General features: G+C 69.0%; 44 protein-coding genes and 1 tRNA gene (2 of these 45 cut by a window edge). 25 read left to right on the forward strand and 20 right to left on the reverse strand.

Features of this window, described 5'->3' with window-relative positions; genetic code table 11:
• The 4 genes from ABD767_RS08045 to ABD767_RS08060 all read left to right on the forward strand — a co-directional run.
• Positions 1-848, forward strand: the 3' portion of a protein-coding gene (locus ABD767_RS08045; protein WP_344869146.1) for an extracellular solute-binding protein. 106 nt of this gene lie to the left of the window's left edge; the window shows 848 of its 954 coding nt (coding positions 107-954); the start codon falls outside the window, past its left edge; it ends in the stop codon at positions 846-848.
• Between the two features lie 72 nt (positions 849-920).
• Positions 921-2507 (forward strand): ABC transporter permease, encoded by a 1587-nt coding sequence (locus ABD767_RS08050; RefSeq protein WP_344869148.1) that lies wholly within the window; start codon positions 921-923, stop codon positions 2505-2507.
• Positions 2504-3571: an ATP-binding cassette domain-containing protein gene (locus tag ABD767_RS08055; RefSeq protein WP_103046606.1), complete on the forward strand. Its 1068-nt coding sequence runs from the start codon at positions 2504-2506 to the stop codon at positions 3569-3571. The genes ABD767_RS08050 and ABD767_RS08055 overlap by 4 nt, the downstream gene beginning before the upstream one ends.
• A 175-nt stretch (positions 3572-3746) precedes the next feature.
• A complete protein-coding gene (locus ABD767_RS08060; protein ID WP_344869150.1) occupies positions 3747-4577 on the forward strand; it encodes a hypothetical protein in 831 nt (276 codons plus the stop codon).
• A 125-nt stretch (positions 4578-4702) separates the two neighbouring features.
• On the opposite strand, the gene ABD767_RS08065 is transcribed toward ABD767_RS08060, so the two are convergent.
• From ABD767_RS08065 to ABD767_RS08075, 3 genes are all read right to left on the reverse strand, one after another.
• A complete protein-coding gene (locus tag ABD767_RS08065; protein WP_344869152.1) occupies positions 4703-7660 on the reverse strand; it encodes an EAL domain-containing protein in 2958 nt (985 codons plus the stop codon).
• Positions 7661-8274: 614 nt separating this feature from the next.
• Positions 8275-8362: transfer RNA gene (locus tag ABD767_RS08070), tRNA-Ser, on the reverse strand.
• 88 nt (positions 8363-8450) lie between these two features.
• The gene (locus ABD767_RS08075) at positions 8451-9140 is read right to left on the reverse strand and encodes a DUF3334 family protein (protein ID WP_103046483.1); all 690 of its coding nucleotides are present in this window, start codon (positions 9138-9140) and stop codon (positions 8451-8453) included.
• A 244-nt stretch (positions 9141-9384) separates the two neighbouring features.
• Between ABD767_RS08075 and ABD767_RS08080 the strand changes: the two genes are divergently transcribed.
• Genes ABD767_RS08080 through ABD767_RS08090 form a run of 3 tightly spaced genes read left to right on the forward strand, consistent with a single transcriptional unit; the run spans position 9385 to position 11174 of the window.
• The gene (locus tag ABD767_RS08080) at positions 9385-9948 is read left to right on the forward strand and encodes a cytochrome b/b6 domain-containing protein (RefSeq protein ID WP_103046482.1); all 564 of its coding nucleotides are present in this window, start codon (positions 9385-9387) and stop codon (positions 9946-9948) included.
• A gap of 44 nt (positions 9949-9992) precedes the next feature.
• Positions 9993-10565 (forward strand): YceI family protein, encoded by a 573-nt coding sequence (locus ABD767_RS08085; protein ID WP_344869155.1) that lies wholly within the window; start codon positions 9993-9995, stop codon positions 10563-10565.
• Positions 10566-10595: 30 nt separating this feature from the next.
• Entirely contained in the window at positions 10596-11174 is a 579-nt protein-coding gene (locus tag ABD767_RS08090; RefSeq protein ID WP_103046480.1) for a YceI family protein, read from the forward strand.
• Positions 11175-11252: 78 nt separating this feature from the next.
• Here the strand turns inward: ABD767_RS08090 and ABD767_RS08095 are convergent, their stop codons facing one another.
• Positions 11253-13568 carry a phosphate acyltransferase gene (locus ABD767_RS08095; protein ID WP_103046479.1) on the reverse strand — a complete coding sequence of 772 codons (2316 nt, stop codon included), beginning with the start codon at positions 13566-13568 and terminating at the stop codon, positions 11253-11255.
• Between the two features lie 146 nt (positions 13569-13714).
• A complete protein-coding gene (locus ABD767_RS08100; RefSeq protein WP_103046484.1) occupies positions 13715-15199 on the reverse strand; it encodes a solute carrier family 23 protein in 1485 nt (494 codons plus the stop codon).
• A 602-nt stretch (positions 15200-15801) separates the two neighbouring features.
• On the opposite strand from ABD767_RS08100, the gene ABD767_RS08105 reads away from it, so the two are divergent.
• The 7 genes from ABD767_RS08105 (at position 15802) to ABD767_RS08135 (ending at position 24001) form a co-directional block, all read left to right on the forward strand.
• Complete coding sequence (locus ABD767_RS08105; RefSeq protein WP_344869158.1) at positions 15802-18180, forward strand: Tex family protein; 2379 nt, start codon at positions 15802-15804, stop codon at positions 18178-18180.
• A 310-nt stretch (positions 18181-18490) separates the two neighbouring features.
• Entirely contained in the window at positions 18491-19306 is an 816-nt protein-coding gene (locus ABD767_RS08110) for an HDOD domain-containing protein (RefSeq protein ID WP_344869160.1), read from the forward strand.
• A 167-nt stretch (positions 19307-19473) separates the two neighbouring features.
• Positions 19474-20337 (forward strand): fumarylacetoacetate hydrolase, encoded by an 864-nt coding sequence (locus ABD767_RS08115; RefSeq protein ID WP_103045885.1) that lies wholly within the window; start codon positions 19474-19476, stop codon positions 20335-20337.
• 72 nt (positions 20338-20409) lie between these two features.
• The gene (locus tag ABD767_RS08120; protein WP_103045884.1) at positions 20410-21471 is read left to right on the forward strand and encodes a mechanosensitive ion channel domain-containing protein; all 1062 of its coding nucleotides are present in this window, start codon (positions 20410-20412) and stop codon (positions 21469-21471) included.
• 13 nt (positions 21472-21484) lie between these two features.
• On the forward strand, positions 21485-22459 hold the full coding sequence (locus ABD767_RS08125; protein WP_344869164.1) for an alpha/beta hydrolase: 975 nt from the start codon (positions 21485-21487) through the stop codon (positions 22457-22459).
• Positions 22460-22712: 253 nt separating this feature from the next.
• Positions 22713-23576 (forward strand): YbgC/FadM family acyl-CoA thioesterase, encoded by an 864-nt coding sequence (locus tag ABD767_RS08130; RefSeq protein ID WP_103045883.1) that lies wholly within the window; start codon positions 22713-22715, stop codon positions 23574-23576.
• A gap of 47 nt (positions 23577-23623) precedes the next feature.
• Positions 23624-24001, forward strand: a complete 378-nt coding sequence (locus tag ABD767_RS08135) for an antibiotic biosynthesis monooxygenase family protein (RefSeq protein WP_344869167.1) — start codon at positions 23624-23626, stop codon at positions 23999-24001.
• 68 nt (positions 24002-24069) lie between these two features.
• Here ABD767_RS08135 and xth read toward each other — a convergent pair whose 3' ends face one another.
• Complete coding sequence (gene xth, locus ABD767_RS08140; protein ID WP_103045882.1) at positions 24070-24849, reverse strand: exodeoxyribonuclease III; 780 nt, start codon at positions 24847-24849, stop codon at positions 24070-24072.
• Between the two features lie 297 nt (positions 24850-25146).
• On the opposite strand from xth, the gene ABD767_RS08145 reads away from it, so the two are divergent.
• The 5 genes from ABD767_RS08145 (at position 25147) to ABD767_RS08165 (ending at position 31922) form a co-directional block, all read left to right on the forward strand.
• A complete protein-coding gene (locus ABD767_RS08145; RefSeq protein ID WP_103045881.1) occupies positions 25147-26559 on the forward strand; it encodes an efflux RND transporter periplasmic adaptor subunit in 1413 nt (470 codons plus the stop codon).
• Positions 26556-28508: a MacB family efflux pump subunit gene (locus ABD767_RS08150; RefSeq protein ID WP_103045880.1), complete on the forward strand. Its 1953-nt coding sequence runs from the start codon at positions 26556-26558 to the stop codon at positions 28506-28508. Before ABD767_RS08145 ends, ABD767_RS08150 begins: the two co-directional genes overlap by 4 nt.
• A 14-nt stretch (positions 28509-28522) precedes the next feature.
• Complete coding sequence (locus tag ABD767_RS08155; RefSeq protein ID WP_146031495.1) at positions 28523-29935, forward strand: efflux transporter outer membrane subunit; 1413 nt, start codon at positions 28523-28525, stop codon at positions 29933-29935.
• 342 nt (positions 29936-30277) lie between these two features.
• Complete coding sequence (locus ABD767_RS08160; protein ID WP_344869172.1) at positions 30278-30454, forward strand: hypothetical protein; 177 nt, start codon at positions 30278-30280, stop codon at positions 30452-30454.
• Between the two features lie 43 nt (positions 30455-30497).
• The gene (locus tag ABD767_RS08165) at positions 30498-31922 is read left to right on the forward strand and encodes a YncE family protein (protein WP_344869174.1); all 1425 of its coding nucleotides are present in this window, start codon (positions 30498-30500) and stop codon (positions 31920-31922) included.
• Between the two features lie 82 nt (positions 31923-32004).
• On the opposite strand, the gene ABD767_RS08170 is transcribed toward ABD767_RS08165, so the two are convergent.
• Complete coding sequence (locus ABD767_RS08170) at positions 32005-32679, reverse strand: Fe2+-dependent dioxygenase (protein WP_103045877.1); 675 nt, start codon at positions 32677-32679, stop codon at positions 32005-32007.
• Between the two features lie 18 nt (positions 32680-32697).
• Positions 32698-35025 carry a catecholate siderophore receptor Fiu gene (locus ABD767_RS08175; RefSeq protein WP_103045886.1) on the reverse strand — a complete coding sequence of 776 codons (2328 nt, stop codon included), beginning with the start codon at positions 35023-35025 and terminating at the stop codon, positions 32698-32700.
• Here ABD767_RS08175 and ABD767_RS08180 point away from each other — a divergent pair.
• Complete coding sequence (locus ABD767_RS08180) at positions 35024-35170, forward strand: hypothetical protein (RefSeq protein ID WP_344869178.1); 147 nt, start codon at positions 35024-35026, stop codon at positions 35168-35170. The two genes, ABD767_RS08175 and ABD767_RS08180, sit on opposite strands and share 2 nt — an antisense overlap.
• A gap of 533 nt (positions 35171-35703) precedes the next feature.
• On the opposite strand, the gene ABD767_RS08185 is transcribed toward ABD767_RS08180, so the two are convergent.
• Genes ABD767_RS08185 through ABD767_RS08230 form a run of 10 tightly spaced genes read right to left on the reverse strand, consistent with a single transcriptional unit; the run spans position 35704 to position 49078 of the window.
• On the reverse strand, positions 35704-36903 hold the full coding sequence (locus ABD767_RS08185; protein WP_103045831.1) for an amidohydrolase: 1200 nt from the start codon (positions 36901-36903) through the stop codon (positions 35704-35706).
• A gap of 40 nt (positions 36904-36943) precedes the next feature.
• Positions 36944-37930, reverse strand: coding sequence for a Bug family tripartite tricarboxylate transporter substrate binding protein (locus tag ABD767_RS08190; protein ID WP_344869181.1), 987 nt, complete (start codon positions 37928-37930; stop codon positions 36944-36946).
• Positions 37927-39240, reverse strand: a complete 1314-nt coding sequence (locus ABD767_RS08195) for an MFS transporter (RefSeq protein WP_103045829.1) — start codon at positions 39238-39240, stop codon at positions 37927-37929. Before ABD767_RS08195 ends, ABD767_RS08190 begins: the two co-directional genes overlap by 4 nt.
• Positions 39237-39902: an isochorismatase family protein gene (locus tag ABD767_RS08200; RefSeq protein WP_103045828.1), complete on the reverse strand. Its 666-nt coding sequence runs from the start codon at positions 39900-39902 to the stop codon at positions 39237-39239. The genes ABD767_RS08195 and ABD767_RS08200 overlap by 4 nt, the downstream gene beginning before the upstream one ends.
• Before the next feature lie 13 nt (positions 39903-39915).
• Positions 39916-41139, reverse strand: coding sequence for an isochorismate synthase (locus tag ABD767_RS08205; protein WP_344869184.1), 1224 nt, complete (start codon positions 41137-41139; stop codon positions 39916-39918).
• Between the two features lie 13 nt (positions 41140-41152).
• A complete protein-coding gene (locus ABD767_RS08210) occupies positions 41153-41923 on the reverse strand; it encodes a 2,3-dihydro-2,3-dihydroxybenzoate dehydrogenase (protein ID WP_103045827.1) in 771 nt (256 codons plus the stop codon).
• 10 nt (positions 41924-41933) lie between these two features.
• A complete protein-coding gene (locus ABD767_RS08215) occupies positions 41934-45938 on the reverse strand; it encodes an amino acid adenylation domain-containing protein (protein ID WP_344869186.1) in 4005 nt (1334 codons plus the stop codon).
• Positions 45939-45942: 4 nt separating this feature from the next.
• On the reverse strand, positions 45943-46176 hold the full coding sequence (locus tag ABD767_RS08220) for a phosphopantetheine-binding protein (protein ID WP_103045826.1): 234 nt from the start codon (positions 46174-46176) through the stop codon (positions 45943-45945).
• Between the two features lie 3 nt (positions 46177-46179).
• Positions 46180-47832, reverse strand: coding sequence for an AMP-binding protein (locus ABD767_RS08225; RefSeq protein ID WP_103045825.1), 1653 nt, complete (start codon positions 47830-47832; stop codon positions 46180-46182).
• Positions 47833-47854: 22 nt separating this feature from the next.
• Complete coding sequence (locus ABD767_RS08230) at positions 47855-49078, reverse strand: MFS transporter (protein ID WP_344869189.1); 1224 nt, start codon at positions 49076-49078, stop codon at positions 47855-47857.
• A 228-nt stretch (positions 49079-49306) separates the two neighbouring features.
• Between ABD767_RS08230 and ABD767_RS08235 the strand changes: the two genes are divergently transcribed.
• Genes ABD767_RS08235 through ABD767_RS08250 form a run of 4 tightly spaced genes read left to right on the forward strand, consistent with a single transcriptional unit; the run spans position 49307 to position 53209 of the window.
• Positions 49307-50395 carry an ABC transporter substrate-binding protein gene (locus tag ABD767_RS08235; RefSeq protein WP_344869191.1) on the forward strand — a complete coding sequence of 363 codons (1089 nt, stop codon included), beginning with the start codon at positions 49307-49309 and terminating at the stop codon, positions 50393-50395.
• Positions 50392-51486 (forward strand): iron chelate uptake ABC transporter family permease subunit, encoded by a 1095-nt coding sequence (locus tag ABD767_RS08240; RefSeq protein WP_103045822.1) that lies wholly within the window; start codon positions 50392-50394, stop codon positions 51484-51486. Before ABD767_RS08235 ends, ABD767_RS08240 begins: the two co-directional genes overlap by 4 nt.
• On the forward strand, positions 51483-52319 hold the full coding sequence (locus ABD767_RS08245) for an ATP-binding cassette domain-containing protein (RefSeq protein ID WP_103045821.1): 837 nt from the start codon (positions 51483-51485) through the stop codon (positions 52317-52319). Before ABD767_RS08240 ends, ABD767_RS08245 begins: the two co-directional genes overlap by 4 nt.
• Positions 52316-53209, forward strand: a complete 894-nt coding sequence (locus ABD767_RS08250; protein WP_103045820.1) for an alpha/beta hydrolase-fold protein — start codon at positions 52316-52318, stop codon at positions 53207-53209. The genes ABD767_RS08245 and ABD767_RS08250 overlap by 4 nt, the downstream gene beginning before the upstream one ends.
• A gap of 224 nt (positions 53210-53433) precedes the next feature.
• Here the strand turns inward: ABD767_RS08250 and ABD767_RS08255 are convergent, their stop codons facing one another.
• Entirely contained in the window at positions 53434-55251 is a 1818-nt protein-coding gene (locus ABD767_RS08255; protein ID WP_103046428.1) for a M14 family zinc carboxypeptidase, read from the reverse strand.
• A gap of 112 nt (positions 55252-55363) precedes the next feature.
• On the reverse strand, positions 55364-57058 hold the full coding sequence (locus ABD767_RS08260) for a DEAD/DEAH box helicase (RefSeq protein WP_344869195.1): 1695 nt from the start codon (positions 57056-57058) through the stop codon (positions 55364-55366).
• A gap of 270 nt (positions 57059-57328) precedes the next feature.
• Between ABD767_RS08260 and ettA the strand changes: the two genes are divergently transcribed.
• Positions 57329-57671, forward strand: partial view of an energy-dependent translational throttle protein EttA gene (gene ettA, locus ABD767_RS08265; RefSeq protein ID WP_103046430.1) — the 5' end (the start) only. The gene runs 1319 nt beyond the window's last position; only the first 343 of its 1662 coding nucleotides appear in the window; it begins with the start codon at positions 57329-57331; its stop codon lies off the right edge, out of view.

Genomic DNA, 57671 nt, shown 5'->3' on the forward strand with positions numbered 1-57671 from the left:
TTGGCGTGGAGAGCCGCAAGGGCAGCAGTATCCAACTGGCCAACCAGATCATCGAAGAGGGCGAGCGCTCGCCGGCCGACCTGTTCTTCTCCGAGGAAAGCCCACCGGTGGCTGCGCTGGCCGAGCGTGGACTGCTGGCACCACTGCCGCAAAAGACGCTGGATCAGGTGCGAGCCGACTATCGCGATCCGAACGGCACGTGGGTGGGCGTGACCGCGCGCAGCCGCGTCACGGTCTATAACAAGTCCATGGTGTCCGAGGACGCGCTGCCCAGCTCGGTGCTGGACATGGCGACCGAGGCGTGGAAGGGACGCGTGGCGTTCGTGCCGACCAGTGGCGCCTTTCAGCAGCAGATCGTCGCGATCAGTACGCTCAAGGGGCGCGATGTGGCGCTCGACTGGCTCAAGGGCCTGAAGCGCTATGGCGAGATCTACGGCAGCAACAATGCGGCGATGACGGCCGTGGAGCGCGGCGAGATTGCCACCGCGCTGATCAACAACTACTACTGGTACAACGTGGCCAAGGAAAAAGGCATGGCCAACATGCAGTCGGCGCTGCATTTCTCGGGCGACGGCGATCCGGGCGCGCTGATCACGGTATCGGCCGTCGGCGTGCTCAAGACCGCGAAGAATGCCGCTGCGGCGCAGAAGCTGGTCGAGTTCATGACCAGCGTGGCTGGCCAGAAGGTGCTGGCCGGGGTGGTTGCCGAGTGGCCGATGAACCCGAAGGTCGAATCGAGCTTCGACCTCAAGCCCTTCGACGAACTGCACCCGCCCAAGGTCAGCCCGGCCAACCTGGGCGGGGCCGAGGAGGCGCTGGCGCTGCGCCGCGAGGCGGGCCTGGCCTGATGTGAAGCCGCGCTTGGCGCCGGGCGGGCAACCTCCCCGGCGCCAAATGCTTTTGTGAACAGGGGTTTCCCGGTGGAGCAACTTCTGGCCGCACGTACGGGCCTGCCGCAGCGCGCGGGACGTCTGGAGCGCATGCGCAGGCGCTGGCAGCATCCCTGGCTGATGCTGGCGGCGCTGCTGTCGATTGGCGTGGTGGCGCTTCCGCTGGTCTATATCGCCATTCGCACGGCTCAGGCCGGCCTGGCCGAGGTGGGCGCCGAACTGCTGCGCCCGCGCACGCTGGATCTTCTGCTCAACACCCTGGCGCTGGCCACCGGCGTCACGCTGCTGTCGATCGGCATCGGCCTGGGCGTGGCTTGGTGCGTGGAGCGCACCGATCTGCCGCTGCGCCGCTTCTGGCGCGTGGCCGCCAGCCTGCCGCTGGTGCTGCCGGCTTTCGTCTCCAGCTATGCCTGGGCGTCGATCGGCGCGACCTTCCAGAACCTGGCGGGCGCCATTCTGGTGCTGGCGCTGGCCAGCTACCCACTGGTTTACCTGCCGGTGGCGGCGGCGCTGCGCGGCACCGACCCGGCATTCGAGGACGTCTCGCGCTCGCTGGGCGTGGGGCCATGGCGCACCTTTAGCCGCGCTCTGCTGCCGCAGCTGATGCCGGCGCTGGGCGGCGGCGCGCTGCTGGTGCTCACGCACATGCTGGCCGAATTCGGCGCGCTGGCGTTCTTGCGCGTGCAGACCTTCACCACCGCGATCTTCGAGTCCTATGAGCTGCACTTCGACAGCTCGGCCGCGGCGGCGCTGTCCATCGTGCTGATGCTGCTGTGCGTGCCGCCGGCCTGGCTGGAGATGCGCCTGCGCGCCGGCCGGCGCGTGGCGCGCGTGGGCCGGGGCAGTGCGCGCACCCCGCGCCTGGTGGCGCTGCGCGGTGCGCGCCTGCTGCTGGTGCTGGCGCTGTTCCTCCTGCTGGGCCTGCTGTCGCTGGGCGTGCCGCTGGGCATGCTGGGCTATTGGCTGTTGACGGGCAGCTCAGCCGGCGGCGGCTTTGCCGAGCTGTGGCTCGCGGTGCGCGGCTCGATTACGTTTGCCGGCTCGGGCGCGTTGCTCACCAGCGTGCTGGCCATTCCGCTGGTGCTGCTGGCGGTGCGCCAGCGTGGGCGGCTGGCGCAGTTGGCCGAGCGCCTGCCCTACGTCGTGCACGGCCTGCCGGGCGTGGTGGTGGCGCTGGCGCTGGTGTTCCTGTCACTGCGCATCGTGCCCGCGCTCTACCAGAGCCTGCTGGTGCTGCTGCTGGCCTACGCCATCCTCTATCTGCCGCTGGCGCAGTCGTCGCTGCGCGCCTCCATCGAGCTGCTGCCGCCGCAGATCGAGAACATCGCCCGCAGCCTGGGACGGCGCCCGCACCAGGTGTTCTTCTCGGTCGTGCTGCCCAACATCGCGCCGGGCATTGGTGCGGCGCTGGCGCTGATGACGCTGGAGATGGTGCGTGAGCTCACCGCCACGCTGATGCTGGCGCCCACCGGCTCGATCACGCTGGCCACCGAGGTCTGGTCTTATACCAACGACGGCGAATACGCTGCGGCGGCCCCGTTTGCCGCCATGCTGGTAGTTCTTTCCATATTGCCGGTCTGGGTCTTCACCCGCCGCATGCTGCACCACGCCCGATGAGCCAGATTGCCGTCCACGACCTCTACAAATCCTATGCCTCGGTCGAGGTGCTGCGCGGCATCGAGCTGCAGGTGGCGGCCGGGTCGGTGCTGGCGCTGCTGGGCCCGTCGGGCTGCGGCAAGACCACCTTGCTGCGCCTGATCGCCGGTTTCGAGCATGTCGAGCGCGGGCGCATCGCCTTTGGCGAGCAAGTGGTCGCGTCGGCGGCGCGGTTCGTCCCGCCCGAGCGGCGCAGCATCGGCTATGTGCCTCAGGAGGGCACGTTGTTTCCGCACCTGACCGTGGAGGGCAACATCCGCTACGGCCTGCCGCGCCGCGGCGACCACCGCCAGCGGGTGCAGGAGGTGCTGAGCCTGACCGGCCTGCAAGGCCTGGGCGCGCGCTACCCGCACGAGCTGTCGGGCGGGCAGCAGCAGCGCGTGGCGCTGGCGCGCGCGCTGGCGCCCGGGCCGTCCCTGGTGCTGCTGGACGAGCCCTTCAACGCGCTGGATCTGGACCTGCGCCGCAGCATCTGCGAGGAGGTGGTCGGCGTGCTGCGCGCCACCGGCACCACGGCCATTCTGGTGACGCACGACCCGGGCGAGGCGTTTGCGGTCTCCGACCAGCTGGCCGTGATGCAGGCTGGGCAGATTATGCAGTGCGCCCGGCCCGAGGCCGTGTACTGGCAGCCGGCGGACGCAGCCGTTGCGCGTTTGACCGGCTCGGCCATTTTTGTGCAGGGCCGGTGCCATGCGCAGACGGTGGATTGCCCGCTGGGCCGCCTGCCGCTGCACGACGCTGCCGTCGTGCCCGACGGCAGCGCCACGGTGATGCTGCGCCCCGAGCAGCTGCGCTGGAACACCGCCGGCCAGGGCGTGGCCGCGCGCGTCGTGCAGCGCTCGTTTCGCGGCGACCACACCATGGTGGGCTTGAGCGTGGGAGGGCTGCGGCTGGGCCTGCGCATGTCCTCGCTGCATGCGCCAGTGCAGGGCGACCACGGCCATGTCGCGGTGGACGGCGCGTGCATGGCGTATGCGGGTGTGCAGGCGGCACAGGCGCAGTGCGTCGCCGAAGTGGCAGAGTAGAAGCGGCAGACACCCGGTGTCGGTGCCGGGCTGGATGGCATTTTTCGCATCCGCAGCCGCCGCAGTGGCTGGAAAAGAGGGCAATGTTGGCGGTTCATCCGGCGATGGCGCCGTCTTGCGTGCCACGATAGTGCAGCACATGGCCTGCAGTCCCGACAGGCCGGGAGACTCGACCATGATTTCGCCCCCCATGATGCCCTCCGAACCAGGCATGCCCGCCCCTCTCGGCATGCAGCACAAGACGCCCCAGGCCGGTGGCGTCAGTCACTGCGAGGAGGCCGGCTCGGCGACCATGGCCGAAGAGCGGCTGCCGTTTTCAGTGCGCGTGGTCAGCGATGAGCAGGCCCTGGAGAAGGCCGTCTTCATACGCCATGCGGCCTATGCGCGCCATGTCCCCGATCTTGCCCGTACCCTGCAGCAGCCCGAGGCGGCCGACTTTGCAGACGGTGCCGTGGTGCTGCTTGCCGAGTCGCACCTCGATGGCGCGCCGCTGGGCACCATGCGCATACAGACCAACCGCTATGAGCCGCTGGCGCTGGAGCAGTCGCTCACCCTGCCGCCATTGCTGAGCGGCCGCCTGCTGGCCGAGGCGACGCGCCTGGGCGTTGCCGAAGGGCGGGTGGGAACCCTGGTCAAGACCGTGTTGTTCAAGGCCTTTTTTCTCTATTGCCAGGCGACCCGGGTGGAGTGGATGGTGGTTGCTGGGCGCGCTCCGGTCGATCGCCAATACATGCGGCTGCTGTTTGACGACGTCTACCCCGAGCTGGGCTATGTTCCGCTGCGCCATGCAAGCAATCTGCCGCACCGCGTGATGAAGTTCGAAGTCGGCACGGCGCAGGCGCGCTGGGCGCAGGCAGGCCATCCTCTTTTCAATTTCATCTTCCGCACGCGCCATCCCGACATTCAGCTGGATGCGCCGCAGGCGCCCGTGGTGTCCGCGGCGCCTGTGGTGCCGGCATGGGTGCAGCAGATGTTTGCCGCACCGAAGCAGGCGCCGTCCACGTGACCTGATCTGCCGCCCGTCCTGTCATTCCATTTCTATATCAACCGATTACTTTGTCGGCTTCGCTTGCCGTGCTACAGCATTGTCTGCGCTTCACCTTCGCGTACTCGATCGATATAGAAATGGAATCAATGGGGGCCGCTGCCCGGCCTTGAGTCGTCGAACAACGATGGCGTGGGCCATGCCTGCAGCAGCAGGGAGTGCAGCAGACCGGTGTCCTCGATCAGGTCGGCCGACGAGCGCATGTCCAGCAGGCGCTCCGGCGCTTGCGGCCGTGCGACCGCGAAACCCTGCACATAGTCGACGCCGATCTCGGCCAGGGCCTGCACCGTCGCGCCGTCCTCGGCCCATTCGGCCACCGTCCGCATGCCGAGGTTGCGTGCCAGGCCGACGATGGCCTCGACGATGGCCAGGTTGGCCGGGTGCTGGTTCATGTTCACGATGAAGCTGCCGTCGATCTTGAGCAGATCCCCGCGCAGCCCCTTGAGGTAGGAGAACGAGGTGTAGCCCGCGCCGAAGTCGTCGAGCGCCACCTTGGCGCCCAGGTCGTGCACCTGGGCAATGAAGCGCCGGGTGTTCTCCAGGTCGTGCAGGGCCACGCTCTCGGTGATTTCAAGGCACAGGTAGCGGGCCACGTCGGCGTAGCGCTGCAGCAGTTCGACGGCGTCCCGGACGAAGGACTCGTCGTTGAGCGACGCGCCGCTGAGGTTCATGCAGATGAAGCGCGTGCGTGGCAGCCGGCCCTGGTGCTCGCGCACCCAGGCCAGCGTGCGCCGCAGCACCCAGCGGTCGATCACGCCCATGCGCCCGCTGTTCTCGGCCGCCGTGATCAGGCGCGCCGTGGGCACCTCCTCGCCGTCGGCGTCGCGCATGCGCAGCAGCACCTCGAAGTCCAGCGATTGATCGGGCTCGCGCAGCGACATGATGGGCTGCATCAGCAGGTACAGCCCGGGTAGGTCGTCGGAGGCCGACAACTGGCCTGCCAGGCGGATCTCGGCCTCATGCTCTTGCAGTGCGTGCGAATGGCGATCGAACACGACGAGATGGCTGCCGCGGCTTTGCTTGGCCTCGCGGCAGGCGCGGTCGGCGGCGGCGATGGCATCCTTGGTTGAACTGCCGGCGGCAACCTCGACCAGGCCTATGGAGCCGCGCGCGTAAAAGGAGCTGCCGCCCACGCGGTAGGGCTGGCCGCTGATGCTGTCCACGATGCTCTGGCAGAGGGCGCTGGCCTGCGCCATGCTGCGGCCGGGCATCAGCAGAAGGAACTCGTCACCCCCCATGCGCCCCAGGTGCATGCCGTTGTGCAGCAGGGCCTGGGTGCGCGCACAGACCTGGCGCAGCACCTCGTCGCCGGCATGGTGGCCGAACAGGTCGTTGATGAGCTTGAAGCGATCCAGGTCGAGAAAGGCCAGTGCCAGCGCGTGGGTGGCGCCGGCGCCGTGCAATGCGCCGTCGAGCTCGGCGCGGATGGCTTCGCGGTTGAGCACCCGGGTCAGCGGATCGTGATGGGCCAGGTACTGCAGGCGCTCGGTTGCCAGTGAGCGCTCGGTCACGTCCTGCAGCGACCCCTCGATGCGTTCGCCGGCAAGAGAGGCTCGCACCAGAAAGTGCCGGCTGCGAGGGCCGACGAGTTCGAATTCGGCCGCGGGCTGGGCGTGCAAAGACTGGAGCATGTGCTGCCAATCCACGGCGGCGAAGTAATGGCCCCAGCGGTGCTCGCCATGCGCCAGCACGTTGATACCCAGCGCCGCGCGCAGTGCCGGATTGGCGGCGACGAAGCGCCCCTGGAGGTCGAGCGTGAAAAGGCCCAGCGGCATGACCTCGAAGCTGTGCTCCAGCTTGGCCTGTGCCTGCACGCGCTGCTCATGCTCCTGGCGCATCTGGGCCGCAATGGCCATGGTTGCCAGCAGGCTGGACGCGAGCGCCGCGGTGACGCTGTTGACCGAGCCGATCCAGGTCTGCAGGCCAAAAGCGGCCGCCACGACCTCATAGGCACTCGACAGCAGCGCCACGCCAATCGATGCGCCATACCAGGCTGCCACCGTCGACCGCGTGATGATGACGATGCGCACCAGCAAGAACACCAGCACGGCGCTGCCCAGCGCGGTACACAGCCAGACCACCGGCAGGAACTGGGCAAAGGGCAGCACGATGGACAGAAGCAGCACCGGCGCACAGCTCCATTGCATCAGCGTGACCAGCCGCCTGAAGCCCACGCGGGGCAGTTCCTCGCGAAACAGGGCGCAAAACAGCACGATGGTCACGCCATACAGCAGAGCCACCGTGATCGCCCGCATGGGCGTGAGCCAGGCTGGCGGCACGCCGTGCCCCAGCCATTGCCAATCCCAGCCGGCCGACAGCGCCCCCATGCGCAGGTTGATCAACAGCCACACCGCGAACAGCACATAGGTGGCGTTGCGATTGATCAGCGCCGTGATGAGGACGAACAGCGCCAGCATCAGAATGCCGCCTTCGAGCAGGCCTGCATTGCGCTCGAACGAGTGGCTGGCCATTGCCAGGGCATCCTCGCTCCAGCGCTGCGCCGTCAGGCGCGCGGGGCCGACGAAGCTGGCCTTGCACAGCACTGTGGTACCGGCCGCCAGGCCCTGCACCCGCAAACCAAAGCCGGCGCGCGATGCAAACAGCCGCCCCTGCTGCTGGAGGCGATCCGCGCTGCCGAGCGGCGCAAGGGCTGCGCCATCCCAGCAGGTGACATCCGTCATGTGGCGCGACGGGAGTTCGATCACCGCCGACGGATCCAACTCGGCTGCCGGCACCGCGAACGCGAACCAGAACGGCGCCTCTGCAAGCCGTGTATCACGCAGAAGCACCGGCTGCTCCTGGGCCAGCGCCGCCCATGCCGTGGCCGGATCCAGCGTGTCGCCCTTGTCTTGCAGCACGCGCAAAGGCAAGGGCACGGGCTCTTCGAAGGCGTAATTCGGCGCCCAGGTCAGCAGCGCCAGCACGGACAACCCGAGTACGGCGCAGGGCAGGGCGACGACCAGCAGCCTCCAGTAGGCGCGCTCCAGCGTGCTGGACAGGCGGCCCCAGAGGCTTGGCGCGATGGGGCTGGTGAAAGGATTCACAGTGAAGTGTCCATGGGAAAGAACTTCAGGCTTGGCAGAAGAAAAATGTCTCTTGCTGTGATTTTCGGATCATTTTGTCTTTGACTTAAGTCATGACGAACAATCGCCTGCCTGATGCCGCCACGCATTGCCATGGCCGCAAGAGCCGGTAGTGCTTGGGGGGTGGGTGGCGGCCTTGTCCAGCGGGCCGAGAGGTTGAGAAAAATTCTCCATGTCCGCTTTGCACGCCAAGACACCCCCTGCTCATCGTTGCAAATACTCGCCATGGCCCGAGCTACTGCACTGCGTTTTGCCCTTGCAGGGCGCAGGCCAGCCAGAGGCTGACCTTCTTCGTGCTGTCCAGCAGTGCGCAGGCACTGCTGGAGCCGCAGCACTCAGCCTCGATTGGGTGCGTTGTGACGCGCCTCTCGGGCACTGCCAATTGATTCTCAACCTCTGACGCAGGGCGCGTCAGGAAGCGCACTGCGCGACGTGTCGGCAACGGGATGGGCGCCTGGCTCGGGCTGGATTCGCGGCTGAAGTGCAGGCGGTGCGGCTCCATGAGTCGCCGAGATTTTTGCCGGTTTGCAAGCACCTGGTGTGCTGCTGGAAATTGCGTCAAATATTTGTTTTATTGGCGGAAGCTCAGGGATTCGAACCCTGGAACCCTTGCGGGTTGCCGGTTTTCAAGACCGGTGCAATCGACCACTCTGCCAAGCTTCCGCGGATGTCGTGCAAGGCGGGCTGGCCGGCTTGCAGAACAGGCGATTCTAGCGCGCGCCCGCGGGGCGCTGGCGCTCGGCTGGGGGGCTCAAAACCCCATCGAGCGCAAGAAGGCGTCGGTGTCGCCGTCCGCGCCGGCAGGAGGCGCCGTGTCTGCGCCTCGGGTGCCGGCCACCTGCGCCATCAGCGCGTCGGGGTCGGGGGCGGCCTGGGGCTCGAAGTCGACGAGCTTGATGAACTGCGTGCGATCGACGGCCAACTCCAGGTAGAACAGGTTGTTGCCTGCGGTGTAGAAGGTCACGCGGCGCGCCTCGGGCTGATCCAGGTTGGCGTCCACGCTCAGCACGACCGGCTGGTTGAGCGTCATCATCTTGGGCTGGTTCTGCGAGATGTGGGTGTGCAGCTCGCGGCGGATCTTGCCGGTGAAGTCGCCGACCACCTGGTTCATCAGCTCGCCCATGACGTTGGCGACTTCGTCGCTGGTGTAGGAGGTGGCCAGCTCGCCGCGCGACATGCCCATGCTCACCAGGTAGTTCTGGTAGATCTCCATGGCCGCGTCGGCCGAGAAGTTGATGATGACCAGCCCGGAGAAACCGCCATTGAACAGTACGAAGCAGCCGATGTCGGGCTTGAGGCAGGTCTTGGTGATGCGTTGCACCATGCCTGAATATTGCACCGTGCCTTGGGTGGCGACCGACAGCACGCGCGTGACCGAGTTGCACAGGCTGATCAGGATGTCCTCGGTGCCGAAGACGATGGGGTGTTCTGGTGTGCTCATGATTGGCCGTTGTGCTGGAGAAACGCGCCACGCTGGTGCTGGCGCAAATGTCTGACCACGATTGTCGCCCATTTTGTAACCAGATGAGTCAATGCGGTGTTCCGATCGTGGCTGGCGGATTGGTTCTTCAAAAAATATGAACTATCGCGACAATCGAATTGAAATTTGATTGATGTCCGGGCACCTAGACTGGCGTTTTTCAAGGTGGAATTCCCGCCTGATTCGTCTTCAGAGGTTGTCTTCGATGGCTGTTTCGTCGCCACCGGCATTGCGCTATGGCCTGCCGGCGATTGTTTTGCACTGGCTGCTGGCGCTGGCCATCATCGGCATGTTCATCATGGGGTGGTACATGGTCGATCTGCCGTTCTCCCCCCAGCGCCTGAAGCTGTACAACTGGCACAAATGGGCCGGCATGACGGTGCTGGCGCTGACGCTGGTGCGCCTGCTGTGGCGCTTCACGCACCGCCCGCCCGCGCTGCCTGCGGCGATGGCAGCGGCCATGCCGCGCTGGCAGCACTGGGCACACCATGCAACGCACGGTCTGATGTACCTGCTGTGCCTGGTGGTGCCGCTGGTGGGGTGGGCCTACAGCTCGGCGGCGGGCTTGCAGATCGTGTATTTCGGCGTGCTGCCGCTGCCCGACTTCGTGCCGGCCAGCCCGGCGCTGGCCGACGCCATCAAGCCCTGGCATGCAGTGGCCGCATATGCGCTGGGCGCGCTGGTGCTGCTGCACCTGGCGGCGGTGTTCAAGCACCAGTGGCTCGACCGCGATGGGCTGCTGGCGCGCATGCTGCCGGGGCGCGGCTGATTCGTGGTGCGGCGGTTTTTGGATTTTTTTGAGGAGTTTTCCTGATGCGTTCATCTTTTTGGGTTGCTCCGGTGCTGGCATGCGCCGGGTTGCTGACCGGCACGCTGGCGCTGGCGCAGCAAAAGCTGATGCCGGCCAGCAGCGAGATCGTGTTCGTCAGCAAGCAGATGGGCGTGCCGGTGCAGGGGCAGTTCACGCGCTTTGACGCCGAGCTGGCATTTGATCCGGCGCAGCCGCAGGCGAGCAAGGTGGCGTTCACCGTCGACACCGGCAGCGCCACGCTGGGCGTGAAGGAGACCGATGCCGAACTGCCCAAGCCGGTCTGGTTCAACGTGGCCAAGTTTCCGCAGGCGCGCTTTGAGTCGAGCGCGATCCGCAAGCTGGACGCGGGCAAGTATGAGGTGGACGGCACGCTGGCGATCAAGGGCGCGTCGCAGCCTCTGACGCTGCCGGTCGTGCTGACCCAGGCGGGCGACGTGACGACCGCGACGGGCAGCTTCGTGATCAAGCGCCTGGTGTTCAAGATTGGCGAGAACGAGTGGGCCGACACCTCGATGGTGGCCGACGACGTGCAGGTCAAGTTCAAGTTCGCACTCACCGGTGTGGGCAAGCTGTAATCATTTTTATTTGTTTCAACGGAGAAAACCATGCGTATCGCGCAACTTCTGACGACCGCCGTAGCCGCCGCCGTGGTGGCCGGTGCCGCCCATGCCGAGATGGGTACCTACGCCATCGACCCGACGCACACGTTTGCGACCTTCGAGATCGGGCACTTTGGCGCCTCGGTCAACCGCGGGCGTTTCGAGCGCAAGGAAGGCACGGTGATGCTGGATAAGGTGGCCAAGACCGGCAAGGTGGAGATCCATTTCGACATCGCCTCGCTGACCACCGGCACGCCGCCGTTCGAGAAGCATTTGCAAAGCGCCGACATTTTTGATGCCGAGCAGTTTCCCAAGGCGAGCTTCGTGGGCGATCAGTTCCAGTTCGACGGCGACAAGGTGGTGGCGGTTGCCGGCCAGCTGACGATCAAGGGCAAGACCCAGCCGGCGACGTTCACGGCCAAGCAGTTTGCCTGCTACGACAGCCCCATGCTCAAGCGCGAGGTGTGCGGCGGCGATTTCGAGACGACCATCGACCGTACGCAGTTCGGCGTGGACTACGGTGTGCAGTTCGGCTTTCCCAAGAACGTGCGCATCGTCGCGCAGATCGAGGCGATCAAACAGTAAGCCAGCCTCGGTCACGCATACAAAAGCGCAGGCGCCCCGGTGGGGCGGCCTGCGCTTTTTGCTGTGCTGCCCTGCCGGTCAGGCTTGCTGGGCGCGCAGCGCGGCGGCGTTGACCACGGCCAACGCGGTCATGTTGACCACGCGGCGCACCGTGGAGGCGGGCGTGAGGATGTGCGCCGTGCCGCCCACGCCCATCAGGATGGGGCCGACGGTGACGCCGCCGCTCGTCGTCTGCTTGAGCACGTTGTAGAGGATGTTGGCCGCGTCGATGTTGGGGCAGACCAGCAGGTTGGCCGAGCCGATCAGCGTCGAGTCGCCCAGGTAGCGCGTGCGGATGGCGGGCTCCAGCGCCGCGTCGCCATGCAGTTCGCCGTCGCACTCGATGTCGGGGTGGCGCGCGACGAAAATGTCGCGTGCTTGGCGCATCTTGCTGGCGCTTGCCCGCTTGGACGATCCGAACGTGGAATGCGACAGGAATGCCACGCGCGCGGGCAGGCCAAAGCGTTGCACCTCTTGCACCGCGTGCCAGGCAATGTCGGCCAGTTCTTCGGCGCTCGGGTTTTCATTGACGTAGGTGTCGGTGATGAACAGCGGTCCTTTGTCGGTGACAAGGGCGTTGACGGCCGAATACTGCTGCACGCCCGGTGCGTGGCCCAGGATGCTGTGAATGCGTTCGAGGTGGGTCTCGAATGAACCGACCAGGCCGCAGATCAGCGCGTCGGCGTCGCCCAGGTGCACCATCAGCGAGCCAATGATGGTGTTGGAGCGGCGCACCGCGGCCTTGGCCACCTCGGGCGTCGCGCCGTGGCGCTTCATCATGCCGTGGTAGGTCTCCCAGTACTGGCGAAAGCGCGGGTCGTCCGCCGGGTCGCAGATTTCCACGTCCTTGCCCGGCTGCATGCGCAGGCCCGCCTTGGCGATGCGCGCGGCGATGACGGCGGGGCGGCCGATCAGAATGGGGTGGGCGATGCCGTCATCGATGGCGAACTGCGCCGCACGCAGAGCGCGCTCGTCCTCGCCGTCGGCGTAGGCCACGCGCTTGAGCTCGGCGGGCAGGGCGCGCGCGGCATTGACCACCGGGCGCATCAGCATGCCGGTCTGGTAGACAAAGCGCGAGAGCTGCTCCTTGTAGGCCTGCATGTCGGCGATGGGGCGGGTGGCGACGCCGGAGTCGGCAGCGGCCTGCGCCACGGCCGGCGCAATTTTGAGGATCAGGCGTGAGTCGAACGGCGTCGGGATCAGGTAGTCGGGGCCAAACGACAGCTCCTGGCCGGCGTAGGCGTTGGCGACTTCCTCGCTCACATTTTCCTTGGCCAGCGCGGCGATCTGGTGCACGCAGGCGAGCTTCATCGCCTCGGTGATCTTGGACGCGCCGCAGTCGAGCGCGCCGCGGAAGATGTAGGGAAAGCACAGGACGTTGTTGACCTGATTGGGGTAGTCCGAGCGACCCGTCGCCATGATGCAGTCCGGGCGCACCGCCTTGGCGAGCTCCGGGCGGATCTCCGGCTCGGGGTTGGCCAGCGCCAGGATGACGGGCTTGTCCGCCATGGTCTTGACCATCTCGGCCGTCAGCACGCCGGGGGCCGAGCAGCCCAGGAACACGTCGGCGCCGTTGACGGCGTCGGCCAGCGTGCGCGCGTCGGTTTTTTGCGCGTAGCGCGCCTTGGAAGCGTCCATGCCGCCGGGGCGGCCCTCGTAGATCACGCCCTTGGAGTCGACCATGAAGATGTTCTCGCGCCGTGCGCCCAGGCCGACCATGACGTCGACGCAGGCAATCGCCGCGGCGCCGGCGCCCGAGACGGCGATCTTCACGTCGGCTATCTTCTTGCCCACCAGTTCCAGCGCGTTGATCAGCGCGGCGTTGGAGATGATGGCCGTGCCGTGCTGGTCGTCATGGAACACCGGGATGTTCATGCGTTTGGACAGCTCCTGCTCGATGTAGAAGCATTCGGGCGCCTTGATGTCCTCCAGGTTGATGCCGCCCAGCGTGGGCTCCAGCGCGGCGACGATCTCGATGATCTTGTCCGGGTCGCGCTCGGCCAGCTCGATGTCGAACACGTCGACGCCGGCGAACTTCTTGAACAGACAGCCCTTGCCCTCCATCACCGGCTTGCCCGCCAGCGGGCCGATGTCGCCCAGGCCCAGCACGGCCGTGCCGTTGGTGATGACGCCGACCAGGTTGCCGCGCGCTGTGTAGTCATAGGCCTTGACCGGGTCTGCCTGGATGTCCAGGCAGGGGTAGGCCACGCCGGGCGAGTAGGCCAGCGACAGGTCGCGCTGGCTGGACAGAGGCTTGGTCGGCGTGACCGAGATCTTGCCCTTGATGGGACTGCGGTGGTATTCGAGCGCGGCCTCGCGCAAGGCGGCTTCCGCGGGAGAGAGTTTTTGGGTCATGGCAGGAAAGAAAAATTCGGTGCTGGGATTGCCGCTTGCTAGCTTACTGCAAGCGCGCCGGAGCCATAAGCGGCACAGACATTCATCGGTGTGCAAATGCAAGTGTGTGACAGATGCCGTAAGTGCGACAAGTAATGTGCACGGCTTCAGTGGGCCTCCGCCTGGCGGGCGGCCTGGATCTGGGCGCTGACGTCGTGGCGCGCGCCGTTGAAGAACAGGTTGAGCAGCACGGCGCAGATGGATGCCAGCAAAATGCCCGACTCGACCAGCGGATGGATGGCGTGGGGCATCCACTGGCGGAAGTTGGGTGCGACCAGCGGAATCATGCCCACGCCAATGGAGACGGCGACGATCATCGCGTTGTTGCGGTTGCTGTGAAAGTCGACGTTGGACAGGATGCGGATGCCGGTGGCCGCCACCATGCCGAACATCACCAGGCCGGCGCCGCCCAACACCACGGTGGGCAGCGACTCGATCAGCGCCGCCATCTTGGGCAGCAGGCCCAGCATGATGAGGATGAAACCGCCGGCCACACACACCCAGCGGCTCTTGATGCCGGTGACGGCCACGAGGCCGACGTTTTGCGAGAAGCTGGTATAGGGAAAGGTGCTGAAGATGCCGCCCAGCAGCGTGCCCAGGCCGTCGGTGCGCAGGCCGCGCTTGAGGTCGTCGGCCGTGATCTCCTTGTCGGTCATGTCGCCCAGCGCCAAAAACATGCCGACCGATTCGATCATCACCACCACCATGATCAGCGACATGGTCAGAATCAGCACCGGGTCGAACACCGGATAGGCGATTTGAAACGGCAGCACGATGTCCACCCACTGTGCCTTGCCCACCTTGCTGAAATCCATCAGGCCCATGGCGGCCGTGATCACGCCGCCCACCAAAATGCCCAGCAGCACCGAGATGTTGGCCCAAAAGCCCTTGCCAAAGCGTGCAATCAGCAAGATGGTGGCCAGCACGACGGCCGAGATGCCGACGCCGGTCAGGTCTGCGTATTTGGGGTTGGGAATGGTGGGAAGAATGGCAAAACCCTTGGGCAGGGGGCGCAGATCCGAGCCCGGCCCGTCGACGGTCATGACGTCGGCCAGCCATTTGAGGTGATCGGGGTGGGGCACCGACGGCGCCGTGGGGCCGACGGGGTTGCCGAAAATCCAGTTGATGCCCACGCGCATCAGGCTGATGCCGATGACGGCAATGATGGTGCCGGTCACCACCGGCGGGAAAAACCGCAACATGCGGCTCATGAAGGGCGCGATCAGAATGGAGATGATGCCCGCGCCGATGACCGAGCCGAAAATCAGCCCGGCGCCGGCCTCGCCCCCGGTGGTTTGCGCCATCGACACCATGGGCGCGACGGCGGCAAAGGTCACGCCCATCATCACCGGCAGCTTGATGCCAAACCACTGCGTTGCGCCCCAGGCCTGAATCAGCGTGACCAGGCCGCAGACGAACAAGTCGGCCGAGATCAGGTGGGCCACCTGCTCGGGGTTCAGATTGAGTGCCCGCCCGACGATGAGCGGCACGGCCACGGCGCCGGCATACATCACCAGTACGTGCTGCAGGCCCAGCGTGGTCACACGCAGCAAGGGCATTTTTTCGTCAACGGGATGGACGGCGGTCGTCATGCTGTCTCCTTGGGTGTGCGGCGGCGCACGCTCGGTGGTGGAAGGGTGTTCTGCGGTATATACAAAAAATGTATACACATCAAAGGCGAATGGGTAGCCGTGCCAGTGGTGAAAAATCTCGGTGTTTGCCCGGGGGCAGGCTGGCGTCGAAGGGTTTGTTCAGGCTTGCAGAACGTTTGGCTTGCGCGCGCAGCCTGGATGCCCGGGCCTAGGGCCTGTTAACGCTATTTTTGACGGATGCGTTGTGATCAAAAGGGCCACTCGCCAAGGCGCCAGCCGCAGCCAAGGTGCCACCCTTGGCAAGGCTGGCAACGCCGGCGATGGCCCTTTTGATCGCAACCCGAAGGGAACATACTCAGAACGGCGCCACTCTTCGTTGCGCTCCTTGCCCAGACACCCGGTCTGGGCTGCGTCGCACGTCTCGATTGACGCCGTTCTGAGTATGTTCGCACCGCCAAAAATAGCGTTAACAGGCCCTAGCTGGGTCTGGCGGGGTGCTGTGGCAAACTTTGCGGCTTTGTTTTCACCCGCCGGTCTGCGGCGCGCATCTCGGTGCAAGTCTTGCCGACGCGGGTTTTCCGTCTTTCAGTCTCATCACGTCCATGCAGGAAATCACCCGCCAGTTGGCAGAAGAAGTCAAGGTCACCGAAACCCAGGTGCGTGCCGCCGTGGAACTGCTCGATGGCGGCGCCACCGTGCCCTTCATTGCGCGCTATCGCAAGGAGGCCACCGGCGGGCTGGACGACGTGCAGCTGCGCGAGATCGAGGCGCGCCTGTCCTATTTGCGCGAGCTGGCCGACCGCCGCGTCGCCGTGCTCAAGGCGATTGACGAGCAGGGCAAGCTGACCGACTTGCTGCGCGCCGCTATTGCGGCTGCGCCGACCAAGCAGGAGCTGGAGGACATCTACCTGCCGTTCAAGCAAAAGCGGCGCACCAAGGGGCAAATCGCGCGCGAGTTCGGCATCGAGCCGCTGGCCGACAAGCTGCTGGCCGACCCCACGCTCGATCCCCATGAGGAAGCCCAGGCCTTCTGCCAGCCCGCCACCGTATTGGACGATGGCAAGCCCGGCCCGGATTTTTCGACCACACACGCAGTGCTTGACGGCGTGCGCGACATCCTCAGCGAGCGCTGGGCCGAGGACGCCGTGCTGGTGCAGTCGATGCGCGAATGGCTGTGGAGCGATGGACTGCTGGTGGCCAAGAAAGTCGACGGCAAGAACGAGAACGACCCCGAGGTCGCCAAGTTCCGCGACTATTTCGACTATGACGAGCCGATCGGCCGCGTGCCCTCGCACCGGGCGCTGGCGGTGTTTCGCGGCCGGGCGCTGGAGATTCTGGAGGCCAAGCTGGTGCAGCCTGAATTGACTCCCTCCCCCAGCGGGGGAAGGAGCGATACCCCCAGCCTGGCCGAGGGCCGCATCGCCCTGCACCTGGGCTGGAGCCATGCGGGCAGGAAGAGCGACGACCTGCTGCGCAAATGCGTGGCCTGGACCTGGCGCGTCAAGCTCAGCCTGTCGACCGAGCGCGACCTGTTCTCGCGCCTGCGCGAGGAGGCGGAAAAAGTTGCCATCAAGGTGTTTGCCGACAACCTGCGCGACCTGCTGCTGGCCGCGCCCGCCGGCCCCAAGGCGGTGATGGGGCTGGATCCGGGCATTCGTACCGGCGTCAAGGTGGCCGTCGTCGATGCCACCGGCAAGCTGGTGGAGACCGCCACCATCTACCCGCACGAGCCGCGCCGCGACTGGGATGGCAGCCTGCACACGCTGGGGCGCCTGGTGCAGCAGCACGGCGTGCAACTGGTGGCCATCGGCAACGGCACGGCCAGCCGCGAGACCGACAAACTGGCCGCCGACCTGATCGGGCTGGCCGCCAAGGCAGGGCGGACGCTGGAGAAGGTGGTCGTCAGCGAGGCGGGTGCCTCGGTCTACAGCGCCAGCGAGTACGCATCGCAGGAGCTGCCCGACGTGGACGTGAGCCTGCGCGGCGCGGCCAGCATTGCGCGGCGTCTGCAGGATCCGTTGGCCGAGCTGGTCAAGATCGAGCCCAAGAGCATTGGCGTGGGCCAATACCAGCACGACGTGAACCAGAGCGAGCTGGCGCGCACGCTGGACGCGGTCGTCGAGGACTGCGTCAACAGCGTGGGCGTGGACCTGAACACCGCCAGCAGCCCGCTGCTGGCGCGTGTGGCCGGGCTCTCGCCCAGCGTGGCACGGTCGGTGGTGCGCTGGCGCGAGCAGCACGGCGCGTTCACCACGCGCCAGCAACTGCTGGACGTCACGGGCCTGGGGCCCAAGACCTTCGAGCAGGCGGCAGGCTTTTTGCGCATCCGCGGCGGCAGCAACCCGCTGGACATGACCGGCGTGCACCCCGAGACCTACCCGGTGGTCGAGCAAATCATCGTCCGCACCGGCAAGCCGGTGCACGAGCTGATGGGCCGCGCCGAAGTGCTCAAGACGCTCAAGCCCGAGCAGTTCGCCAGCGACCGGTTTGGCGCGATCACGGTCCAGGACATCCTGGGCGAGCTGGAAAAACCCGGCCGCGACCCGCGCCCGGATTTCAAGGTGGCGCGCTTCAACGAGGGCGTCGAGGCGATCTCGGATCTGAAGGAAGGCATGCTTCTGGAGGGGACGGTGAGCAACGTCGCGCAGTTCGGCGCCTTTGTCGACCTGGGCGTGCACCAGGACGGCCTGGTGCACGTCAGCCAGCTCAGCCACAAATTCGTCCAGGACGCGCGCGAGGTGGTCAAGACCGGGCAGGTCGTCAAGGTCAAGGTGTTGGAGGTGGATGCCGCGCGCAAACGCATCAGCCTGACGATGAAGCTCGACGCCGCCCCGGCGCGCCGCGATGGCCCGCGCGAGAACCGCTTCGAGGGCGCGGGCCGCGCGGAACGGGGCTACGCCCAGCCGCAGCGCCGCGCGAGCGATCCCGCGCCGCAGTCGGCCATGGCGTCGGCGTTTGCCAAGCTGCAGGGCAAACGCTGACGCACTTTGGCCGTTTTATGGCACCTCGCGCTGCGCGGGGCCGTCGTGGCTCCAGATGTATTCGCGCGGGATCGGGCCCTTGTGCGCGGCAAGCTCTGATGCTCACTGCGCCGGAGCAGCGGATGAAGCCCTGGTTCGCCGATGGCTTGCGACGCGCTTGACCGAACGGCTTGGCAAAGCGCGAGCCATGGAGCTTTGGGGCTCATGTCGCCTTGGCAGGCTGCCTGCGGTGTTGGGCGGCATGGCTGGAAGGCGCGGCGGCTTCTGTATGGATAATCCCCGCCATCGTCCGATCATGAAGCGTTGACCCATGGATATCCATGCCCTGCTGCGTCAGCCGGTGGTGTTGCCCAGCCAGCCGCGCGCAGTTGCCCTGCTCAAGAGTGCGCTGGCACAGGCGCAGCCCAGCCTGCGCCGCCTCAACCAGATCGTCGGCAGCGACCCGGCGCTGGCCGCGCAGCTGCTGCAGCAGGCCAATGGTCCGGCCTATGGCCTGCAGGGCCAGGTGGGCGGCATTGCGCAGGCGCTGGTGCTGGTCGATACGCGCCAGCTGCCCGCGCTGGCGGGCCAGGTGGTGCTGGGCACCACGTCGGGGTCGGTTCCCGGGGTCAATCTGCAGGCGTTCTGGCGCTACAGCCTCAATACCGCCAAGCTGGCGCGCTCGCTGGCCGGGCTGGTGCATCACGACCAGATCCTGGCCTACACGGCCGGGCTGCTGCACGGCCTGGGCGAGCTGGCCATGCATTTGTTCGACGCGCGGCGCATGCACGACATCAACGACCTGGCCGGCCCGCTGGACATTCGCCGCGGCAAGCTGGAGCTGCGGCTGCTGGGGTTTTGCTATGGCCAGGTCAGCGCGGGCCTGGCGCGGCAGTGGGACTTGCCGCAGACCATCATCGACGCGCTGCGCTACCACAGCGCGCCATTTGCCAACAATGTCTACGAGCCGCTGGCCGGCGTGCTGCACCTGGCCGCATGGCGCGCCCGTGCGCGCGAGGCGGCCATGGGCGACCGCGAGATGGTGGCCAACTTTCCGGGCGAGGTCGGCGTTGCGCTGGGCCTGGACATCGACATGGTGCTGCAACAGGACCCGATCGACTGGAGCGCCCAGCCCGACGATGACTGATTCCATTTTTCAATCAATCGGGTACGCGAAGGCGCAGCGCAGGCAGTGCTGTAGCACGGCAAGCGAAGCCGACAAAGTAACCGTTTGATTTGAAAATGGAATGAAGGGCTGCGGCGCGCTGAATCGCCAATACAACAATCTACCCATGACAACCCGAGGAGACCCGCATGAAGATTCGCTTTGCATTGACCACGCTGGCGCTGGCTGCCAGCGCCGCGGCCGGCGCCGCCTGCCTGGACGACGCCCAGGTGGCCGCTTTGGCCAGCCACTACGCGGCCAAGACGCCGGCGCCCAACTTCGAGACGCTCAGCGACGCCGATGCCGCCTGCACCCGCGCCAAGCTCAACGCGCTGCTGGCGCGCCAGCTGGGCAAGGTGGCGGGCTACAAGGCGGGCCTCACCAACCCGGCGGTGCAAAAGCGTTTCAATACCAATGCGCCGGTCTGGGGCGTGCTCTACGAGGGCATGGTTCAGCCCAGCGGCTTCACCACGACGGCAGCGTTCGGCGCGCGTCCGCTGTTCGAGGCCGACATGCTGGTGCGCGTCAAGGACGCGGGCATCAACCAGGCGCGCACGCCCTGGGAGGTGATGCAGCACATCGACCAGATCATCCCGTTCATCGAGCTGCCCGACCTGGTCGTGCAGGCGCCGCCCAAGCTCAACGGCGCCGGCGTGGCGGCGATCAACGTCGGCGCGCGCCTGGGCGTGGCCGGCACGCCGATTGCCGTGGCTCGCACGCGAGGCGAGCGCCAGCAGCAGCTCGAAGCGCTGGCGCGCATGCAGGTGCAGGTGCGCGACGGCCAGGGCAAGGTGCTGTCGGTGGGGCAGGGCAGCGACATCCTGGAGCATCCGCTGAACGCGGTCAGCTGGATCGCGCAGGCGCTGGCGCAGGAAAAATTGGCGCTCAAGCCGGGAGACCTGGTCAGCCTGGGCTCGTTCTCGCCGTTGATGCCCCCGCGCGCCGGCCTGAGCGTCACGGTGGACTACGCCGGCCTGCCCGGGGCGAAGCCGGTGCAGGTGAACTTCCAGTAAACAACGGATAGTGGCGACGCCAGCGCGCAACCGCGCTGGCGCGGATTGGTTTTTTTGACAGGAGTGTTTGTTTTGGATCTGTGGGACGTGCAATGGAGGGGCCACGCGCTGCTGGCGTGGCTGTTGGCTCTGGGGGCGGGTGTTGTCGGCTATGCCATCGTGCATGGCGCGCTGGCCGTGCTGGGCGCGCGCCTGCACCGGCTGGCGCAAGCCAGCCCTGGCGGCGCGCTGCAGATGTTGGCGGCGGTGGTGCGCGCCACGCGCGGCTGGGTGTTGCTGCTGCTGTCGGTGGTGGTGGCGCTGCGCGTGTGGGCGCCCGAGCCGGCGCTGCAGCGCCCGCTGGAGCAGTTGACCCATGTGCTCGTCGGCCTGCAGGTGGCGCTGTGGCTCAACCGCCTCGTCGCCGTGCTGCTGGGCCGCGCGGTCGAGCGCGACGCGGTGCGCAACCCCGTGATGATCGGCGTCATCAAGTGGAGCGCGCAGCTGGCCATCTGGGTCATGCTGCTGCTGGCAGTGCTGGCCAATGCCGGGGTCAACGTCAACGCCTTCATCGCCAGCCTGGGCGTGGGCGGCGTGGCCGTGGCGCTGGCCGCGCAGAACGTGCTCGGCGACCTGTTCGCCTCGATCAGCATCGGCCTGGACAAACCCTTCGAGGTGGGCGACTACATCGGCTTTGGCAGCGAGTCGGGCACGGTGGTGCGCGTGGGCATCAAGAGCACGCGCATCCAGTCGCTGTCGGGCGAGGAGCTGGCGATTGCCAACGCCCAGCTGCTGCAGCAGACGGTGCACAACTACAGCCGCATGACCGAGCGGCGCATCGCGTTCGAGCTGCGCCTGGCCATCGACCCCTCGCGCCCGCGCATCGAGCACTTCGTGCACAGCGTGCCGCCGTTGCTGCGTGCCATCGACAAGGTGCGCTTCGACCGCTTTCACCTGACCGGCTTTGGTGACGGCTGGATGGCCTTCGAGTGCGTGTACTACGTGCTGGCGCCCAGCTACGCGGTGTTTCGCGACGTGCAGCAGCAAATCCACTTCGACCTGCTCGACCTGCTGGCCGAGAAGGAGCTGCAGCTGGCCGTGCCGGTGCGCGCGCTGCAGGGCCCGGCTCCGGCCGCGCCGGTAGCCGCTTCCTGACGGGCGTGCCGCGATGACCCAACTGCATCTGCCGGACGAGGACATCCTGGACGAGCTCACGCCCACCATGCGCAGCGTCGTCACGCGCATGGCGCGCGCCGCGCGCGCGCCGCTGCACACCCTGACGCCGGCGCAGGCGCGCGCCGCCTACGAGGCCGGCGCCGGCATGCTGGAAGTGCCGCGCGCAGAGCTTGCGCGGGTGCAGGACTTCACCATTACGGTGCGCGACGGCGCCGCGCTGCGTGCCCGCCTGTACGCACCCGGCACGCAGCCGGGCCTGCCCGCGCTGCTGTACCTGCATGGCGGCGGCTTTACCGTCGGCTCGATCGCCACGCACGACATCCTGTGCCGCGAGCTGGCGCGCCTGTCGGACTGCGCCGTCGTGGCGCTGGACTACCGCCTGGCGCCCGAGCACCGTTTTCCGACCGCGCACGACGACGCCTGGGACGCACTGCAGTGGCTGGCCGCACACGGCAAGGCGCAACTGCAGCTGGACGCCACGCGCCTGGCCGTCGGCGGCGACAGCGCCGGCGGCACGCTGGCCGCGGCCTGCGCCCTGCAGGCGCGCGACGCGGCGCTGGCGCTGCGCCTGCAGTTGCTGTTCTACCCGGGCACGACCGCGCACCAGGACACCGAATCGCATGCGCGCTACGCCAATGGCCCGGTGCTGGACAAGGCAGCAATCGACTGGATGTTTGCCCAATACATTCCCGACCATGCACAGCGCGAGGACTGGCGCTTTGCGCCGCTGCTGGCGGACGACCTGGAAGGCGCGGCCCCGGCGTGGCTGGGCCTGGCCGAGTGCGACCCGCTGGTCGACGAGGGCGTGGCCTATGGCGACCGCCTGCGCATGGCGGGCGTGCCGGTGGACCTGGAGATCTACCGCGGCGTGACGCACGAATTCATCAAGATGGGCCGCGCGATTGCCCAGGCGCGCCAGGCCCACCACGACGCGGCCGCCGCGCTGCGCGTCGCTTTTGCACTTTGAACCTAGAAACGGCAGTTGACCCCTTGCCATCTTCGCGAGAGCCACATGAATACTGACATTTGCTGCTTCGTTGGAGTTCACCTGGAGGGTGAACGCGCTACACGCCCGCCAGTGCCGCGCTCGACGCGCCACGCGGCGTTGCTCCTCCTTGCGGGCAGGAGCCCGCTGCGTCGTCACGCCTTGCCTGGCACGCCGATCACGGCACTGGCGGGCGTGTCCAACTGCCGCTTCTAGGTTGAAAGGTTCCCCCGCCATGCAACGCAAGGACTACCGCTGCATCCACCGCCTGCGCGTGCGCTGGTCGGAGGCCGACGCACAGAAGATCGTCTTCAACGCCCATTACCTGACCTACGCCGACTGCGCGGTCACCGAATACTGGCGCAGCCTGGCGCTGCCCTACGACGCGACGATGGCCGCGCTGGGCGGCGAGGTCTACCTGAAGAAGGCCGGCGTCGAATACCACGCCAGCGCGCGCCTGGACGACCTGCTGGACGTGGGCATCCGTTGCACGCGCATAGGCGCCAGCTCGATGGTGTTCGACGTTGCCGTGTTCTGCGGCGACCGCCTGCTGGTCTCGATCGAGCTGGTCTACGTGTTTGCCGACCCGGCCACGCAGACCAAGCGCGACGTGCCGGCGGCGCTGCGCGCCATCATCGAGCACTTCGAGGCCGGCGGCGAGATGGCCGAGGTGCATGTGGGCGACTGGCAGGCGCTGGGGCGCGACGCCACCGCGTTGCGCATGGCGGTGTTCGTCGACGAGCAGGGCATTGCGCCCGAGATCGAGCTGGACGACGAAGATCCGGTCGCGGTGCACGCGGTGGCCTACAACCGCCTGGGCCACGCCGTGGCAACGGGCCGCCTGTTGGCGACGCAGGACGGCGCAGCGCGCATCGGTCGCATGGCGGTCGACCGCGGCGTGCGTGGCCAGCGCTGGGGCGCGCAGCTGCTGGATGCACTGGTGCAGGCCGCGCGTGAGCGCGGCGACCAGGAGGTACAGCTGCACGCGCAGTGCAGCGCCGAGCCGTTCTACCGCCGCGCCGGCTTTGCCGCCGAGGGTGCGGTGTTCGAGGAGGCAGGCATTCCCCACGTGCTGATGCGCCTGCCGCTGCAGGAGTGAGAGAAGCCCCGGTAGCGCGTTGAAGCGCGTTGAGCCAAAGAGCAGAGATGACCATCACGTGGCTGGCGCCCGCCTCGGAGTTCGAGTGGCGCGCCAGGCACATTCAGGAGAGTCCAATGATTGTTGAAATTGCAGATTTCAAGGTGGAGCCGGCCAGGCACGAGGAATTTGGCCAGACTCTGAAGAAGGCGGCCGACGCGGTGCTGTCGAAGGCCACGGGCTACCTTGGCCACAGCATTCTGTCGTGCATAGAGACCCAAGGCCGATACATTCTGACGGTGCACTGGGAAAGCCTCGACGCCCACACCATCGGTTTTCGCCAGTCTCCGGCGTTTGCGGAGTGGAGAGCCATCATCGGCCCGTACTTCGCCGAGCCGCCTCACGTCGAGCACTTCTCCATCGTGGAGAGCAAGAACCCCAGGTAGGGCCGCTTTGCGGGGCCCCCGCACTCGCCACTCATTCGTGGGTGGCGAGTGACTTGATGCGCAGCGGCTCACCCCTGCAGCGACACCACCACCGGCGCGTGGTCGCTGGGCTGGGGATTTTTGCGCGGTGCGCGGTCGATGGTGCAGGCCGTCACCTGGGCGTGCAGCGCGTCGCTGACCAGGATGTGGTCGATGCGCAGGCCGCGGTTTTTCTGGAAGCCCAGCTGCCGATAGTCCCACCATGAAAAGCTTTTCTCGGGCTGCTCGAACAGGCGGTAGGCGTCGTGCAGGCCCAGCGCCAGCAACTGCTGGAAATGTGTGCGCTCCTGCACCGTATGGTGGATGGTGTCCTTCAGGCCCACCGGGTCCCAGGAGTCGCGGTCCTCGGGCGTGACGTTGAAGTCGCCCATCAGCACCAGGCACGGGTGCTGGCGCAGCTGCTCTTTTATCCAGTCGTGCAGCGCGGCCAGCCAGCGCATCTTGTAGGCAAATTTCTCGCTGCCCGGCTCCTGGCCGTTCACGAAATAGGCGTTGACCAGGCGCAGCGGCCCCTGGGGCGTGTCCAGCGTGGCGCTGATCACGCGCGCCTGCTCGTCGTCGAGCTCCGGCAGGTTGCGCACCACGTCGGCGGCCGGCGCACGCGTGATCAGCGCCACGCCGTTGTAGGTCTTCTGGCCAAAGCAGCTGCTGTGGTAGCCCGCTTCGCTGAACGCCTCGTGCGGGAATTTGTCGTCGGTGAGCTTGAGCTCCTGCAGACCCAGCGCGTCGACCGGGTTGTCCTGCAGCCAGGCGAGAACCTGGGGCAGGCGTACTTTGAGCGAGTTGATGTTCCAGGTGGCGAGTTTCATTGCGTCGTGCGGTTTGTGAATCAAGAAGGGAGCGGCCCGGGCAAGGCCTGGGCGCTCTGTGAGCGATGGGGTTGGGCAGGCGGCACAGGCCCGCTACGGCTCCCCATGTGTCGTGGAGTGCCGTGGAGTATGCAGCCTTGGCCCGTGTCCGGGGCTGGGCGGGGTGGCCCGCCGTTGGGCGTGTCCAGCGCTTCACGCAAACTTTGCAAAAAGTTCATGCTGACGTTACCGGGTCAGGTCACTCTTCACATTCCATTACTCGTTCCCGGCGTCTGGGGACTTTTTTGTGCCTGATTCATGACCAACGCTGCCCAACTTCTCCAGCATCCGCCGCGGCGCGCACGCCGCATGGTGATCTCCGTTGCAGCGCTGCTGGCCGTGGTCGCCGCGGGCGGCTGGGCGTGGAAGCATTGGAGCGATGCGCGGTCACGGGGGCCGGACTATGTCTTTGCGACCGCGCAACACACCGATTTCGAGGATCTGGTCAGCGCCACCGGCCTGCTGCAGCCGCGCGATTATGTGGACGTGGGGGCGCAGGTGTCCGGCCAGCTGAAGAAGCTGCACGTCGAGGTGGGCAGCGAGGTGACCGAAGGCCAGCTGCTGGCGGAAATCGACGCCGAGCAGTCGCAGGCGCGCGTTGATGCCAGCCGCGCCAGCCTGCGGGCCCAGCGCGCCCAGCTGGCCCAGAGCCGGATCAACCTGGACAAGGCCGAGCGCGACCTGCAGCGCCTGCGCAGGCTGTGGAAGGAGGACGCGACCACCGAGGAGCTGGTGCAGAACGCCGAAACCACGGTGGCCGCCACGCGGGCGCAGATCAATACGCAGAAGGCGCAGATCGAGCAATTGCAGGCCACCATGCGGGTGGAGGAGTCCAACCTCAAATACACCCGGATCTACGCGCCCATTGCGGGCACGGTGGTCAGCATCACGGCCAAGCAGGGGCAGACGCTCAACACCAACCAGGCCGCGCCCATCATCCTGCGCGTGGCCGACCTGTCGACGATGACGGTGCAGACCCAGGTGTCCGAGGCTGACGTCAGCCGGCTGCGGCCCGGAATGCAGGCCTATTTCACGACGCTGGGCAGCCAGGGGCGGCGCTGGTACGGCACGCTGCGCAAGATAGAGCCGACGCCGACCGTCACCAACAACGTGGTGCTCTACAACGCGCTGTTCGACGTGGAAAACCCGGGCCAGCGGCTGATGTCGCAGATGACCGCGCAGGTGTTCTTCATCGTCGCCCAGGCGCGCGATGCGCTGGTGGTGCCGATGGCGGCGGTGAGCCTGCAGCGCCCGGGCCCGCAGCGCGGCGATGGCCGGCCGGCCGAAGCACAAGGGCAGGGCGCGCCGCGTGGCCAGGCGCAGGGCGAAGCACGGGGTGAAGCACGCGGTGAACGGGCAGGGGCGCCGCGCGGCGAGGCGCGCCAGCGCGGCATGCGTGGCCCGAACGGGGGCGGCGCCCAGCAGGCGGCCGACCAGCCCCGCCCGGCCACGGTCAAGGTCGCGCTCGATGCGGGCGGCGTTGCCGAGCGCGAGGTCACGGTGGGCGTGAGCAACCGCGTGCAGGCGCAAATCCTCTCGGGCCTGCAGGAGGGCGAGCGCGTCGTCGTCGGCACCAAGCAGGCCGAGGCCGCGCCGCGGCGCACGTCCGCGCAGCAGGGGCCAGGGCTGGGCGGCATGGGCGGCATGCCGCCGGGCGGAGGCCGCCGATGAGCCCGGTGCCGGGCGCCACGCCGCTGATCGAGCTGCAGGGCGTCACCAAGACCTATGGCGAGGGTGAGCTGGCCGTGCAGGTGCTGCACGGCATCGACCTGGCCATCTACCCCGGCGAGCTGGTGGCCATCATGGGCGCGTCCGGCTCGGGCAAGTCGACGCTGATGAACATCCTGGGCTGCCTGGACCGGCCCACCACCGGCAGCTACCGCTTCATGGGGCGCGACGTGTCGGCCCTGGGCAGCGACGAGCTGGCGGCGCTGCGGCGCGAGGACTTCGGCTTCGTGTTCCAGAGCTACCACCTGATCGCCACCGGCACCGCGGCCGACAACGTCGAGGTGCCCGCCATCTACGCCGGCATGCCGCCGGCCGAGCGCCACGCGCGGGCGCTGGAGCTGCTGGAATCGCTCGGCCTGGGCGAGCGCACCCACCACCGGCCCAACCAGCTCTCGGGCGGGCAGCAGCAGCGCGTGTCGATTGCCCGCGCGCTGATGAATGGCGGCAACGTCATCCTGGCCGACGAGCCGACGGGCGCGCTCGACAGCAAGAGCGGCGCAGACGTGATGCGCCTGCTCGAAGAGCTGTCGGCGCGCGGCCACACGGTCATCCTCATCACCCACGCGCCCGAGGTGGCGCGCCACGCGCGGCGCATCATCGAGATCAGCGACGGGCGCATCGTCTCCGACCCCGGCCCCAAGCCGCCCGATGCGCCGGCCATCGTTGCCCGGCCCGTGGCGGGGCGGGGCGAGCGCGCGCTGGCCGACGTGCTGGAGGCCACCCGGACCGCGCTGCGCGCGCTGCGCGCCAACATGTTCCGCTCCGTCCTGACGCTGCTGGGCATCGTGATCGGCGTGGCCTCGGTCATCGCGATGCTGGCCATCGGCGACGGTGCCAAGCAGGCGGTGATCGACCGCATCGGCGCCATGGGCTCCAACCTGCTGCTGGTGCGCCCCGGCGCGCCCAACCAGCGCGGCTTCAGCAGTACCGCCACGCTGGTGCTGTCCGACGTGCAGGCCATCGACAAGGAGGTGGCCAACGTGCTCGCCGCCATTCCCGAGCAGAACAGCACGGTGACGCTGCGCCACGGCGGCGCCGATTATTCGAGCAGCGCCACCGGCACCTCGGCCAAGTTTCCGCTGGCGCGCCAGTGGCCGGTGGCGCGCGGCAGCTTCTTCAGCGAGGACGACGAGGCCAGCTACGCCACCGTGGCCGTGCTCGGCCAGACCGTGGCCAATGCGCTGTTCCCGGACGGCCAGGAGCCGGTGGGGCAGTTCGTGCTGGTCAACAACCTGATCTTCCAGGTCGTCGGCGTGATGTCGGCGCGCGGCGCCTCGCCCATGGGCCAGGACCAGGACGACGTGGTTCTCGTGCCCTATGCGACCAGCCAGCTGCGCCTGTCGGGCCAGCGCTTTCTGCGCAACGTCACGGTAGCGGTGCAGGACACCGCGCGCATCGACGAGACGCAGCAGGCCGTCGAGTCGCTGCTGGCCGAGCGCCACGGTACGGTGGATTTTCAGATCCGCAACATGGCCTCGATCATCGAGACGGCGACCGAGACGCAGAACACCATGACGATCCTGCTGGGCTCGATCGCCGCGATCTCGCTGCTCGTGGGCGGCATCGGCGTGATGAACATCATGCTGGTGAGCGTGACCGAGCGCACGCGCGAGATTGGCATCCGCATGGCCACCGGCGCGCGCATGCACAACATCCTGCAGCAGTTCCTGATCGAGGCGCTGGTCGTCTCGGCGCTCGGCGGCCTCGTCGGCGTGGCCGGCGGCATGGGCGTGGCGGCGGTGATCGGCGCACTGGGCACGCCGGTGCAGTTCTCGGTGCTGCCGGTGCTGCTGGCCTTTGGCTGCGCCTTTGCCACCGGCCTGGTGTTCGGCTACCTCCCCGCCAAGAAGGCTGCCGGGCTCGACCCCGTGGTGGCGCTGGCTTCGGAATGAGAAACGGGTTTTCCATGCGTCCCATTGGTTTTGTCCTCTCTCCCCTGTGCCTGGTGCTGGCTGCGCTGGGTGGCTGCGCCGTGCAGGAGCCGCGCACCAGCGTGGCCATCGCGCTTCCGGGCGCGTGGAGCACCGCGGCTGCATCTCCCGCGCAGGCCGCCACCGGCAGCGATGAAGTCGTGCCTGCGCAGTGGTGGGCGGGCTTTGGCTCCAAGCAGCTGCCCGCGCTGGTGCGGCAGGCCCTGGCCGGCAGCACCGACGTGCTCACGGCCGCGCAGCGCGTGCGCCAGGCCGACATCGCGCTGCAGCTCGCCGGCGCGTCGCGCCTGCCCGGCGTGTCGGCGTCGGCCGGCAGCTCGGCCAGCCGCAGCGAGGGCTCGAGCATGCGCAAGAGCAGCAGCGTGTCGCTGAACGTGAGCTACGAGGTCGACCTGTGGGGCCGTCTGGACGCCGACGCGCAAAGCGCGCAGGCGGCGCTGGACGCCACGCGCTTCGACCTGGAGACGATCCGCATCACGGTTGCGGCGTCGGTGGCCAGCACCTATTTCCAGCGGCTGGCGTTGCGCGAGCGGCTGGACATCGCGCGCCAGAACCTGGCGACCGCCGAGCGCGTGCTGGGCATCGTCCGGGCCCGCGCACGCAACGGCGTGGCCACGCCGCTGGAGGTCTCGCAGCAGACCACCACCGTACTGCAGCAGCGCACCGCGCTGGCGCCGCTGGAGTTCCAGGAGCGGCAGACGGCCTCCGCGCTGGCGCTGCTGCTGGGGCGCCAGCCCATCGGCTTCGACGCGGGCGCGCAGGAGGCGCTGGCCCAGCTCACCCACCCGGCCATCGGGGCAGGACTGCCGTCGGCGCTGCTGGCGCGGCGCCCGGATCTGCGCTCGGCCGAGGCGCGGCTGGCGGCCGCCGACGCCAACGTCGCGGCCGCGCGCGCCGCGCTGCTGCCCAGCTTCTCGCTGTCGGCCGGCGGCGGCATCAGCAGCGCGGCGCTGGTCAGCCTGGCAGGCGGCACCGGCAGCGCGTCGCTTGCAGCTTCGCTGGCCCAGACGCTGTTCGACGGTGGACGCAGGCAGTTGCAGGTGGAGTCGGCGCGCTCGCAGCGCGAGGTGCTGATCCAGGCCTATTCCAGCGCGGTGCACGGCGCGCTCAAGGAGGCCGACGACGCGCTGGCCGCCAATGTGACCAGCCGCCGCCAGGAGCAGACGCAGAAGGAAGTGGTCGCCCACGCACGGCGCTCGCTGGCGCTGGCCGAGCTGCGCTACCGCGAAGGCGCCGACACACTGCTGACGGTGCTGGACGCCCAGCGCACGCTGTTCAGCGCCCAGGACACGCTGGTGCAGCAGCAGCTGGCACGGCTGACCTCGACCGTGGACGTCTACCGCGCGCTGGGCGGCGGCTGGCAGCCGGATGACGATCCCGCGGGCTGACGCGTCCTGGAGCAGTAGCGGCACGGCGTTGCAAAACTCGGCACAGCCCGAGCCTTGCGTCCCTGCATTGCGTTTTGTGCCTTGATCAGAGGTTTGGGCTCGCTTTTCGCGCGCGGGTGAAAAGTCCTCGGCCTCCGGATTTTCCTTGCACCTGGAACTTTACATTGACTTCACAGAAAGTAATCTGAATCATAAATAGAATGGGAATCACTATCATTTGTAAAAGTGTTTTCCACACGGGCGGCCACGGATTTTCGTGGCCGCAGCCACATTCCGGGCGCCGTTGAAACAGTCTCTTGCGCGTGTGCACCCCTGCGGCAAAAGGGTGTGCAGAGTGTGTGCATGGATTCGCTTCTGCCTGTCGATCCGTTTATTTGTTCAGGAGAAGGAAATCACAGTGTCCAGACACTCGAAGCGCAGGGCAGCGCTGCGCCGAAGCGCCCTGGCGTCCAACGCGGGCGCTCTACGTACAACGAACCGGGCCGCGGCTTCTACGTGAGCGACAACGCGGCGTTCTGATCCATTTCCCTTCCACTTCATCACAACCACCAACATGAAATCCATGGCAACCTTCTCCCGCACCCGCCTGGCCATCGCGGTCGTCGCCATTGCCGCGGCGTCCGTGGCATGCACCACCGCGCCGCGCTTCGGCCAGCCCGACGCGGACTTCCAGGGCCGCATCAGCACCCAGCCGGGCGTGATCCTGCCGGGCAGCCAGGTCAAGGTGCAGGGCAGCAACTTCAAGCCCGGCCAGAAGGCGCAGCTCTTCTATGAGGGCGGCGCGCTCACCGGCGCCGTGACCGCGGATGCCGAAGGCAAGTTCAGCACCGAGACGACCATCCCCCAGGCCGCCACGCCGGGCCGCCACGCGGTGCTGGTCAGCGCGACCGAGCCCTCGGCCAGCGCGGTTCACACGCTCAAGGTCTCGCCCGACCTGCCGCTGTCGGGCGCGGATCGGTTCGCCGTCCAGGCGAGGAAGACCGTCACGGGCGTCTACCAGTCGGCCTACAGCGCCAAGAACAAGGCGCTGTTCGTGACCTCTGCCATCGGCCGCCCGCCGGTCAAGGAGTCGGAGCTGGCCAAGCTTGACCCTGATTCCCTGGACGTGGTGGCCAAGGTCACGCCCGGCCAGGCGCCCGGGCGCAAGGACGCCCAGGGCAAGGCGCAGGACGGCGGCGTCTTCGCGGTCTACGGCGTGGGCGTGGACGACGCCAACGGCAATGTCTGGGTGAGCAACACGCGCCAGAACACGGTGGCGGTCTACCGCCAGTCCGACCTGAAGCTGGTCAAGCAGTTCGAGCCAGGCGCCATTGGCCATTCGCGCGACGTGATGGTGGACGAGAAGAACGGCAAGGTCTTCGTCAACGGGGCGATGTCCGACAAGGTGGCCGTGTTCGACGCCAGGACGCTGCAACTGGCCGCCACGCTTGAACTCAAGGGCCCGGCGCCGCAGCGCGCGGCCGGCGGCTTCCCGGGGCGCAATGCCGGACCCGCGCCGTTCGCCACCATGGCCATGTCGTTCGACAAGGCCTCGGGCAAGCTGTTCGTCGTGGGCTCCAGTGGCGAGGTGGCGGTGATCGACGCGGCCACCAACGCCGTCGAGAAGACCTACGCCGTCAAGGGCGTCAACGGCGCCATCGCCATCGCCTACGACGGTGGCACGCGGCGCGTCTTCGTCGGCGCCCAGGGCACGGACAACGTGGTCGTGGCCAATGCCGACAACGGCGAGGTCATCAAGGACGTGAAGGTCGGCGCGGGCACGCTGGGCCTGGTGTTCGACCCGGTGCGCAAGCTGGTCTACGCAGCCAACCGCGGCGCCGGCACCGTCACCGTGCTCGACACCGACGGCACCATCGTCGCCAACCTGGAAGGCGGCCCGCTGCCCAACCACCTGAGCCTTGCGCCCAATGGCGTGGTCTACGCCCTGAACAAGGGCAAGGCCGAAGATGTGGCCAGCAACAACATCCACCGCATCCAGCCCAGGTAAGCGGGCAGGGTGAAAAACACCCGCGTGGCGATGGCCGCGCGGGTGTTTTTTTAGGTTCAACGCCCAGCCTGGGCGCACGCCCTCAAACCTCGCTCCACATGCGCAGCAGGTTGTGGTAGTGGTTGCTCAGCGACAGCGTCTCCGGCCCGTCGCCCATCTTGGCGCGCAGGCTCTGGATGGCCTGGTCCAGCTCGTACAGCTGGCTGCGCTGCTCTTCGTTGCGGATCATCGATTGCAGCCACAGCACCGCGCACACGCGCGCGCCGGCGGTCACCGGGCGCACTTGGTGCAGGCTGCTGGACGGGTACAGGATCAGGTCGCCGGCGGGCAACCTGACCTCGTGCGTGCCGTAGGTGTCCATCACCTCCAGCTCGCCGCCCTCGTAGCTGCCCGGCTCGCACAGGAACAGCGTGCTCGACAGGTCGGTGCGCAGCCAGCCGTCGGGCTCGTGGCGCACGGCGCCGTCCACGTGCAGGCCATAGGTTTCGCCGCCCTCGTAGCGGTTGAACATGGGCGGCGCGATGCGCAGCGGCAGCGCCGCGGCAAAGAACGCGGCATGGCTCTTGAGCGCCTGCAGCACCAGCTGGCGGGCTTGCAGGGCGGCGTCCGAGTCGGCCCGCAGCTGGTGGTTGCGCTTGACGCGCGCGCCCTGGTCGCCCACGCTGGTGCGCCCATCCACCCAGGGACCGGCGTCGATAGTGCGGCGTATCGCTTGCACCTGCTCGGTGTTCAGCACGCCTGGGATGTGCAGCATCATCGTGGGGCCGATCCTGTGTCAGAACTTGAAGTTGGCCGTCAGGCGCGCAGAACGCGCGATGCCGGGAAAGTAGCGGTAGCCGCTCTTGTTGATGGCCGCCACGTAGTCTTTGTCGAACAGGTTGTAGATGTTCAGCTGCAGATCCACGTTCTTGTTCACGCGATAGCTGGCCACTGCGTCGAACACCCAGTACGACTCGGTGAAGTTGGGCGTTCCGACGGCGCCGTCGGTGCCGCGCTTGAGACCGCCCGAATAGCGCGCGCCACCGCCGATGGTCAGGCCCGGAATGGGCTGGTACGTGGTCCACAGCGAAGCAGCGTTCCTGGGCGTGTAGGTCAGGCCGTCCGAATCGTCCGCCGCCAGGTTCGCGCCCTTGGCCACCCTGGTGTTCTGGATGGTGTAGCCCGCCATCACGCCCCAGTTGGGGGTGATCTGGCCGGTCATGCCCAGCTCCAGGCCGCGCACGGTCTTCTTGCCGGTCTGGTCGACGGTGCCGTCGGGGTTGGAGACGATTTCATTCGTCACCTCGGTGCGAAACAGCGCGCCCGAGACCAGCACCCGCTTGTCCAGCAGTTCCCACTTGGTGCCAGCTTCCAGGGTCTTGGCCTTTTGCGGGCTCATGTCGGGGTTGTTGGCGTTGTTGGCCGCGGCGGACAGCGTGAAGTTGCTGCCCCCCGGCGGTTGCTGAGAGATAGCGTAGTTGGCATAGATGCTGCCGTTGGGCGCGGGCTTGTAGAGCAGGCCGAGCTTGTAGCTCAGGATGGTGTCGGACGCCTCCAGCCCGCTGGCGCTGGGCAGCACGGTGCCGGTGGGGTTGCTGCCGCAGGCCGGGCCGCGGCCGCCGCAGACGGCCAGGGCGTCGTACTTGGTCTTGTAGTGGTCGGCGCGCAGCCCCGCGTTGACCTGCCACTGCTCGCTGAGCTTGAGTGTGTCGAAGGCGTACAGCGCAATGGTGCTGGTCGTGCCCTTGCTGTCGGCGCCGTTGTGTGCGTAGGCGGGCAGCGCAACGCTGGAATCCTGGTTGTACACGCCAACGGTGGGCACGGTGCCCGTGGTGGCCATGCCGCGGTTGGTCTGCTCCTCGCGGGTCAGCTCCAGGCCGGTGCTGAGGTCGTGCCTGATGGAGCCGGTGGTGAAGCTGGTGGTCAGGTTGGTCTGGTTGGTCAGGATGCGGTTGACCTGGTCCTTGGTGTTGACCAGGCGGGCAATCGTCCAGGTCGAGGGATCGGCCGGGTCGGGCGTCAGCAGTGCGTTGGTGCCCAGCGTTCCGGTGGCCGAATAGCCCTGGCCCATGATGGCGGTCAGCAGGTAGTCCTGCTTGGTCTGGCCCCAGCGCGTGGTGTTGCGCAGCCGGGTGGCGGACGAGATGTCGTGCTCGACGCGCACCGTGACCATGTCGGCGGTCACGTCGTCGTGGTCGGAGCTGGTGCCGTAGAAATTCTTGGAATTGACGCGCTCCGCCGTGTCCAGAAAGCCGCGCCGGCCCGCGTAGCCCGGGTTGTCCGGCGACGAGTAGCCGGGCATGCCGATGGTGAATACGCCGCCGTCGGGCACGTTGCTCTGCTTGACGTGCAGCAGGTCGAGGTAAACGCGCGTGGCGGTGTTCAGGCCGAAGGCGAAGGAGGGCGCCAGGCCCCAGCGGTCGTTCTTGATGCCGTCGCGGCCGGCAACGCCCGCGTCCTGCACCATGGCGTTGAGGCGAAACGCGGCGCCGCCCATGCCGGCGAGGCTCTTGTTCCAGTCAATCGTGCTGCGCTTGTAGCTGCCGCTGCCCAGGCCCAGCGAGCCGGAGAAGCTGTCCACCAGGTTGGGCTGTTTGGTCACCATGTTGATGGAGCCGGAGGGGGCGCTGCGGCCGTAGTCGGTGCCGGCCGGGCCCTTGGTGACCTCGACCTGCTCGGTGTTGAACACGTCGCGCGAGATGGAGCCCAGGTCGCGCACGCCGTCCGCAAAAATGCTGCTGGAGGTGTCGAAGCCGCGCATGTAGACCGCGTCGCCCGTGGCGGTGTTGCCGTTCTCGCCACCGTAGAACGTGCCGACGCCCGGCACGTTGCGCAGCGCCTCGGTCAGCGTGGTCGCTCCCTGCTCCTTGAGCACGCCTTCCTTGATGACCGAGATGGTCTGCGTGGTGTCCACCAGCGGCTGGGTGAATTTGGGCGAGGACAGTTGCGCTGGCTCATATCCGGTCTCTGACGCCGCCTGAACCTTGACCTCCGGAAACGTGCGCCCGCCTGCGCCCGCCTGCTGTGCCTGTACCGGCGCGGCCAGCGCAAGGCCGGCGAGCAGGCCTATGGTCGTGCTGCCGGAAATTGCGGCGGCGTGCTTGCGCCCCGTGATGTAAGCCATGGTGAACTCCTCCAAGAAAAAAATGAAACCCAGCAAGCCCTTGCCATATGGGCATGGCAAGCGGCTTGTGAAGCGCTGGAAACCTGCCGGCACCGGACGGGCGCGGATGATTTGGATCGCGGCCCAATACCAACAAGAAGCGTAATGATAATGATTTGTATCAACGTTTGTGTGATTCGCGAAAAGTTTCGTGCCTGATATGTAAATTTTTGAGACCAATCCGGTGTCCGGCGCCGCTTGGCCGGAGCCGGTTTTCGCTCTGGCAGGGCATGGCGGTAGCCCCCGTACGGCCTCCGTCCTGCCTCCGTGCGACTTCCGTGCCGCCTCCGTCCCGCGGTTGCCGTCCTGTGGCAGGTGCCGCGGCAGATGGGTGTTTTGCCGGGCGCGAGTGCACCGCCAAGCCCGGCCACGGCATGGGTGGTGGCGTGACTCGGTCGGCAGGATGTGGATGCCGCGCAGGCCCTACCCGGGCCGCGCAAGACATGCGGGGGCGCAGATGCCCGCAGCACAGGGGTTGCGTATACGGGGCTTCAGCGTGCCAGGCGGCCTTGTCCTGGCGGGTGGTGGCGTGCTGCCTGGGTGTTATTCCATTCCTCGATTACTTTGTCGGCTTCGCTTGTCGTGCTACAGCACTGTCTGCGCTTCACCTTCGCGTACTCGATCGATATAGAAATGGAATTATTGCGCCTGTGGCCGCGCCAGCCAGCGCCGGGCCAGCGTCGCCAGAAAGCTGGCGCCCAGCGGCAGGATGCTGTCGTTGAAGTCGTAGCTGGGGTTGTGCACCAGGCAGGGGCCTTCGCCATGGCCGGGCAGGCGGTGGTCGCCGTCGCCGTTGCCGATGAAGGCGTAGCAGCCGGGCACGGCCTCGAGCATGAAGGAGAAATCCTCGGCGGCCATGATCGGCACCTGGGTGGCCACCTGCCCGGCGGGCAGCATGTCCAGCAGCACCTCGCGCGCAAAGGCGGTCTCGGCCGGGTGGTTGATGGTCGCCGGGTAGTTGCGGCGAAATTCAAAGTCCGCCTGCGCGCCAAAGACGGCTGCGGTGCCCTCGGCGATCTCGCGCATGCGCCGCTCGATCAGATCCAGCGTCTCGGCCGAATAGGCGCGCACCGTGCCCTGCATCTCGCAGCTGTCGGGAATGACGTTGGGCACGTCGCCCGCGTGCAGCATGGTGATGGAGAGCACGGCCGTCTCCAGCGGCTTCTTGTTGCGGCTGATGATGGTCTGGAAGGCCTGCATGACCTGCCCGGCGACGGCAATGGGGTCGACGGCCAGGTGCGGCATGGCCGCGTGCCCGCCCTTGCCGCGGACGGTGAGCTTGAACTCGTTGTTCGATGCCAGGATGGGGCCGGGCGAGAGGGCCACCGTGCCGGCGGGGATGCCGGGCATGTTGTGCAGGCCGAACACCGCCTGCATCGGGAAGCGCTCGAACAGGCCGTCGCGCATCATCTCGCGCGCGCCGCCGCCGTGCTCCTCGGCGGGCTGGAAGATCAGGTAGATGGTGCCGTCGAAGTCGCGGTGGCCGGCCAGGTATTGCGCCGCGCCCAGCAGCATGGTGGTGTGGCCGTCGTGGCCGCAGGCGTGCATCTTGCCGGGGTGGCGGCTGGCGTGGGCGAAGTGGTTGGACTCCTGGATGGGCAGCGCATCCATGTCGGCGCGCAGGCCCACGGCGCGCCCCGGCTTGCGCCCCTCGACGATGCCGACGACGCCGGTCTTGCCCAGGCCGCGGTGGATCGGAATGCCCCACTGGGTCAGCAGGTCGGCGACCAGGTCGGCGGTGCGCGTCTCCTCGAAGGCGAGCTCCGGATGGGCGTGGATGTCGCGCCGCAGCGCTTGCAGGTAGCCGGCTTGGGCGGCGATGGCGTCTATCAGTTGCATGGCGGGTGTGGTGTTCCTCTGTTCGTGGGGCGTTCAGTCGTCATTGGGCCGTGAGCCCGAGCGCTTGCAGGATGGGCGTCCACAGCGCCCGGTCATCGGCAATGCGCCGGCCGAATGCGGCTGGTGAAGCATGCCACGGCAGCGATCCGTGCGCCGCGAAGGCCTGGGCCAGGCCCTCGTCGTTCAGCGCCGCGCCGATTTCGCGGTTCAGCCGCTCGACCACCGCCGGCGGCACACCCGGGCTGGTCACCACGCCCAGCCACACCGCGCTCTCGAAGCCCTTGAAGCCCGCGGCTTCGAGCGTCGGCGCGCCGGCGAAGACCGGGTTCTGCACCGGCGGGCTCACGGCCAGCACGCGCAGCCGGCCGTCGCGCACCATGGGCTCGACCAGAGAGGTTCCGGCCAGGTAGATCTGCGTGTCGCCGCCGACGACCGAGGTCAACGCGTCGGTGCCGGTCTTGAACGGGACATGGACGATGTCGGTGCCGCTTTGCGACTTGAACAGCTCGAACAGCACGTGCGGCGGGCTGCCCGCCGACGAGGACGCGTAGTTCAGCTGGCCCGGCTGGCGCTTGGCCAGTTGCACCAGCTCGTCCACCGACCGCACGGGCAGCGCGGCGTTGACGGCCAGCGCCATCGGGATGATGGCAATCGGGCTGACCGGCTGCAGGTCGGCCTGCGGGTCATAGCTGAGCTTGGGGAAGACGTAGGGGTTCCAGACCGCGTGCGCGTTGGTGATCAGGGCCAGCGTGTGGCCGTCGGGCGGGCTTTGCCTGAGCGTCTGAAGCGCCACCATGCCGCCCGCGCCGGGCCGGTTGTCCACCACCACCGGCTGGCCCAGCGCGGCGCGCAGCTTGTCGGCCAGCGGGCGGGCAAAGCTGTCGGGCAGGCTGCCGGGGCCGCCGTTGACGATCAGGGTCAGCGGCTTGGACGCAAACGCGGGTTGGGCCGGCGCGGGTGCGGCAAGGCCCAGGGCCGCGGCAGTGGTGGCAAGAGTGGTGATGAAGCGGCGGCGGCAGAGGGTCACGGCAGGGCTTTCGTTGAGGTGCGTGGATGGGTTGCGGGCGGCTGCGACAGGCTGCGCAGGCAGGCGCGCACCCGCGCGGGGCTGTATCCCAGCAGCAGGGCGGCGCCGGCCAGCGCCGCGATGGCAAACGCCGCCAGCACCCATGACGGGCCCTGGCCCGCCGCGAGGATCTGGCCGCCCAGCATTGGCGCGATGACCGCGCCCAGCCGGCCGATGCCCAGCGTCATGCCGATGGCCGCGGCGCGGTGCTGCGGCGGGAAGGCGTCGGCCACCAGCGCGTTGACCAGGTTTTGCGCGCTGATGGCGCTCATGCCCAGCAACGCGACGGCGCTGAACAGGCCCCAGCCGGGCAGGGCGCGCGAGGCAATCGCCAGCAGGCAGGCGCCGGCCGCCACGCCGGCGGCAATGGCCACGGGCCGCGTGCCCAGGCGGATCGCCAGCGACGCGGTGAGCAGCGAGCCGGCGATGGCGCCGATGTTGAGCGTGAACATCAGCTGCATCGCGCCCTGGAAGGGAATCTCGAACTCGCGCATCAGCTGCGTGAGCCAGGTGCTGACGCCGTACCAGGTCAGCAGGTCGGCCAGCGTGGCGAGCGTGCCGATGACGAGCACCGGCCGGCTTGCGCGCGTGAACAGCGCGCGCCACGCGCCGGCAGAACCATCGGCAGCGCCATCCCTGTGGGGCGCCAGGCTGCGCGCTGCGCGCACCACCCTGGGCGCTACCACTGCCATCACCGCCAGTCCCAGCACGCCGCCGGACAAAAACAGCGGGCGCCATCCGCCGGCGGGAACGATCTCGCGCGAGACCAGCGCCGCCAGCATGCCGCCCAGCGGCACGCCCGACATCACGATGCTGATGGCCAGCGCCCCGTGGCTTTGCCGCACATGCGCGCGCGCCAGCGACAGCGCCGCCGGCAGCACCAGGCCGAGCGCCAGCCCGGCCGCCAGGCGCAGCGCGCCCAGCTGCCAGGCGATGGCAGACAGCGCGACGGCGGCCGTCGCCAGCGTGAAGGCCAGAAAGCCCGCAAGCACCACGCGCGCCAGCCCCAGCGCCGCCACCACGCGGCCGGCGATCACGCCGCCCAGCAGCATCCCGGCAAACGCCATCGAACCGACCACGCCTGCGCTCGACTTGTCCAGGCCCATGGGCTGGTCCATCAGCAGCGAGGGAATGGCGTTGCTGTAGATCAGCAGGTCATAGCCCTCGGCGACCATCACGCCGGTGCAGGCCGCGACCACGCCCCAGCGGCTGCGCTCTTCGCTGGCGGCGGCGGGCTGGCCCGCGGCCGCTCGCAAGGTGGCGGCGGTCATGGCGCGCCCTCCTGCGTGGCCTGGTCGGTCGCCAGCGGCACGCCGCAGGTGGCGGCAACCCAATGCAGGGCCATGTCGTGCCGGTCGCGGGAATAGTCGGCCAGCGCGTCGGCGACGACGAAGGCCTCGATGTCGCGCTGGAAGGCCTCGGCGGCCGTGGCCATGCAGCCTATGTGCGCGTAGACGCCGCAGATCACCAGCTGGTCGCGCCCGCGCGCGCGCATCAGCGCCTCCAGGTTGCTGCGCTGAAAGGCGCTGTAGCGGTGTTTGGTGAGCACGATGTCGCCGGGCCGGGGTGCCAGCGGCTCGGCGATCTGCTCGTGCCCGGGCTCGGCGCGCATGCCCGGCCCCCACAGGTCGGCCTGCAGGCCGCGGTCGCGCCGGTCCTGGTTGCCGTGCTGCGCGGTATAGAAGACCGGCATGCCCTGCGCGTGGGCGAAGTCCAGCAGCCGGCGGATGTTGGCAATGACCGCGGGCAGCGGGCTGGGCGCGTCGCCGAACGCGGCGAGAAAGTAGCGCTGCATGTCGTGCACCAGCAGCGCCGCGCGCGTGGGCTGCAGGCGCCAGGGGCCGCGCGGCGTGGGCAGCTCGTCGGCGCGCGGCAGCGCGTAGGCGGGAATGCGCGGCAGGGCGCGTGCGGGTTCGGTAGGGGAGTCGGTCATGCAAGAGTGCAGATCACAGCGTGCACGGGGCATCGCCGTCCACGCACAGTGCGTGGAGCATGGTGTTGAACTTGGCGCGCGTCTCGGCGCCCTCGGAGGCGGGGATCGAGTCGGCGACGATGCCCGCGCCGGCGAACAGGCGCACCGCGTTGCCCTGCACGTGGGCGCAGCGCAGCGCCACGTGCCAGTCGCCGTCGCCGCGCGCGTCGCACCAGCCCACGGCGCCGGAGTAAAAACCGCGCGCCACCGGCTCCAGCCCGGCGATGGCCCGCATGGCCTGGGCGCGCGGCGTGCCGCCCACGGCGGGCGTGGGGTGCAGCAGCGCGGCCAGCGCGGCGCTCGATGCGTGGGGCAGTGCGTCGGGCGAGGTGTCCTTGAGCTCGCCCTCGATGCGCGTGCCCAGGTGCCACATGGTGTCGGTGGCGTACAGGCTGGGCGCACCGGGCACGTGCAGCTGGCTGCACAGCGGCGCCAGCAGGTCGGCAATCGCCTGCACCACGTAGCGGTGCTCCTGCTGGTCCTTGGCCGAGTGCAGCAGCGCGTCGGCGCGCGCCTGGCTGGCGGCGGCGTCCGGCAGGCGCGGGGCGGAGCCCGCCAGCGGCTCGCTGAGGATGCGTGCGCCGCGGCGCGCGATCAGGCGCTCGGGCGTCGCGCCCACGAGCCAGGCCGGCGCCTCGCCGTGCGTCACCGGCAGCGGCACGACGAAGCGCAGCGCGTGCGGGTCGGCGGCCAGCCGCTGCGCCAGCCACCAGGGGCTGACCGTGCCCTTGGCCTGCGCCAGCAGCGTGCGCGCCAGCACCACCTTGCGCAGCGCCGTGCCGTCCTGGCGCAGCAGGCGCACGCAGCGCGCGACGCTGTCCTCGTAGGCCGCGCGGCCGGGCTCGGCCGTCAGAATCCAGCCGCAGGCCTTGCTTGTCTGCAGTGCTGCTGGGGCACCGTCTTCTGCGTGGCTGCGCAGCCAGGCGCCGATGGCCGCACCGCCGGTTCGGGTGCGCACCGGCAGCAGGTGGCTTGCGGCCTGGCGGTCGAACGGCAGTGCGCCGGCCAGGCGCTCGCCCGGCGCCAGCGCGGCCAGCAGCGGCGCGGCGTGCGCGCCCAGCGCGCGTGCAGGAACGGCCAGCGCCGGCGCCATCGGGGTGCCGAGCAGGGCGCCGGCGCTGCCCTGCAGCAGTATGGAATCGAAGTCCGGTGCGGCGGCCGAGGGCGCGGCCGGGGCGATGGCGACGGGGTGCAGCATGTCGGGTATGCAGTCAGGCACGCAGCGTGGCACCGCCGTCCACGTACAGGTCGCTCATCGCGATGTGGCCGGCCTGGTCCGACAGCAGAAACATCACGGCATTGGCGATGTCGGCGGGCGTGGCGAGCTTGCGCAGCGGAATGCCGGCCTTGTAGAGCCCCGGCAGGCCGGCGATCACGCGCTCGGCGCCGTGCTCGTCGGCCCACATGCCGGTCTGCATGGGGGTGAGCGTGGAGCCCGGCGCGACGATGTTGCAGCGCACGCCGTGCGGCGCCAGCTCCAGCCCCAGGCAGCGCGTGAACATGGTGGCCGCGGCCTTGGATGCGGCATAGGCCGACATGGCGTGGCGCGGCACGCCGGCGGCGTTGGAGCCGACGGTGACGATGGCGCCGTGCCCGCGCGGCTGCATGGCCTGCGCCAGCGCGCGGCCGACGTGGAACACGCCGTCGCAGTTGACCGCGAACACGCGCCGCCACTCGGCGTCACTGGTGTCGGCCGCCAGCGTGCCCGAGAGCACGCCGGCCACGTTCACGCCCAGCTCGATCGGGCCGGCCTCGGCCTCGATCCGGCGCACCAGCTGCGTGACCGCGTCGCCGTCGCTCACGTCCAGCGCGTGCGCCAGCAGACGGCCGGCGGCGGGCGCGTCTTCGATGGCCGGCGCCTTCACGTCGCTGGCGACCACGGTGCTGCCGGCCGCCAGCAGCTGGCGCACCAGTTGCTGGCCGATGCCGCCGGCCGCACCGGTCACGAAGGCAATGCGTTTGTCGAAGCCTGTCAGTTGCATGTGTGATTTCTTAAAAGTTGGATTGCGTTGAATCTGCCGCCTGCATGCGCGCGACGAGCTCGGGCGCGATGCGCGCCGTGGCCTCGGCGCCGGTCATCTGCGCGTGCATCAGCGGCAGGGCCAGCGTGTCCAGGTGCTCGGCATACGGCGCCCAGGCGCCGGGCTGCAGCTGCGGCTTGCCGGCGTGGTCGTTGGCGGCGCGGATATGGGTGAGCGTGCCGCGCATGCGCGCGTGCCGGTGCTGGCGGATCAGGCGGTTGGTGTCGGTCACCACGCGCACCACTCCGGCAAGCGCCTGCGGCGGCAGACTGCCCAGCGCGCTGTCGCCCGCGCGCAAAAAGGCGATCAGCCTGTCCTGCGTGTCCAGCTCGGGGTGGCCCTCTGGGTCGTAGCCGGCAATGGCCAGCAGCGCGCGCAGTGCCTGCTGCGGCGTGGGCTCGGGCTCGTCGCGCCAGCAGTCGGCCGGGTAGGCGTCCAGCAGCGCCACCAGGCCGGTGGTGCGCCCGCGCTGCTGCAGCTCCACGGCCATGGCCTGGGCAATGATGCCGCCCACCGACCAGCCGGCCAGGTGGACGGGGCCTTTGGGCTGCAGCGCCTGCACGCGGTCGGCATATGCCTTTGCAAGCGCTGCAATGCTGTCTGGCAGCGGCTGCGCGGGGTCGAGTGCCGGCGACTGGATGCCCCAGACGCTGCGCGGCGCCTCGCCGTGCGCGACGGCGCGCGCCAGCAGGCGGTAGCCCCAGGCAATGCCGCCGGCCGGGTGGATGACGAACAGCGGCGGGCGCGCCGCGTCGCCCGTGGCCAGCTGGATCATCGGCCTGAGGCCGCTGTCGAAGCGCACCTGCTCGCTGTCGATGGCGGCGGCCAAGGCGGCAATCGCCGGCGCCTCGAACAGCGCCCCCAGGCCGGGGCTGCGGTGGCAGTCTTCCTCGATGCGCAGCAGCAGCTGCACGGCGGACAGCGAGTCGCCGCCCAGGCTGAAGAAGTCGGCGTCCGTGCTCAGCTGCGTGCCGGGCGGCAGGCGCAGCACCTCGGCAAACAGCGCGGCCAGTGTGCGCTCGGTGGGCGTGGCGGGCGCCGGGCCGCTGCCTGCGCCATCCCACACCGGCGCGGGCAGTGCGCGGCGGTCGAGCTTGCCGTTGGCCGTCACCGGCCAGTCGGCCATCGCGACGATGGCGGCCGGCACCATGTAGTCGGGCAGGCGCGCGGCCAGGCGCTGGCGCAGCGCGGCGGGCAGGTCGGTCGTGGCATCGGCATCGGCGTCCGGTGCGGCCTGCACGTAGGCGACGATGCGGCCTCCGTCCGTCTGGCCTGCGCAGTCCTGGCGCAGCATGACCTCGGCGCGCGACACCAGGCCGCTGGCCTGCAGCGCGGCCTCGATCTCGCCCAGCTCGATGCGCAGGCCGCGCAGCTTGACCTGGTGGTCGCTGCGGCCCAGAAAGACGACGGCGCTGTCCTCCAGCCGCCAGCGCGCCACGTCGCCGGTCTTGTAGATGCGCTCGCCGGGGCGGTGCGGGTCGGGCAGAAAGCTGGCGGCGGTGAGGTCGCCTCGCCCCACGTAGCCGCGCGCCAGCTGCACGCCGCCCAGGTACAGGTCGCCGGGCACGCCGGGCGGCATCGCGCGCATCTGCGCGTCAAGCACGTACAGGCGGGTGTTCCAGGTTGGAAAGCCGATGGGCACGGGGCGGCTGGGGTCGTCGGGTGCGGCATTCCACCAGCTCACGTCGACGGCGGCCTCGGTCGGGCCGTAGAGGTTGTGCAGCTCGCTGTGCAAGGTGGCGTGCAGGCGCTCGCGCAGCGCGGCGGGCAGCTCCTCGCCGCTGCAGAAGATGCGCTGCATGGTGATGCCGCGCGCGTCGGGGTGGGCCACAAAGGCGGCCAGCATCGACGGCACGAAGTGGCAGGTGCCGATGCGCTGCCCGCGGATGATGCGCGCCAGCCAGGCCGGGTCGCGGTGTGCCCCGGGCGGCGCGATGACCAGCGTGGCGCCGGTGAGCAGCGGCAGGAAGAACTCCCAGACCGAGACGTCGAAGGTGGCCGGAGTCTTTTGCAGAATGCGCTCGCCCGGCGCAAAGCCGTAGTGCGTGCGCATCCATTCCAGCCGGTTGACTATTGATTGGTGCTCGATCAGCACGCCCTTGGGCTCGCCGGTGGAGCCCGAGGTGTAGATGACATAGGCGGCGTCGCCCGGCGCGGGCGGGGCGGTGAGCGGCTCGCTGGCCTGCTGCGGCCAATCTTGGGGCTGCAGCTGCGGCACCTGGGCGGGCAGCAGCGCGGCGTCTTCGGCGCGCACCAGGGCGCACACCGGACGGGCAAGCTGCACCACGCGCGCCAGGCGTTCGGGCGGATGATCCAGGTCCAGCGGCAGATAGGCGCCGCCTGCGCGCAGCACCGCAACCAGCGCCACCAGCAGGTCGAGCGAGCGCGGCAGCGCGACCGCGACCAGCGTGTCGCGCCCCGCGCCGTGCGCGCGCAGGGCCAGCGCCAGTGCGCGGGTGCGCTGCTCCAGCGCGGCGTAGCTGAGTTGCTGGCCTTCGAATTCGAGCGCTGCCGCTTCGGGGCGGCTCGCCATCTGCGCCTCGATCAGCGCGGCCAGCGTGGTGGCGGGCACGGGGTGGTCGGTGGCGTTCAGCGTGAACAGATGGCGCTCGGCCTCGGCGGGGCTGGCCAGCGGTACGTCGTCGGTGGCGCCGCCTGCGGCAAGCACGTCGAGCGCGGCCGTCAAAAAGTGCGGCAGACGCTCCAGGTGGGCCTGCACCGTGGGCAGGTCGTACAGGCCGGGGTTGGCTTCGAGCTCCAGCTCCAGCTGCGCGCCATGGCCGCGAAAGCCGATGGTCAGGTCGTCGATGGGGCCGGTGCCCAGCACCTCCAGCCGCGCCTGCACGCCCGGCAGCGACAGCGGCTGGTAGAAGGGCTGGACGTTGATCAGCGCCGCATGCAGCCGGCGCTGGCCGCCCAGCAGGCCCAGGCTGCGGCGCAGCTGCTCGCTGCGGTAGCGGCCGTGGCGGCGCGCCCTGGCCTGGGCGGTGGCCAGCTGTTCGACGAAGTCCGCCAGCGGCTGGCCGGGCCGGGCCGCCACGTGCAGCGGCAGCACGTTCATCACGATGGCGCTGGCGCGCCCGCTGACGTTGCCCATGCGTCCCATGACGGGAATGCCAAGCACCGTCGATTCCGCCCCCGCCATGCGCTGGCAGTACAGGCCGGTGAGCGCTGTGAGCAGGTCGGGCCAGCCCATGCCGGCGCGCTGGGCGGCTTCGCGCAGGCGCGCGTGCAGCTCAGGCGGCAGCGCCGCGTGAATGCGGTGGCAGCGGTGCGCGGCAACGGCGCGGCCGGTGGCCGACGGCGCCAGTCCGGCGACTTCGGGCATGGGTGTGAACGCGGCCTGCCAGTAGGCGGCGTCCTGTGCGCGCTTGTCGCTGGCCTGGTAGGCCAGGTCGTCGGCAATCACTGGAGCCAGCGGCGCCAGCGGCTGGCGCGCGGGGGCGTCTGCCACGGCTTGCGCGTACAGGTCGGCCACGCGCTGGCTCCACAGCGCCATGGCGTAGCCGTCGGTGGCCAGGTGGTGGGCGCGTTGGTACCAGCAAAAGCGCTGCGCGCCCAGCGTGAACAGGATCTGGCGGCCCAGTGGGTCGCTCGTGGGATCGATCGGCGTGAGCATGTCGGCCCACATGGCGTCGCGTGCGGCGGCTTCGGGGCCGCTCCGGGTGCTGAGGTCGACGCGTTCCAGCGCCGGCGTGCGCGCCGCGTCCAGCCACTGCTCGACGCCGGCTGGCGTGTCCTGCATCGCCAGGGACAGCGACTCGCATTCGCGCGCGGCCTGGGTGGCGGCGCGCGCGAAGGCGTCCAGGTCGAGCGCGCCGTCCATCCACAGCGCATGGCCGCAGTTGAAGCTGGGGTTGCCAGTGTCCAGCCGCTGCGCGTACCACAGGCCCTGCTGGGCCTCGGTCAGCGGCCAGCGGGGGGCGCGTGCCGCCGGGCCGGGCGCGGCCCGCAGCTGTGTTTCGGGGGCGTTCACGGCGTCACTGCCCCTGCTGCTCGATGATGCGCCACCAGCCGTTCAGCGAGGACTCGTGCGCGATGTCCATCACGTCGACCTTCATGCCGGCGGCGTTCCAGGCCATGAACAGGTCGAGCAGGCGCATCGAATCCAGGCCCCAGTCCATCAGGTTGTCGTCCAGGCCGATGTTCTCGGGCTCTTCGCGCAGCATGCGGGCCACGTCGGCGCGCATGCGCTCCAGGGTGAAAGTGCTCACGGTTCAATCCTCTTTGTTCTGTTTCTGCAGGAATGCGTCGCGCAGGCGGGCGCGCAGCTCCTTGCGACTGGTCTTGCCGACGGCCGTGGTGTCGAAGGCCTCGACGAACACGATCTGGTCGGGAATCTTGAAGGCGGCCACGCCGCGCCCGCGCATCCAGGCCTTGACTTCGGGCACGCGCGGGCGCGCGTCGCCGCGAGCGATGACGAAGGCGCAGCTGCGCTCGCCCAGGTAGTCGTCGGGAATCGACACCACGGCCACGTCGAAGATCTGCGGGTGGGCCAGCAGGTGGTCCTCGACCTCCTCGGCGGAGATTTTTTCGCCCGCGCGGTTGATGTGGTCGTGCGCGCGGCCCTGCACCACCAGGTAGCCGCCGGGCTTGCGCAGCACCATGTCGCCGGTGCGGTAGAAGCCGTCCTCGGTGAACGAGCGCGCGTTGGCCGCGGGCTCGTTGTGGTAGGCGCGGATGGTGTAGGGGCCGCGGGTGAGCAGATGGCCTACCTCGCCGTCGGGCACGGGCCGGCCGTTGTCGCCCACGACCAGCACCTCGTCGCCTTCGCTGATGGGGCGGCCCTGGGTGCCGAGGATGGTGTCCTCGTCGTCATGGAGGCGCGTGTAGTTGACCAGGCCCTCGGCCATGCCGAACACCTGCTGCAGCTTGACCGGCAGGCCGGCAACCACGCGGCGCGCGGCCTCGGGCGTGAGCTTGGCGCCGCCCACCTGCAGCACGCGCAGGCTGGACAGATCGTGCTTGGTGGTCGCCGCGGCCTGCGCCCACAGCAGCGCCAGCGGCGGCACCAGGCCCAGGTCGGTCACGCGCTCGCGCTCGATCAGCGCAAACGCCACGTCGGGCGAGGGCGAGGGCGACAGCACCACGGTGCCGCCGGCGTGGAACACGCCCAGGGCGCCGGGCGAGCTCATCGGGAAGTTGTGCGCGGCGGGCAGCGCGACCAGGTAGACGCTGTCTTCGCGAATGCCGCAGATGTCGTTGGACGCGCGAAAGCTGTAGATGTAGTCGTCGTGCGTGCGCGGGATCAGCTTGGACAGGCCGGTGGAGCCGCCCGATATCTGCAAAAAGGCGACCGACTGCGGATCGGGGTCTTGCGTGGGCAGCAACGCGGCGTCGCCCTGCAGCGCGTCGAGCGCGGCGAACTCGGCCCCGTCGCCGGCAATGACGACGTGGCGCAGCGTGGGTACATCGGGCAGCGCCCGCAGCTCGCGCGCGAGTTGGCGGTAGTCGTAGCCCTCGCAGCGATCGACCGCCACATAGGCGCTGGCCTGCGCCTTGCGCACGAAGTGCGAGATCTCGGTGATGCGGTGCGCGGCCAGCGCGTACACCGGCACCAGCCCGGCGCGAAACAGCCCCCACACGGTGGCGTAGAACGCGGCGGTGTTGCCCAGTTGCACGACCACGCGCTCGCCCGGCTGCAGGCCCAGCGCCAGCAGGCCGGCGGCAATGTCCTCGGCGCGCTGCCACAGCGCGGCGTAGCTCCAGCGCTCGTCGCCGGCGACGACGGCGGTGCGGTCTGCAAAGCGCTGCGCGCAGTTGCGCAGCATGGCTGGGAAGGTTTCGCCGCGCCAGAAGCCGGCGGCGCGGTAGCGCTCGGCGAACTCCGCGGGCCAGGTCTGTTGCAGGGGAAGAATGGGTTCACTCATGGAATGCCGGGGTCAAAAAAGATCAGAAAGCCTTGGCGGGCGTGCGCAGGCGCGCGAAGGTGAATGCGGCCAGCGCCCACAGGCTGGCGCCCACCAGCAGGTAGGGCAGGGCGTGCGACAGGCGGTACAGCAGCGTGCCGACGATAGGCCCCAGCACCATGCCCAGGCCTTGCGCGGCCGACAGCGTGCCGGCTGCGGCGCCCTGTTCATGCGGCTGCACCGCGTTGGCGGCCATGGCCTGGAAGTTCGGAAAGATCAGCCCCATGCCGAACGCCATCGTGGCGTAGCAGGCCAGCAGCGTCGTCTGCGACTGCACCGCCGCTACGCCGGCAAAGCCGCAACCCGCAATCAGCGCGCCCAGCGCGATCCAGCGCGCCAGCGGCACGCCCTTCAGGCGCACGACGCATTGCTGCGCGACGATCAGCGCGCAGCCCACGCAGGTCAGCGCCAGGCCGGCCACGCGTGCGCCCTCGTCCACGGGCAGGCCCAGGCGGTCGATGGCGAAAAAGCCGACCAGCACCTGCGCGATGGCCACCGAAGCCATGGCGGCAAAGCCGGTCAGCGCTGCCGGGCGCAGCCGCGCATCGAACAGCCGCATGGGCGCTGCACCTGGCGGTCGCCTGGCGGCCGCGGGCCGGCCGCCGGGCAGCGCCAGCCAGATGATGAGCAGCGCGATCACGGGCAGCATGGCGGCCGCGTACAGCGCCAGGGCCAGGTCGTGGCCGGCCAGCCAGCCGGCCGCGGCCGGGCCGATCACCATGCCCAGCGCGTTGGCCGAGCCCAGCCTGGCCATCGCGGCGGGGCGCTCGCCGGGCTGGGTGTGGTCTGCAACGACGGCGGCGGCCGTGGGCGGCACGGCGGCGTAGAAGGCGCCGATCAGCGCGCGCGCCGCGACCAGCAGCGCCATGGCGGCCAGTGCGCCGATGCGCTGGTGCAGCGCCAGGTCGACACCCAGCGCCAGCACCCAGTACACCAGCGCAAAGGCGGCCAGCCCGACCAGCATCACCGGCTTGCGTCCGCGCCGGTCGCCCACGCCACCCCACCAGCGCGCCATCAGCATCCACAGCACGCCGCCGGCCGTGACCGACAGGCCGGCCACCCATTCGGGCAGCGTCAGCTGGCGCACGATGGGGCCGACCACGGCGACGAAGGTCATCATGGCCATGGTGCCGGTCAGTGCGGCGGCGGTGACCGCGCCCATGGGGGAGCGCGCACAGGCTTGGGGGTTGGCGGTATCCGTGCTCATCGGGCGGTGCCGGCCACGATGGCAGGGGGAGTGCGGGGCGGGAAGGACATGCGTCGACCGGTTTTTGGATGCAAATCTAAATGATTCTCAAGTAATAGTTTAAGCCAGCCCACCGCCGGCGGCGCCGTCTTTGCAGTTCTTTGCATCGGGCGCTTGCCGTCCTGTGGCAATATGCGAGGCTTTTGCAACTGGGAATCGTTCGTGATTGGAATGCTTGGTCGCCGCGCCATGGCCAGCCTTGGCCTGGCGCTCTCTTTGCTGGCCGGCGGGCTGGCACCTGCCGCCCTGGCCGCGCAGGTCACGGATCTGCGCGGGCGCACCGTCACCGTGCCCGAACAGGTGCGCAAGATCTCCATTGACGACGGGCGCTTTCTGGTGGCGCTGGCGCTGATCGAGCCCGACCCGGTCAAGCGGCTGGCGGCCTGGCCGCGCGACGTCCACCGCATTGGCAACGCGACCTATGCGCAGTACGTCCAGCGTTTCCCGGCGCTGGACAAGCTGCCGCAGGTGGCCAGCTCGGCCGGCAGCTTCAATCTCGAATCGGTGCTGTCCGCCGCGCCCGACGTGGCCGTGGTGTCGCTGGACAGCGGCCCCAGCGACACGCAGGTCGCCCAACTGCAGGCCGCGGGCATTGCGGTGGTGTTCATCGACTTCTTCAACAACCCGTTCAAGAACCAGGAGCGCAGTCTGCGCATTCTTGGCGAGCTGACCGGCGCGCAGGCGCGGGCCGACGCCTTCATCGCCTTTCGCCGCCAGCACATGGACAGGATTGCCGAGCGCGTCGCCAAGATCGCGCCCGACCAGCGCCCGACGGTGTTCCTCGAAGCGCACGCCGGCATGACCAACGACTGCTGCAACTCGCCGGGCAAGGGCAACATGGGCGACTACATCGACGCCGTCGGTGGCCACAACATCGGGGCCGACGTGCTCAAGAGCGCCACGGGCAAGCTCAACATCGAATACGTGATCTCGCGCGACCCCAAGATCTACATCGCCACCGGCGGCGCGCACCTGGAAAAGGCCGGCGGCCTGGTGCTGGGCGCGGGTTATGACGAGGCGCGCGCGCGCGCCTCGCTGGCGGCCATTGCGCGGCGCCAGGGCATTGCCCAGCTCACCGCAGTCAAGACCGGCCACGCCTACGGGCTGGCGCACCAGCTGATCAACTCGCCCATCGACATCGTGGCCATCGAGGCCTTTGCCACCTGGATCCACCCCGAGCTGTTCGGCGGCATCGACCCCGCCAGGACGCTGGCCGAGATCAACCAGAAATTCCTGGCCGTGCCCTACGAGGGCGCGGGCTGGGTGAGCCTGAAATGAGCGCAGCCTCGCCCGCGCGCACCGCAGGCGCACCGGTACGCGCCGAGGCGGTGCTGGCCGGCTACCGCCGCCTGGTGGCGCGGCGCGTGCTCATCGTCGCCGTACTGGCGTTGCTGTGCGTGTGCGCCTTCGTGCTCGACCTGGTGACCGGCCCTTCGTCGCTGACGCCCGGCCAGGTGCTGGGCGGCCTGCTGGGCCTGCACGGCGAGGGCGGCGCGCTGTCTGCACCGCAGCTGGCCATCATCTGGCAGGTGCGCCTGCCCTATGCGCTGATGGCGGTGCTGGTGGGCGCGGCGCTGGCGCTGGCCGGCGCCGAGATGCAGACCATCCTGAACAACCCGCTGGCCAGCCCGTTCACGCTGGGTGTGTCGTCGGCAGCGTCGTTCGGCGCGGCGCTGGCCATCGTGCTGGGCCTGAGCCTGCCTTTCGTCTCCGCCGAGTGGATGGTGCCGCTCAACGCCTTCGTTTTCGCCTTCGGCTCGGTGCTGCTGCTGCAGGCCATGGCCAGGCGGCGCAGCGGCGGCGTGGAGACCGTGGTGCTGCTGGGCATTGCGCTGGTGTTCGCGTTCAACGCGCTGGTCGCGCTGGTGCAGTTTCTGTCGTCGCAGGAGGCGCTGCAGCAGCTGGTGTTCTGGAGCATGGGGTCGCTGTCGCGCGCCACCTGGCAGCACGTTGCGGTGCTGGCCGTCGTGCTGGGCGTGGTGACGCCGCTGTCGCTGGTGTCGGCGGGGCAGATGACCTCGCTGCGCCTGGGCGAGGATCGCGCGCGCAGCTTTGGCGTGGACGTGGGGCGGCTGCGCTTTTTCGCGCTGGTGCGGGTCAGCCTGCTGGCCGCCACCTCGGTGGCGTTTGCCGGCACCATCGGCTTCATCGGCCTGGTGGGGCCGCACATGGCGCGCATGCTGCTGGGCGAGGATCACCGCTTTCTGCTGCCGGCCAGCCTGCTGTGCGGCTCGCTCATCATGTCGCTGGCCTCGGCCGCCAGCAAGACGCTGGTGCCGGGCGCGCTGATGCCGGTGGGCATCGTCACCGCCATCGTCGGCGTGCCGGTGTTCCTGTTCCTCATCTTCCGCCAGCAGGGGCGTGCATGACCGCAGTGGCTGCTCCAATCGAACGGGACGCCGCGCTCAAGGTGCGCGGCCTGGCCACCGGCTACCGGGGCCGCCCGATCATCGCCGGCGTCGACCTGCCCGAGTTTCGCCCCGGCGAGGTGCACTCGCTGCTCGGCCCCAACGCTGCCGGCAAGAGCACGCTGATGCGCGCGCTGGCCGGCCTGCAGCCGGCCACGGGCTCGGTCAGGCTGGGCGCTCAGGAGCTGATCGGCCTGTCGCTGGCCGAGCACGCCAAGCGCGTGACCTATATGCCGCAGACCCTGCCGCAGGGCGTGGCGCTGTCGGTGCTCGAAAGCGTGCTGGGAGCGCTGCGCGCCTCGTCCACGGGCGACCCGGCGCGCGACACCCATGCCGCCAGCGAGCAGCGCGCAGTCGCCATCCTGGAGCGCGTGGGCATTCTGCATCTGGCGCTCGAAGGGCTGGATCGGCTCTCGGGCGGCCAGCGCCAGCTGGTCGCGCTGGCGCAGTCGCTGGTGCGCGAGCCGCGCGTGCTGCTGCTCGACGAGCCGATCAGCGCGTTGGACCTGCACCACCAGCTGCGCGTGATGCGCCTGGTGCACGAGCTGGCGCGCGAGCGCGGGATGATTGCCATCATGGTGCTGCACGACCTGCAGATTGCCGCGCGCTGGTCGGACGGCATCGTCATGCTGGCCCAGGGCGCGATCGTTGCCACCGGCACGCCGGTGCAGGCCATCACGGCAGAGACGCTGGCGCGCGTCTATGGCGTGCAGGCTCGCGTCGAGCACTGCTCGCGCGGCAGCCTGCAAATCATGGTCGACGACGTGCTGCACGCCGAGAGCGCTGCGGCATGAACGGCGCGACGCCAACGACTTTCCAGGATGCGCCAGGCCCGGGCGAGGCCTGGCCGCCGCTGACCTGGCCCGGCACCCAGGTGCGGCGCCTGCGCGCGGCCAGCGGCGTGCAGTACCGCGTCAGCATCTGGCTGCCGCCCGGCACGCCGCCGCCTGGCGGCTTTCCTGCCTTCTACGTGCTGGATGCCAACGCGCTGTTCGGCACCTTCGTCGAGGCGCTGCGCCGCTCCAGCCGCCGCCCCGATGCGACCGGCATCCACCCGGCCGCGGTGATCGGCATTGCGCACGATGGCGACGAGCTGTTTATGGAGGCCGACCGGCGGCGCGACTTCACGATGGGCCAGCCTGCGCACGAAGTCGTGGCCGACGCCGTCGGCGGTGCGCCGGCCTTTCTGGCCTTCATCCTGGATGAGCTGGCGCCGCAGCTGCGCCGCGAGTTGCCGCTGGACGGCGCGCGCCAGACGCTGTTCGGCCATTCGCTGGCAGGCCACTTCGTGCTGCAGGCGCTGGCAGCGCGGCCCGGCGCCTTTCGCACCTGGGCGGCCATCAGCCCGTCGATCTGGTGGGACGAGGCCGGCTTGCGCGCTGAGCTGACCGCGGCGCTCGGGCCTTCGGCGCGCGCTGCGGTAGCTGATGCCCCGCGCGTATTCATGGCCGCAGGCGAATGGGAGGACGCGGTGCCGCCCTGGCAGCGCCGCCACCCCGGCTACGAGCAGCTTGTGGAGCGGCGCGCGCAGCGCCACATGGTGGCCAGTGCGCGTGCGCTGGCGGACGAGCTGGCCGCATGGCTGGGAAGCGGGCGCGTGGTGTTTCGCCTGTTTCCCGAGGAAGACCACGCATCCATCGTGATGATTGCCGTACAGCGCGTGCTGCGCTTTGCGTCGGCCTGATTCCATTTCTATATCAACCGATTACTTTGTCGGCTTCGCTTGCCGTGCTGCAGCACTGTCTGCGCTTCACCTTCGCGTACTCGATCGATATAGAAATGGAATGAGACCGTAAGCACGCTCTCATTCCATTTTGAAATCAAACGGTTACTTTGTCGGCTTCGCTTGCCTTGCTGCAGCACTGTCTGCGCTGCGCCTTCGCGTACCCGATTGATTGAAAAATGGAATCAGTCGCTGCCCTCGAAGATCAGCGACGTCGGCCCCATGACGCGGGCGCTGGCTGCCAGGTCGGGCAGCAGGTGGCGGGAGAGGTAGCTGGATGGCGCGTCGGCTTCGAGCGCGGCGACCGCCAGCCAGGCCAGCGGCTGGTTCAGCGGCAGGTAGTAGCTGCCGGCGGGAACGTCGATGGCGTTGCGCACCAGATCCAGCTGCGCGGGTGCGTCCTGCGGCTGGCTTTGCGCGGTCAGCGGCAGGTGGCCGGCGGGCAGCGCGCGCCAGCTGTCGACCAGCACCGATCCGTTCTCGGCCACGCGCATGACCTGCAGGCCCAGCGTGCGCAGGCGCTGCGCGGCGTCGCGGGCGTCGGCCGCCAGCCAGTAGCCGCAGGCCTGCGGGCGCTCGTGCAGCGCGCGCAGCGGCGCGCCGTCCCAGGGCAGCTGCAGCGCGCGATCCTCGCCGGTGGCCAGGTCCAGCGCCAGCAGTTCGCGCTGCGCCGTCGTTGGCGCCGCGGCAATCACGGCCTGGCCGTGGCAGGCCTGCGCGGCGGTGTTGCGCTCGACGTAGGTGCGCACCTTGGCCAGGTCTTCGGCGCGCTGCATGGCCGAGTGCAGCACGCTGGACAGTGCGGTGACCTGGGCGTGCACGCGCCGCTGCAGCTCGGCGCGGCCCAGGTCGGAGCCGTGCGAGTGGATGGCCAGGCTGGCTGCGGTCTTGAGCGCGCTGGCGTTGCGCAGCGCATCGGCGCGCGTGCTGCCGGCGAGCAGGTGCGGGTCGCCCGCCTGGGCGCTGGCGCGCCAGTACGGGCCGGCGCGCAGCGCGGCGGACTGCAGCGCCTGCTGCATCGGCTCGATCAGCCATTCGCGCGTGGCCTTGTGCAGGAATTCGGGCTCGTTGGCGACGGTGGCGCCGTCGACCAGCAGATCCTCGCGCGGGGCAGCACCAAAGATCTCGGCAAAGCGGCCCATCGCAGGGTATTCGTGTGCGTCGACGACGATGGCCGGGCCGTAGTCGTCGGCCAGCCGGGCCAGCGCGCGCGCCTCGGGCGTGGCCAGCAGCAGGTGGTCGCGGTCCAGATCGGTGCCGTCGGCGGTGGCGTGCTCGCCGCCCTCGGCGCCGTCGGGGTTGGCGCGCGGTACGACGATGACGTTGATGCGCGCCAGCAGCGGCTCCAGCAGGCCTTGCGCCAGCTCGCGCGCAATGACCAGCAGCGCCTCGGCGCTGGCAGGCTCATCGCCATGCTGCTGGCCGACCAGCAGCACCGTCGGGCGCTGGCTGGCCTGCAGCGCGGCCGCGCTGGCGCTGGCTTCCTGCGTCAGCACCAGCGCCTGCAGCGCTGAGCCGCGCTGCGACAGTCCCAGGTTGAGCAGCTGCGCACGAGTGCCGCCTTGCGCCTGGGCGGCCAGGTCGGTCAGCCATTGCGACAGCTCGGCATTCGTCGTGAACGCGCGGCGGTTGGCTTGCAGGCCGGGTGTGTCGTAGTGCACCGCGGGCGCGGCAAAGCGCGCCGCGACCGCGCTGCCATAGGGCAGGGCGTTGCCCTGGTCGTCGGTGCTGCCCGACTGCAGCGCGGACGTGGCCACGGGCGTGGTTTGCGCACCGGCTTCCAGGGCGGGCGCGCCATTGCCATTGGGCTGCGCCGTGCCGGCGCCTGCATCCAGCGCCGGGCCGCCCGCTTGCGTGCTGTCCGTGGACTGGGGCCAGGGCGGCAGCGGGGTGCTGGTGCATGCGGCCAGCAGGCTGGCCGACAGTGCCACGGCGGCCAGTGACCATCGGTGCCGGGTGGGAGCGGGGCAGGATTGGGCGTGGGGGCGGTGGGACGTCGGCATCGTGTACGGCGTGTGGGTTGGTGGTTTCCTTGGACGGTGTCGTGCGGCGCTGGTGCGCGGCCGCGTACCGGGCGGGCCGGCGGCCCGCCAGGGGCCGCCGGTGTGCGAGGGTTCAGCGGCCGAAGCCGCCGCCGCCACGCGGGCGGCGCTGGCCGCCACCGCCGCCGCGGCGTGCGCGGTCGCTCATCATGTCGACGCTGGTGCGCATCGGGTCGGGCTGGCCGCCGCCGCGCGTGCCGCTGCCGCGCGGCCCCAGGCCAAAGCCTGCCTGCGTGCCCAGGTGGGCGTTTTCGCCGCGCGGCTGGCTGTCGTCCTGGCGCTGGCCGTGGCGCTGTGGGGCCTGGCCGCTGCGCTGGCGCTGGCCGCCGTGGCGCTGGCCGCCGTGGCCGTGGCCGTGCTGCTGCTGGGCGCGCGCCGGGTTGGGGCGCTGGCGGCCGCGGTCGCCGTCACGCTCGCCGCTGCGCTGGCCGGGCTCGGCGGCTGCGCCGTTGCCGTGGCTCTTGCGCGCGCCGCGTCCGTTGCCGCCCTGGGGCGTCTTGTTGGCGCGGATGCGCTCGACCATCTCCTGGCGCGCAGCCTTGGCCGCGGCCTGCATGACTTCGCGGCTGGGCGGCCTGCCGGCGCCGCCCCACAGGGTCTGGCGGCCCATGGCGATGGGCTCGGCCTGCTCGCCCTCGTCGGGGCCGAAGCCTTCGATGACCTGCACCGGAATCTCCTGCTTGGTGAAGCGCTCGATCTCCATCATGAAGCCCTCTTCGTCCATGCACACCAGGCTGACGGCGTGGCCCTCGCGGCCGGCGCGGCCGGTGCGGCCGATGCGGTGCACGTAGTCCTCGGGGATGTTGGGGATCTCGTAGTTGACGACGTGCGGCAGATCGTCGATGTCGATGCCGCGCGCCGCGATGTCGGTGGCGACCAGCGCACGGATCTGGCCGGTCTTGAAGCCTTCGAGCGCCTGGGTGCGCGCGCTCTGGCTCTTGTTGCCGTGCAGCGCCATGGCGCTGACGCCGTTCTTGGTCAGGAAGTCGGCGACGTTGTTGGCGCCGAACTTGGTGCGCGTGAACACCAGCACCTGGCTCCAGTCGTGCTGCTGGATGATGTGCAGCAGCACCTGCTTCTTCTTGGCGCGGCCCACCGGGTGGATGACCTGGCTGATGCGCTGCACCGTGGTGTTGCGCGGCGTGACCTGGATGCTTTGCGGGTTGTTCAGCAGGTGGCCGGCCAGGTCGCGGATCTCGTCGCTGAAGGTGGCCGAGAACAGCAGGCTTTGCTTGCTTTTGGGCAGCAGCGCCAGCACCTTCTTGACGTCGTGGATGAAGCCCATGTCGAGCATGCGGTCGGCTTCGTCGAGCACCAGGATCTCGACCTGCGACAGGTCCATGTAGCCCTGCTGCTGCAGGTCCAAGAGGCGCCCGGGCGTGGCCACGAGCACGTCCACGCCGCGGCGGATGCGCTCGATCTGCGGGTTCATGCCGACGCCGCCGAAGATGACGGTGGAGCGGATGTCCAGGTGCTTGGCATAGGTGCGCACCGACTCCTCGACCTGCGCGGCCAGTTCGCGCGTGGGCGTGAGCACCAGGGCGCGGATGTGCTTGCTGCCGGGGGCGGCGCTTTCACTCAGGCGCTGCAGCATGGGCAGCGTGAAGGCGGCGGTCTTGCCGGTGCCGGTCTGTGCGCCGGCGAGCAGGTCGTGGCCTGCCAGGACGGCCGGGATGGCCTGGGCCTGAATGGGAGTGGGGGCGGTATAGCCGAGTTCGCGCACGGCTTGCAGGATCGCCGGTGCCAGCTTCAGTTCTTCAAAGTTCATGTGTGTGCAGATGCGCCCATCCGGGGCGCTGGGTTTGCTGGGTATCGGCCTGTCGTGGCGCTTCTTGCGAAGCCGCCGAGCCAGTTCGGAAGGCAGATGGATTTCAATGGGTGGGAGCCGGGAAAATGCTTTCCGTCGTCCCCAGCATCAATGCTGATGCCCCGGGCAACTGGAGCCCGAAACGCCCGCTATTGTCGCATGCACCGATAATCGACGGTTGCGAGCGCCCCAGGGGGCGTCTTTTTGTTTGACAGTTGTTGTAAAAAATCCATGGCCCAGTACGTTTTCTCGATGAACCGCGTCTCCAAGACGGTGCCCCCGAAGCGCCAGATCTTGAAAGACATTTCGCTGTCCTTTTTCCCCGGCGCCAAGATCGGCGTGCTCGGCCTGAACGGCTCGGGCAAGTCCTCGCTCTTGAAGATCATGGCCGGCATCGACAAGGAGATCGAAGGCGAGGCCATTCCCATGCCGGGCCTCTCGATCGGCTACCTGCCGCAGGAGCCCCAGCTCAACCCCGAGCACACGGTGCGCGAGGCGGTGGAGGAGGCGATGGCCGAGGTGAACAACGCCCGCGCGCGCCTGGACGAGGTCTACGCCGCCTACGCCGAGGAAG

This window comes from Comamonas faecalis (assembly GCF_039538025.1).
GTDB lineage: Bacteria > Pseudomonadota > Gammaproteobacteria > Burkholderiales > Burkholderiaceae_C > Comamonas_C > Comamonas_C faecalis.

Excerpts from the sequence above, each read along its gene's own strand:
- ABD767_RS08170 (WP_103045877.1), bottom strand. The coding sequence starts at position 32,679 with ATGATGCTGCACATCCCAGGCGTGCTGAACACCGAGCAGGTGCAAGCG.
- ABD767_RS08125 (WP_344869164.1), top strand. The coding sequence starts at position 21,485 with ATGACCCAACTGCATCTGCCGGACGAGGACATCCTGGACGAGCTCACG.
- ABD767_RS08085 (WP_344869155.1), top strand. The coding sequence starts at position 9,993 with ATGCGTTCATCTTTTTGGGTTGCTCCGGTGCTGGCATGCGCCGGGTTG.
- ABD767_RS08130 (WP_103045883.1), top strand. The coding sequence starts at position 22,713 with ATGCAACGCAAGGACTACCGCTGCATCCACCGCCTGCGCGTGCGCTGG.
- ABD767_RS08150 (WP_103045880.1), top strand. The coding sequence starts at position 26,556 with ATGAGCCCGGTGCCGGGCGCCACGCCGCTGATCGAGCTGCAGGGCGTC.
- ABD767_RS08245 (WP_103045821.1), top strand. The coding sequence starts at position 51,483 with ATGACCGCAGTGGCTGCTCCAATCGAACGGGACGCCGCGCTCAAGGTG.
- ABD767_RS08225 (WP_103045825.1), bottom strand. The coding sequence starts at position 47,832 with ATGAGTGAACCCATTCTTCCCCTGCAACAGACCTGGCCCGCGGAGTTC.
- ABD767_RS08105 (WP_344869158.1), top strand. The coding sequence starts at position 15,802 with ATGCAGGAAATCACCCGCCAGTTGGCAGAAGAAGTCAAGGTCACCGAA.
- ABD767_RS08160 (WP_344869172.1), top strand. The coding sequence starts at position 30,278 with ATGGATTCGCTTCTGCCTGTCGATCCGTTTATTTGTTCAGGAGAAGGA.
- ABD767_RS08135 (WP_344869167.1), top strand. The coding sequence starts at position 23,624 with ATGACCATCACGTGGCTGGCGCCCGCCTCGGAGTTCGAGTGGCGCGCC.
- ABD767_RS08145 (WP_103045881.1), top strand. The coding sequence starts at position 25,147 with ATGACCAACGCTGCCCAACTTCTCCAGCATCCGCCGCGGCGCGCACGC.
- ABD767_RS08200 (WP_103045828.1), bottom strand. The coding sequence starts at position 39,902 with ATGACCGACTCCCCTACCGAACCCGCACGCGCCCTGCCGCGCATTCCC.
- ABD767_RS08185 (WP_103045831.1), bottom strand. The coding sequence starts at position 36,903 with ATGCAACTGATAGACGCCATCGCCGCCCAAGCCGGCTACCTGCAAGCG.
- ABD767_RS08260 (WP_344869195.1), bottom strand. The coding sequence starts at position 57,058 with ATGAACTTTGAAGAACTGAAGCTGGCACCGGCGATCCTGCAAGCCGTG.
- ABD767_RS08075 (WP_103046483.1), bottom strand. The coding sequence starts at position 9,140 with ATGAGCACACCAGAACACCCCATCGTCTTCGGCACCGAGGACATCCTG.
- ABD767_RS08055 (WP_103046606.1), top strand. The coding sequence starts at position 2,504 with ATGAGCCAGATTGCCGTCCACGACCTCTACAAATCCTATGCCTCGGTC.
- ABD767_RS08250 (WP_103045820.1), top strand. The coding sequence starts at position 52,316 with ATGAACGGCGCGACGCCAACGACTTTCCAGGATGCGCCAGGCCCGGGC.
- ABD767_RS08115 (WP_103045885.1), top strand. The coding sequence starts at position 19,474 with ATGAAGATTCGCTTTGCATTGACCACGCTGGCGCTGGCTGCCAGCGCC.
- ABD767_RS08155 (WP_146031495.1), top strand. The coding sequence starts at position 28,523 with ATGCGTCCCATTGGTTTTGTCCTCTCTCCCCTGTGCCTGGTGCTGGCT.
- ABD767_RS08230 (WP_344869189.1), bottom strand. The coding sequence starts at position 49,078 with ATGAGCACGGATACCGCCAACCCCCAAGCCTGTGCGCGCTCCCCCATG.
- ABD767_RS08240 (WP_103045822.1), top strand. The coding sequence starts at position 50,392 with ATGAGCGCAGCCTCGCCCGCGCGCACCGCAGGCGCACCGGTACGCGCC.
- ABD767_RS08195 (WP_103045829.1), bottom strand. The coding sequence starts at position 39,240 with ATGACCGCCGCCACCTTGCGAGCGGCCGCGGGCCAGCCCGCCGCCGCC.
- ABD767_RS08165 (WP_344869174.1), top strand. The coding sequence starts at position 30,498 with ATGGCAACCTTCTCCCGCACCCGCCTGGCCATCGCGGTCGTCGCCATT.
- xth (WP_103045882.1), bottom strand. The coding sequence starts at position 24,849 with ATGAAACTCGCCACCTGGAACATCAACTCGCTCAAAGTACGCCTGCCC.
- ABD767_RS08205 (WP_344869184.1), bottom strand. The coding sequence starts at position 41,139 with ATGCTGCACCCCGTCGCCATCGCCCCGGCCGCGCCCTCGGCCGCCGCA.
- ABD767_RS08080 (WP_103046482.1), top strand. The coding sequence starts at position 9,385 with ATGGCTGTTTCGTCGCCACCGGCATTGCGCTATGGCCTGCCGGCGATT.
- ABD767_RS08110 (WP_344869160.1), top strand. The coding sequence starts at position 18,491 with ATGGATATCCATGCCCTGCTGCGTCAGCCGGTGGTGTTGCCCAGCCAG.
- ABD767_RS08255 (WP_103046428.1), bottom strand. The coding sequence starts at position 55,251 with ATGCCGACGTCCCACCGCCCCCACGCCCAATCCTGCCCCGCTCCCACC.
- ABD767_RS08095 (WP_103046479.1), bottom strand. The coding sequence starts at position 13,568 with ATGACCCAAAAACTCTCTCCCGCGGAAGCCGCCTTGCGCGAGGCCGCG.
- ABD767_RS08235 (WP_344869191.1), top strand. The coding sequence starts at position 49,307 with ATGGCCAGCCTTGGCCTGGCGCTCTCTTTGCTGGCCGGCGGGCTGGCA.
- ABD767_RS08060 (WP_344869150.1), top strand. The coding sequence starts at position 3,747 with ATGATTTCGCCCCCCATGATGCCCTCCGAACCAGGCATGCCCGCCCCT.
- ABD767_RS08090 (WP_103046480.1), top strand. The coding sequence starts at position 10,596 with ATGCGTATCGCGCAACTTCTGACGACCGCCGTAGCCGCCGCCGTGGTG.
- ABD767_RS08180 (WP_344869178.1), top strand. The coding sequence starts at position 35,024 with ATGGTGAACTCCTCCAAGAAAAAAATGAAACCCAGCAAGCCCTTGCCA.
- ABD767_RS08210 (WP_103045827.1), bottom strand. The coding sequence starts at position 41,923 with ATGCAACTGACAGGCTTCGACAAACGCATTGCCTTCGTGACCGGTGCG.
- ABD767_RS08100 (WP_103046484.1), bottom strand. The coding sequence starts at position 15,199 with ATGACGACCGCCGTCCATCCCGTTGACGAAAAAATGCCCTTGCTGCGT.
- ABD767_RS08175 (WP_103045886.1), bottom strand. The coding sequence starts at position 35,025 with ATGGCTTACATCACGGGGCGCAAGCACGCCGCCGCAATTTCCGGCAGC.